Genomic DNA, 57,671 nt, shown 5'->3' with positions numbered 1-57,671 from the left:
CCTCGATGTCTGCCTTTCCCCCGGACCGTTATCCCACCTTGCATCATTGCCCTTAGATATTGTCCCGCCAGGCTCTCTTGTTTTGCCGTTCTCTCTTGATTTTAGTAACTAACTGGTTCGTTATGTGATGGCGGTCGTATTTACCCAACGTGTTCATTTCTATAATCCTTTGTTGAGCAAACTGATGCTCAATTTAGGTGGATTTTACGTTTTTCAGGCAAAGCAAATAACGAGGTCGCTGAGATGAATCAACCCGACAGTCGCAAACTGTCCCTCAATACCGCTACGGTGCGGCAGAAATGGAAACTTAATCAGATCGTTGAGGGCTGCGCGCGGCATGAGATCCGCGGCATCGCGCCGTGGCGCGACCAGGTCCAGACGCTGGGGCTAAAAGAGTCAGCGCGTCTTATCCGCCATCATGAGCTGACGCTGAGCGGCTATTGCCGCGGGGGGATGTTTCCCGGCAGCACCGCGCAGGAGCGCCGCGATAAGGCGCTGGATAACCGGCGGGCGGTGGACGAAGCGCTGGAGCTTGGCGCGCCTTGCCTGGTGCTGGTGGTTGGGGGGCTGCCCGCAGGTTCGAAAGATTTGTCCGCCGCCAGGCAGCAGGTGCGCGATGGTTTGAGCGAACTGCTGGAATACGCGCGCCCGCTTGGCATGCCGCTGGCGATTGAACCCCTGCATCCGATGTATGCCGCCGAACGCGCCTGCGTAAATACCCTCGCGCAGGCAAACGATCTTTGCGATGAGTTAGGGGATGAAGGGCTGGGTATTGCGGTCGATTTATATCACACCTGGTGGGATCCGCAGTTTCAGCAGCAGATTGAGCGGGCGGGCGCGGGCCGGCTGCTGGCTTTTCATATTTGCGACTGGCTGGTACCGACTACGGATATGCTGCTGGATCGGGGCATGATGGGCGATGGGGTTATTGATATCCGCAGCCGTCGCCAGGCGCTGGAGGCGTTAGGCTATACGGGCCTGCATGAAGTGGAGATTTTTTCGCAGAATAACTGGTGGCTGCGGGAGCCGGATGAGGTGCTGGCGATATGTAAACAGCGCCACCGCGAATTCGGCTAAGGGAGTGATTTTCCCAGAGTCGACCGCTCTGGGAAATCGCGCTGCGCCTCAGCGCTCAGAGGCCGTAAATCGTTAGCAGATTTTGCATTCGCCGGGCCGCCAGCGGCGGATTTTGCAGCAGGCCGGCCTGGTCGGCGAGACGGAAAATTTCAGCGTAATGGCTAATCTCCCGCGCTGACTGCATTCCTCCGGCCATCGCGAAATGATGCTGATGACCGTTGAGCCAGGCCAGGAACACGATGCCTGCTTTATAATATTGCGTCGGCGCCTTGAAGATTTCCCGCGACAGGGCCACGGTAGGATCCATCAGGCGGTAGTATTCGCCGCTGTTGCCCAGCGCCAGTTCGTTAAGTGCGGCGGCGGCAACCGGGGCGATGGCATCGAAAATGCCTAACAGCGCATGTGAATAATAGCCATCTTCTCCTGCGATCAGCTCGGGATAGTTGAAATCATCGCCGGTGTACATTTTAACCTGTGGCGGCAGGCGCTTACGGAAGGCGACCTCTTTTTCCTTACTCAGTAGCGAAATCTTGATCCCTTCCACCTTATCGACGTTGTTGCCGATTATCTCAAGCACGGTATCGGCGGCGGCGTTGAAATCTGCCGATCCCCAGTATCCGCTCAGCGCGGGATCAAACATCTCCCCCAGCCAGTGAAGAATAATTTTGCCCTTACTTTGTTCAAGCAGGCGGTTATACACGGCAAGGTAGTCCCGCGGCGATTTTGCCACCGCGGCTAAGGCCCGGCTGGCCATCAGGATAATTTTACCGTCATGCTTCTCGACCAGCTCCATCTGCTCTTCATAGGCGGCGATGACCTGCGCCAGGGTTGTCGCGTCTGCCGCCGCCAGCTGATCGGTACCGACTCCGGCGGCAAGATCGGCGCCCGGTACGGTTTTCGCCTCCTTCAGAGAACGCACGATCAGCTCTTGCGCGATATGCCAGCTTACCCCCATGCCGCGCTGAGCGGTGTCCATCGCTTCGGCAATATTAAATCCCAGCCGCCACAGATGGTGGCGGTAGGCCAGCGTCGAGTCCCAGTCAATGCGCGGATTGTTCAGCCAGTCCGCGCCCTGATGGCGGGGATCGATAACCACGTGTGCTGCGGCGTAGGCAATACGATTAAACGCGGGAGTGATGGCGCAGGAACGTTCTTCCGTCGTCACAAGGCGGTAATTCGCGATGGAGCCTTGCGGCGTGGGCAGGTCGATTTTAAGCATGTTAACTTCTCCATTAAGTATCCATTTGGTTACTTTTAAGGTGTACTTTTTGCCCAGGTAAAAGTCAAGGTATTCGCGGCCAAAGTGATAACCGGAACAGCCTACTGTGATCGGGTGGCGGCCTTTACCTGCAATATTTGTCGATGAGTTAACAACAATTATTTAACGGTATTGACAGCAACATTTATCCAATGTAGTAACTATCTGGTTATTTAATTAATGCGTTTGGATGTCGCAAAAAACAGGCGGCATGAATAATAGCCGGCAGGAGAATGACCATGTATTTGACTGAAACCCATCAACAGATCCGCGAAATGACCCGTAAGTTTGCCGACGAAGTGATTCGGCCCCAGGCCGAAGAGCTGGACAGAGAAGAGCGCTTTGCCGCCGAGATCTATCAACAGATGGGTGAACTGGGATTGTTTGGTATCACCGTTCCGGAAGAGTATGGCGGCGTTGGGCTGGATGCTGTCGCCTACGCTGTGGTGATGGAAGAGCTGTCGCGCGGCTATGCCTCGATTGCCGATCAGTGCGGCCTGGTGGAGCTGCTGGGGACGCTGCTGTCAAAATATGGTAACGATCCGCAACGCGCCCAATGGCTGCCTGGGCTGCTGAACGCGTCGCTGAAAGGGGCCTATTGCATCACTGAGGCCGGCGCCGGCTCTGACGTTTCGGGAATTAAAACCACCGCCACGCGCACCGAAGAGGGCTGGGTGCTGAACGGCAGCAAGCTGTGGATCCATAATGCGCCGGTCGCCGATGTGGCCTTCGTCCTGGCGCGCACAGATAAGGAAGCCGGTCACCGCGGTATGAGCATCTTTATTGTCGACTGCTCGCGCGACGGCGTTTCGCGCGGCGCTAAAGAGCACAAGATGGGCCAACGCTCGTCGCAGGTCGGCGAACTGCACTTCAGCCAGGTCAGGCTGCCGGCGGACGCGCTGCTGGGGCCGGAAAACCGCGGCTTCCATATTATGATGAGCGTGCTGAATAAAGGGCGGGTGGGGATTGGCGCGCTGGCGGTAGGCATTGCGCGTGCCGGTCTCGAAGCGGCGATTGAGTATGCGAAACAGCGCGAACAGTTTGGCAAGCCGATTGCTGATTTCCAGGGCGTGCAGTTTATGCTGGCAGATATCGCCAAAGATACCGAAGCCGCTCGCCTGCTGGTGCATAGCGCGGCGTATAAAATTGATACCGACGCCCCGGATACCTCGATTGCCTGTTCAATGGCGAAATGTTTCGCGGGCGACGCTGCGGTACAGCACAGCGGCAACGCGGTACAGATTTTTGGCGGCGGCGGCTATATTCGCGGCGTGGAGGTGGAGCGTCTGTACCGTGATGCCAAGATAACCCAAATCTATGAAGGAACTAACCAGATCCAGCGCATGATTATCGGCCGCAATTTGCTGGCGTAACGCCCGTCGCCCGCAGACACGGTACCTTAACCGGGATAAGGCTGATCACCTCAGGTGACCAGCCTGTTTTTATGGTTTCGTGGGCTGGCATGATGCAGGTAAATGGTGAATCCGACGTTTTTCCCATACCCGCTGCGGGTGAAGGGTACGGAGAAGCGTTTCGCCCGCCCCATGACCCCGGCATATGCGATGGGGGAGGCCGAGCGGAGGCAAAGAAAACCCCGGCGCTGCCGGGGTGGGGAACAGATCACATATTCGGGTAGTTGGGGCCGCTGCCTCCTTCGGGCACCGTCCAGAGGATATTCTGCAACGGGTCTTTGATGTCGCAGGTTTTACAGTGCACGCAGTTCTGCGCGTTAATCTGTAATCTGGGCTTTCCCTCCGGGGCGATAATTTCATAAACGCCCGCCGGGCAATAACGCTGCGCCGGCTCGGCAAAACGCGGCAGCGTTTCCCGCACCGACAGTTCGGCGTCTTTGAGCTTGAGATGGCAGGGCTGATCTTCATCGTGGGACGTATTTGCCAGATACACGGAAGAGGGCTTATCAAAGCTCAGCTGGTTATCCGGCTTCGGATAGCTAATGGGCGTGCTGCGTTCGGCCGTATTCAGCTGCAGGTGATCCGCCCTGCGGTCGTGCAGCGTGAACGGCAGCTTTCCTTTAAACCAGTTCTGATCGATATAGTTAAGTGCCCCGCCTGCCAGCGTACCAAAACGGTGCAGCAGCGGACCGAAGTTACGCGACTGCCGCAGCTCTTCCCCCAGCCATGATTCGCTAAACGCCTGCGCGAAATCATCCAGCTCCCGTTTCTCATCGGGGGCTTGTACCAGCGCCTGATAGACCGATTCGGCGGCCAGCATGCCGCTTTTCATCGCCGTGTGGCTGCCCTTAATCTTGGCGAAGTTGAGCGTTCCCGCATCGCAGCCAATCAGCAGCCCGCCGGGAAAATGCATTTTGGGTAGCGCATTGATGCCCCCTTTGGTGATGGCGCGCGCGCCGTAGCAGAGACGCTTTCCGCCGCTGAGGGTTTGGCTAAAGGCCGGGTGATGCTTCATGCGCTGAAACTCATCGAACGGACTTAAATAAGGGTTGCGGTAGTTAAGATCGACAATCAGCCCGACGACAACCTGATTATTCCCCGTATGGTACAGAAAGCTTCCTCCCGACGCGCCTTCGCTCAGCGGCCAGCCGGAGGCGTGGATAACCTCTCCGGGCCGGCTTTTTTGCGGGGCGATCTCCCACAGCTCTTTTATCCCCAACGCGTAGTGTTGCGGATCGCGGCCGGCATCAAGCTGATAGCGGGCGATCAGCTGTTTGCCGAGATGGCCGCGGCAGCCTTCGGCAAAAAGGGTATATTTCGCCAGCAGGTTCATGCCTGGCGTAAAGCCCGGCTTCTCTTGCCCTTCGGCATTGACGCCCATATCGCCGGTGGTGATACCGGCGACGGCGCCCGCATCGTCGTACAGGATGCTGGCGGCGGCAAAACCGGGGAAAATATCCACCCCCAGCGACTCTGCCTGGCGGGCCAGCCAGCGGCAAAAATCCCCCAGGCTAATGACGTAATTACCGGCGTTATGCATCGGGGCAGGGATAAAAACCGCCGGGATCTTCCACGCTTTTTCGCCATCGCGCAGCAGCAAGAGCTCATCTTGCGTTACCGGAGTCGCGAGCGGCGCGCCGAGCGACTGCCAGTCGGGAAAAAGCTCCTTGAGCGCCCGGGGTTCGAAAAGCGCCCCGGAAAGAATATGCGCCCCAATCTCGGCGCCTTTTTCAATGACGCAAACGCTCAGCGGGCGCTGTTCCTGCTGCGCCATCTGCATCAGCCGGCAGGCTGCCGACAGCCCGGCAGGACCGCCACCGACGATGAGGACGTCAAATTCCATCGTTTCACGTTCCACCATAACCTCCATCTTTCGTTGCCTGCCCCTTGCTCATCAGAGTTTCGCCACCAGCTGCGGCACAATCTCGAACAGATCGCCCACCAGGCTGTAGTCGGCGATTTTGAAAATGGGCGCCTCTTCGTCGCTGTTGATGGCCACGATGACCTTGGCATTACTCATTCCCGCCAGGTGCTGAATCGCGCCGGAAATGCCCACCGCGATGTAGAGCTCCGGCGCGACAATTTTGCCTGTCTGCCCGACCTGCAGATCGTTGGCGACCATCCCGGCGTCGACCGCCGCGCGCGATGCGCCGACGGCGCCGTGCAGTTTGTCGGCAAGCTGTGCGATCAGCGCAAAGTTTTCGCGGCTGCCCAGCGCGCGACCGCCGGAGACCACCACGCGGGCGGTGGAAAGCTGAGGGCGGTCCGATTGCGCCAGCTCTTCATGAATGAAGCGAGAAACCGGTGGATTATCGACGCGGCTGATGTGCTCAATCGGCGCGGAGGATTCGCTTTTTTGCGCCGCTGGAAAGCTCGAGACGCGCAGGGTCAGCACCGTCAGCGGGTCGAGACTCTCGACGGTGGCGATGGCGCTGCCCGCATAGATGGGGCGTTTGAACACGCTGGCGCTGACCACCGCAATCACGTCGGAGATTTGTGCGACGTCGGCGAGGGCCGCCACGCGCGGCAGGATGTTTTTGCCGTTTGAGGTGGCGGCGGCAAGGATGTGGCTGTAACCCTCGCGCAGGGAGAAGATCAGCGCGGCGACGTTTTCGGCCAGCTGGTTTTTAAAGACGCTATCGTCGGCGAGCAGCACCTTCGTCACGCCTTCAATGCGCGCCGCCTGTTCCGCGACCGTACGGCATTTTTCGCCCGCCACCAGCAGCGTAATCTCGCCGCCCAGCTCCCGGGCGGCGCTCACCGCGTTATAGGTTACCGCGTTGAGCTGGTTATTATCATGTTCAACAAGGAGTAAAGTCGCCATATCAAATCACCTTCGCTTCGTTTTTGAGCTTGTTCAGCAGTTCATCGACGCTTTCGACACGCACGCCGGCCTCGCGCGCTGGCGGGGCCTCGACCCGTAACAGCGCCGTATGCGGGCGTAATTCAAGGCCGAACTCCTCTACCGGCAGGATAGCGAGCGGCTTCTTTTTGGCCTTCATCATGTTGGGCAGGGAGGTATAGCGCGGCTGGTTAAGACGCAGGTCGGTGGTGATAATCGCCGGCAGCGTCAGCGAAACAATCTGCAGGCCGCCGTCAATTTCACGGGTGACGATGGCCTGACCATCCTCAATGCGTAGTTCAGCGGCAAAGGTTCCCTGCGGGTAGCCGCACAGCGCGGCGAGCATTTGCCCGGTCTGGTTGTTGTCGCCGTCAATGGACTGTTTCCCCATCAGGATCAGCGACGGCTGTTCCTGCGCGACGACTTTCGCCAGCAGTTTTGCCAGATTGAGCGGTTCGAGGGACTGGCCGGCGGTGATGAGCAGCCCGCGATCGGCCCCCATTGCCAGGGCGCTGCGCAGCTGCTCCTGGGCCGCGTCATCACCGATGGTTACCACCACAATTTCGCTGGCGATGCCGAGCTCTTTCAGGCGAATGGCTTCTTCAACCGCAATTTCGCAGAACGGGTTGAGCGCCATTTTCGCGTTGGTCAGATCAACCTGGCTGCCATCGCTTTTGACGCGGATTTTAACGTTATGATCGACAACGCGTTTAACGGGGACGAGAACTTTCATCGTGACCTCTCGGAATGTTTTCTCTGTTCATCTCGCTTTAAGTAAATAACTATTTAGTTATTTATTCAATCGATTTTTGCCCATGAGCAGAAACATGGGCAGCAATTTGTGATCAGTGCGACGCGATAATCAGATCGCTGGCTTTCTCGGCAATCATGATGGTGGGGGCATTGGTGTTAGAGCTGACCAGGCTTGGCATCACCGACGAGTCCACCACGCGCAGCCCTTCAATGCCGCGAACGCGCAGCTGAGTATCGACGACCGACAGCTCATCGACGCCCATTTTGCAGGTGCCGACCGGGTGATAGCAGGTGCGCGCAAACCGGCGAATGTACTCTTCCAGATCTTTATCACTTTGCGCTTCGTGTCCCGGCATATGCTCGCGGCGAATATACGGCGAGAAGGCGCTTTGCTGCATGATATCGCGCATCAGCTTGCAGCCTTCGATCGTCATTTTCATATCGTAAGGATCGCTGAGATAGTTCGGATCGATAAGCGGGGCGTCGCTGGCGTTCGCCGTGCGTAAAGCGACCCGGCCGCGGCTGCGCGGACGCAGGAAATAGCTATTAATCGTCACGCCGGAGCCGGACGGCACCGGTTCGATACCGGCTTCCACGCCGGCTCCGGCCAGGAAGTGAATTTGGGTATCCGGATTTATCGACTGCTTATCGGCGTACCAGAATGCTCCGCCTTCGACGATATTCGAACATACCGGACCTTTGCGGAACAGCAGATACTCCAGCCCCGCCCACATCATCCAGTGCGTCTTTTTGTACTTGTCATAGCTCAGGGCGTTGCCGAGCTCAAATATCAGATCGATGCCCACGTGGTCCTGCAGGTTTTCGCCCACGCCCGGCAGGTCGGCCGCGACCGTAATCCCTTTTTTGGTCAGTTCATCCGCCGCGCCAATTCCCGAAAGCTGCAGCAGTTTAGGCGAGCCGATCGCCCCGGCGCTGACGATAACTTCGCAGCTGGCATGCAGCCGCTGCTGCTTGCCATCCTGGTAAATCTCCACGCCGACGGCGCGCTGGTTATCGATAATCAGCCGGGAAATATGGCAGCCGGTCTTAATGGTGAGATTGCTGCGCCGGCTCGCGTCCTTCAGATATCCCACCGCCGCGGAGCAGCGGCGGGCATGGCGGGTGGTGGTCTGATACAGGCCGCAGCCGGCCTGGGTGGCGCCGTTGAAATCAGGGTTGTAGGGCAATCCCGCCTGCTGGCAGGCTTTACTGAAGGTTTTACTCATCAGGTTAGCGCTGACCGGGCTGGAGACGCCGAGCGGACCGCCGACGCCGTGCCAGGCGTTTGAAAAGGTATCGTTATCCTCGGATTTAATAAAATAGCGCTGGATATCGGCAAATGACCAGCCGTCGCAGCCCTCATCCGCCGCCCAGCGGTCGTAGTCCGCTGGGGTGCCGCGGGTGAACACCTCTGCGTTGATAGAGCTACCGCCGCCCAGTACCCGCCCTTGGGCAAACAGCAGCTCACGATTGCCCAGCTGGGGCTGGGGCACCGTTTTATAGCCCCAGGTCAGCGGCCCGGAGGTGAGTTTGCTAAAACCGACCGGCAAGTGGATGTAGGGGTTGCTGTCCTTTGGACCAGCCTCAACCAGCAGCACTTTACAGTGGCTATTTTCACTTAAGCGCGAGGCAAGGACGCTGCCCGCCGAACCGCCGCCGATAATAATGTAGTCGTACATGTCTGATCCTCTGCCAAAAATCATTCAGCGAGCCATTTGGCGCGCTTGCCCAACTGGATATGCACGGATTTAATTTCGGTATATTCATCCAGACCATAGCTGCCGCTTTCGCGTCCGATGCCGGATTGCTTAAATCCGCCTGAAGGCAGTTCAGGACCGCCGGCAATAGTGGTATTCACCCACAGCCTGCCCGCTTTAAGATCGCGGAATCCCTGCACCGCATGATCGAGGTTCGAGGTCCAGATGCTGGCAGCCAGCCCGTAGCAGGTATCGTTGGCAATTCTGATAGCTTCTTCATAGCTGTCGAACGGGGTGACGCAGAGTACCGGGCCGAAGATCTCTTCGCGGAAAATCGTCATCTCCGGCGTCACATCATCGAAAATAGTCGGTTCGATAAACAGCCCGCAGCCGGCGTTAACCGCGCTGCCGCCGGTGAGTAGCGTTGCGCCCTCATTTTTGCCCTGTGCAATATAGCTGAGCACGGTCTGGTAGTGCTTTTCGGTGATAATCGCGCCAATCTGGGTACTTTCATCCAGCGGATCGCCGCTGCGCACTCTTCGCGCGCGCTCAACCAGCTTCTGGCAGAAATCCTTATGGATTGAACGCTCAACCAGCAGGCGGCTGCCGCTGACGCAGCACTGGCCGGTATTAAACAGGAAACCAAACAGCGTACCGTCCAGCGCGGCGTCGATATCGGCATCGGCAAATACCACCTGCGGGTTCTTGCCGCCCAGCTCCAGCCCAAGACGCTTAATGTTTTTTGCCGAAGCGTGCAGCGCCATCTGGCCGACGGCGGTAGAGCCGGTGAAGGAAACCATATCAACGTCGGCATGTTCGGTAAGATGTTGACCGACTATCGAGCCGCTGCCGGTGACGACGTTAAATACGCCGTCGGGCAGGCCCGCTTCTTGAAGAATGCCGGCCAGCAGCAGGGTCGTGCCGGAGGTGATCTCAGCGGCTTTCGCCACCAGCGTACAGCCCGCCGCCAGAATGTAGGGGTAGCGTTCCGCGCCGATAAAGAAAGGAAAGTTCCACGGGGTGATGACGCCGACGACGCCGATGGGTTCGCGGGTCACCAGACCCAGCATGCTGTCGCCGAGGTTATTAAAGCTGTCGCCCTTGACGCTGCGCGCCAGACCTGCGGCATATTCCCAGATATCCGCCGCCCCCTGGATTTCTCCCCGGGACTGGGCGATCGGTTTACCGGTTTCAAGCGTTTCCAGCAGCGCCAGCTCGTCCAGCTTCTCGCGGATCAGCTGCGCGGTTTTCAGCAGTACTGCCGCCCGCGCCGCGCCGCTAATACGCGACCACTTCCCGCAGTCAAAGGCTTCTCTGGCCGCCTTTACCGCATCATCAACGTCTTCAGCGGTGCCGGCAGGATAGCTGCTGACGACAATATCGTGAGCCGGGCTTTTACGCACAAAGTTTTCGCTGCCGTGGCCTGCGGTCCATTTGCCATTGATGAACATCTGAAACTCGCGTGCTTTTTCGGGCAGCAAAGCGTGGTTAACGTCTACAGGGCGAAATGTATTACTCATAATTCTCTTCCCATCGTTCATAGCATTTCTTACCGCACGGTAAGAGCCGGTGTGTGATCGTTGTCATCCTGCCCTCAACGTGATGAGTGCTGACAGGATGAGTTGGGTTTGTTTGCGTTTAACTTGATGTTTTAAAAGATTTATGTATTATATATATAACTATATGGTTACATATGTTAGCACGCTGTTTTTCGATTGGATAAGGAAACGCCAGCCCTTGTAATGAAATTGTTAAGCGGCTAGCAGAAAGGAGAACAGCCAAAAATTTTTCTTGATTTCCTCCAATGAGTAAGGATTAATCATCAGCCAGATCCGCAACCAAAACGATGTAATGACTAAATCAGCTTCTGAAAAAACAGTGCAGGTCCGTGACCCTATTGCGACACAAAATCGGATCCTCAAAGCCGCGAAACGAGAGTTTGCGCAAAAGGGACTCGGCGGGGCGCGCATTGACGTTGTCGCTGAAAAAGCAAAGTCAAATAAACGCATGATTTATCACTACTTTGGTAGTAAGGAGCAGCTTTTCCAGAAAGTTGTTGAAGACTCCTACCTCGATATTCGTGCGGCGGAAAAAAAATTAAATCTTGAAAAGCTGGAGCCGCAAGAGGCGGTTGAAGCGCTGGTCCGCTTTACCTGGAACTACTACCTGAAAAATCCGGAATTTCTGACGCTGGTCAACAGTGAAAACCTGCATCGCGCCGTGCATCTGAAAAAGTCGGTGGCGATCAAATCAGCGCAAAAATCGATGGTTGCCCTGATGGAGAATATTCTTCAGCGCGGCGTGGAGCAGGGCGTGTTCAGGGCCGGCGTCGATCCTGAGCAGCTGGTGATTACCATTGCGGCGGTTAACTACTATTACTTTAATAATAAATATACCGGCGCCATTCTGTTCGATCGTAATTTCATGGACGCTGATTCCCTTCAGCAGCGCCTTGATTTCAACGTCGAAACGATAATGCGGATATTACAGCCCTGATACCCGCATTACCCTCACGATTCAAAGAGCAACAATGGCGGGGCGATCGACTTTCGGGCAGAACTGCATGCGCTGCAAAATATCCCGTTCGAGGTCAACCCCGCTGACCACCGCGACCAGCTCAACGCCGTCTTCCGTCAGCCTGAAAATGGCGCGCTCTGTGACGTACAGCACCTCCTGCCCGCGTTTTATGGCTTCCGGCCCGCTGAAGGTGATATGGCGTACCTTTTGCACCAGCTTGGGAATTTGCCCGTGAGACTCGATTTGTAACTGCTCTCCCTGCTGGCACACCTGTAAACCTTTCGCTTCGAAGGTGCCGCAGAAAACCACCTTTTTGGCGCCGCAGGTAATATCAATAAAACCGCCCGGCCCGACGATCGTGTCGCCAAGCTGAGAAACGTTAACGTTGCCTTCCGCGTCCATCTCTCCCATGCCGAGGAAGGTGATATCGAGCCCGCCGCCGCAAAACAGATCGAACTGATCGAGCGAACTGACGATGGCGTGCGGATACTTTGCCGCGCCGAACAGCGCGCCGTCGAGAAGCTGGCCGTTGTGAATGCCCTGTTCCACCATCTGCCAGCAGGAGTCTACCAGCGATTTCTCCGCCATAGCGGAGATCCCGCCGGGGATACCGAAGCCGTAATTGACCCGCATATTCGGCTTCAGCTCCCGTACCGCCAGCCCAGAAATCAGGCGGCGAATGCCCTCTGCCGGCGCGTCGAGCGGGTGCTCATCCGGCGGGGCGAGCTGGCCGGAGAGGGCCGGATCGTATTCGGCAAGATAGCTTTGCCACTGCGTCGGACATTCAACGATATGGTCGATCATTACGCCGGGTACGGTCACCTTTCGGGCCGGGACAAAGTGCTCAGGAGTGGTGGATTTCACCTGGGCGATGACCATGCCGCCGTTGTTATGCGCGGCTAAAGCGACGGCATACGTATCCAGATCCGCCGGCTCTTCGCTGGTGGAGATATTCGCCACCGCATCCGCCTGTGAACCGTGAATCACCGCGACATCAACTTTAAAAGGCTTGTAGTGCAGCCAGGTTTTCCCGTCGAGCTCAATGCGCGAAACGATATTTTCGCAGGTGATGTCGTTGCATTTTCCACCGCTAATCAGCGGGTCGACAAAGGTCCCCAGCCCGACGCTGGAAATGACTCCCGGGCGCCCGGCGCCGCTTTCGCGATACAGCGTCATGATGATGCCGGTGGGCAAGCAGTAGGCTTCTATCTCATTGTTGCGGGCCATTTTTTGCAGCTCGGATGACCACGACCAGTGCCCGCCGATGATCCGTTTGATGAGGCCCGGAATGGCCAGCCGCCCAAGACCGGACCCCTTGCCGTCGCCAATACCTAAGGCATGAATCAGGGTCAGATTCCGCGGATGCCCGGTCTCACGATAGCGCGTCGCGATGGCCGCCATGACGTAGTCGGACTCCAGCAGCCCGCCGCCTGAGCCGGTGAAGGCAACGGTGGAGTTGTCTTTAATCAAAGCCACTGCGTCATCGACGCTTTTCAGTTTGCCGTGCATTCTCGTTATCCTCGTTGTATTCGGTGATAAATAAACTAACTAGTTAGTTACAATTGCAGAAAAAAAATGAAGGATCAACGTAATTGATGACGCTTTGTTATCCAGGTAACATTTTCACAACATTCGTTTTGATATAACTATCTTGTTAGTTAATTAAATCATCAATCTGCAGGAGGGCTGGCATGGTTCCATCACAGAAGAATGCGTTTGGTCGTACAAATATTCAGGTCACCGCAATGGGCTACGGCGCAGCGCCGATTGGCAATATTTTTCGCCCCATCAGCGAGCAGGAGTCGGAAAACATGATCCATCAGGCGTGGAACAGCGGCCTGCGCTATTTTGATACGGCGCCGTTGTACGGACATGGCCTGAGCGAAGCGAGGATTGGCCACGGCCTGCGCTGGTATCCGCGCGATGAGTACGTGCTCTCCAGCAAGGTCGGCCGCCTGCTGAAGCCGAAAAAGCGCGCTGAAATTGATTCCGGGGCATGGGTCAATCCGCTGCCGTTTGAGGCGATTTTTGATTACTCTTACTCTGCTACCATGCGTTCGATTGAAGACAGCCTGCAGCGCACGGGGCTGGAGCATATCGATATCGCTTTTATTCACGACTGTGATGTTTATACCCACGGCGATAAGCAGCCGCACTATTTTCGCCAGGCGATGGACGGCGCGTGGCGCGCGCTGGCGCAGCTGCGTGATGAAGGGGTGATTAAAGCCGTCGGCATGGGCGTCAATGAATGGGAAGTTTGCCATGCGGCGCTGCAGGAGGCCGACTTCGACTGTTTCCTGCTGGCCGGGCGCTACACGCTGCTGGAACAGGAGGCGTTAAAAGCGTTTCTGCCGCTGTGCGAGGAGCGCAATGCGGCGGTGGTGATCGGCGGGGGATTCAACAGCGGAATTCTGGCGACCGGGGCGGTTGAGAACGCGAAATACAACTACGGCCCGGCCGGCCAGCCGGTTCTGGAAAAGGTCAGCAAAATTGAAAACGTCTGCCGCGATTATCAGGTTAGCCTGCCGGCGGCCGCGCTACAGTTTGTCCTGGCTCACCCGGCGGTGCCCACCATCATTCCCGGCACCCGCACGGTGGCGCAGCTTGAGAACTGCCTGGAGTGGATTGCCGCGCCGATCCCGGATGATTTCTGGCGTACGCTGCAACAACAGGGGCTGCTGGATGAAGGCGCGCCCACCCCGGCAGACCGCAAGGCCTGAGTGAAGATTGCAGAATAAAAAAGGTGCTCCTGATGAGCACCTTTTTTGATCCTTGCGGCCTTATCCGCGTCGCTAAGGCCTCATTCCTGCGCGATGCGCAGCTGGACTTTCAAATACTGCGGCTGCGCGAGCAGGGAGGTGAAAACCTGCTGAATATCCTCCAGCGGATGGATGGACTGGCAAAAGGGCGCGGTGATAAAACGTTGATGCTGCAACAGATGTAGCGCCTGGTGCATGTCTTCGCCCATCCCGGCTACGCTGCCCTGAATCCTTTGTTCTTTTAAAATAATCTCCAGCGGCCTGATGGCGATGGCGGTTTCGCCGTCGGTTAAACCAAAGGCCAGCAGCCGTCCGCCGGGGCGCATAAACGTCAGCGCCTGTTTGTACAGCTCGGGATGGCCGACGCTTTCGATGACCACGTCGGCGCCGCGGCCCTGGGTGAGCATCTTTATTTGCTCCAGCGCGCGTTCGGGGTCGGTGATGACGCTATCCGCTCCGCACTGCCCGGCGAGCTCGGCGCGCTGCGGATTCAGCTCTACGGCAATAATCGGCGCGGCCCCCAGCAGGCGCGCCATCTGAATATGCATATTGCCCACCGGGCCGGCGCCGATGACCACCACCGACTCCGCCACGCTGAGGCCGATTTTTTTACCGGCGCGAACCACGCAGGAGAACGGCTCGGTCAGACAGGCAATGCTATCCGTAACCTCGTCGCTGAGAGGAATCACCAGGCGGGCCGGCACGGCCACGTACTGCGCAAAGGCCCCGTGGGTGTGAATGCCGAGCTGGCGGATCTCCGGGCAGTTGAGCAGCTCGTTGCGCCGGCAATAATAGCAGTGGCCGCAGCTGATATTGATATCGGCGACCACCCGCTGGCCCGGCGTCAGGGTCGCGACGCGAGGGCCAACGGCAACAATTTCACCGCTAAACTCGTGGCCGGGAATTAACGGTAGCTTATCCTGGGCATAGTGGCCGTTATAGATATGGATATCCGTGCCGCAGATCGAACACTGGCTGACGCGAATGAGGACCTCGTCATCCCCGTATTCGGGGACCGGGACCTGGCGTATTTCGAATTTTTTGGCGGCGGTAAGCACCGCCGCTTTCATTAATTTGGGGATCATGGCCGGCTCCGGTTATTTAACGGTAGAAATTTTGGAACGATCGATGGTCATCGCAATGGCCGCGATCATCAGCGCCCCGAAGAAGATCTGCTGCGCCTGCGCTTCAACGTTCAGGTAGGTCATACTGGTACGAATGACGGCGACGATGAGAGTGCCGATAAGCGTGCTCACTACGCCGCCCACGCCGCCGGTCAGCGGCGTGCCGCCTAACAGCACCGCGACAATCGCCGGTAGCAGGAACTGATCGGCCATCGTCGGCGATGCGCCGGACAGACGGGTCGCCAGCAGCACCCCGGCGGCGGCGGCGAACGCTCCGGCGATGGCAAAGGTGAGGATCTTCACCTTAACCACCTTCACGCCGCTGGCGAGCGCGGCGGATTCCCCTGCGCCAACCGCCTTCATATGGCGCCCCAGCGCGGTGCGTCTTTCCATCAGCAGCGCCAGCAGCAGCAGTACGGCGGCGATGATGATTTCCGCCGGCAGCGTAAAGACGGTGGCGGTCATCCAGCCAACCGTCTGGCTGCGAATATCCCCAGGAATATAAAACGCCCGCTGTCCGGAAATAACCTGTCCGGTAGCGTAGGCGATCCCCCCCACGGCGAGGGTAGTAATGAATGATGATATTTTAAAGCGGGTATGCACCCAGCCGGAAGCCGCGCCGAACAGCGCGCCGATCGCCAGCGTCAGCGGAATAGCCAGCACGCCAATTTGCGATAGCAGAATGACCAGTACGACCGTCGACATGCTGGCAATCGACTGGGCGGATAAATCTATTCCGCCGATATAAATCACAAAGGTCATGCCGATCGCCATAATAAACAGCGTCGAAGCGTCCTGCAGCAGCTGGAATATATTGTCGGGTTTAAGAAAATCCGGGTTATAGAGGCTGACCAAGGCCACTAATACCGCCAGGGTGAGTATCGGTAAATAGCGGGTGATTTTTTCACGCCCGGTTAACGGCGGCCGCGTCGGGCTACCGCTATTATTATTTGTCGGCACTGCTAATGAGTCAGAACGGATGATTTTCATGGAGATGGGCCTTAATAACCTAGACGAAATGCTGCAATAATTCATATTGCTCCGGGCGCTTCTCTTCGCAGCCGGTAAACTGATGCATCAGTCGGCCGTCCTTAAAAATAGCGATGGTGTGGGCGAGGCCGATAGCCTCCTCCAGAGAGTCGGCGATCAGAATCACGCCGCACTGCTCATCGGTGAAGTCGCGTACTAAGTCATAGACATCCTCTTTGGCACCGATATCGAGGCCGCGGGTAGGGTGGTCAAGCAGGATGATTTTCGCCTCAGCGGTCCGCCATTTCGACAGCACTACTTTTTGCTGATTGCCGCCGGAAAGCTTGCCGCATTGCGTATCAATACTGGCGGTTTTAATCGACAGCTTTTTAACCCACTCGTTTGCCAGCCTGCGCTCGTGATGGACCTGCAGCAGTCCGCCGCTGGAATAGTCCTGCAGGTTGGCGAGGGTAATATTTTCCACCACCGACATGCCTTCGACGATGCCCTCGATTTTGCGCTCGCGAGGAATATATCCCACTCCCTCGGCGATGCTGTGGGTGGGGCTAAATTTGCGTACCGCTCTGCCGTTGAGGATCACTTCTCCCCGTTCCGGCTGCATCAATCCGAAGATCGAGCGGATGATTTCTTCGGTACCCGCGCCATCGGTTCCGACCAGCGCCAGCACTTCGCCGGCGTGTAGCGACAGGGAGACGTTTTTATAATGGCCCGGCAGCGAAATATTTTTTAATTCGACCAAGGTCGTCTCTTTGTTAATTCGGTGCTTACGATGCTCGCGATAATAGCGTTCATCGATATCCCGGCCGACCATCTGGCGCTGAATATTCACCACGTCGAAGCGGTCGCGGGTGAGCATATCCATAACCTGCCCATCCTTCATCACGTAGATGCGGTCGGACAGCGCCATCACTTCATCGAGGCGATGCGAAACGAAAATAAAAGAGGCCCGGCTTTTCAGCTCCCTGACCAGCTCAAACAGCAGCTCTATCTCCTGGGCCGGCAGGACCGAAGTCGGCTCGTCGAGCAGGATAATTAATTGGCCGCTGCTTCTCTCCTCAAGGGTTAAAACCTTCGCCAGCTCCACCAGCTGACGTTGGGTAAAGGAAAGCTCGGCGGTCATTGTTTGCGGATCGATATCCAGTTTGACTTTCGCCAGCTGCTTTCTGGCCGCCGCCGCCATTTTTTTCCAGTTGATAACGCCCAGCTTTTTAAACGGTTGTTCAAAGCCGAGGAATATATTTTCCATCACGCTGAGGTTGGAAATCAGCGACTGCTCCTGAAATACCATCCCGATACCCTGCATCATGGCGTCGCGTGGCGAGCGAAATACCACCGGCTGACCGTTAATCAGCACTTCACCTTTATCATGCTGATAGGCGCCGTAAATTATTTTCATCAGCGTCGATTTCCCGGCGCCGTTTTCGCCGACTAATCCGACAATTTCGCCGGGATTAATTTGCAGATTTATATTCTGTAAGGCCAGAACGCCCGGGAACGATTTACCAACATTTTTGAATTCAAGCATAATCGTCACTTCACTATTTGCAGACGTTTACGATTAGTGACTAATGCCACCGAGATGATAACCAGGGCGCCTAAAACCCCTTGCTGGATATAGGTCGGGAAGCCGACCAGCACCATGCCGTTGTTAATAACGTTGATAATCAGCACGCCGATCAGGCTTTGCCACACGCCGCCGTTGCCGCCCATTAAGGAGGTGCCGCCGACGACCACGGAGGTGATGGCGATAAAGGTATAACCATCGCCGAGGTTGCTGGCGACCGAGCCCAGGCGGGCGACCGCAAAGACGGCGCCCAGGCCGTAAAATACTCCGGCCAGCGCAAAGCCAAGCACGCGAATACGTTTTACCGACAGGCCGGACGCGTAGGCCAGATGCTCGCCGCCGCCGATCGCATAAAAATTACGCCCCAGCGCGGTATAGCGTTGAATAAACCAGGCAAACAGCAGGGCCGCCCCGGCGAGATAGACCATCAGCGGGAAATCAAAAATGCGCTCGGTCAGCAGTAACCGGAATACCGGGTCGGGCAGGGGAATACGCTCGCCGCCGGTCGTCACCATCGTGACGCCAATTAAGCTAAAACCGATGCCCAGGCTGACCAGGAATGAGGGGATTTTAAGCTTTACGTGAATAAGACCGTTGATGAGTCCGCAGGCTGCCGAAATAAGTATTGCGGCAGGAATCGCTAAATATCCGAGTTCGCTAAAACCGCCCAGTTTCACCATGATGATTGCCAGCATGGAGCCGCAGAAAGCCATAATGCCTTCAATGGACAGGTCGATCGAACCCATAATAATGATAAACGTCACGCCAATGGCAATCATTAACGGCGCGGCGCTGGCGGTCAGTAACCGTGAGAAATTACGCACGGATAAAAAACCGGGATAAATAACGCTGATGATGGTGCAGAGCAGCAGCAGCACCATCAGCGGCGCCCATTTGCGCAAAAAATCTTTGTAGCCTGAATGTGATGACATGTTCGACCTTCACTCATTGAATTTATAACGTCTTCATCGAGAATAAATATCTGCAGAAGGAGACAACTATAATTTGCGATACTGAATAGGCCCTTTTGACGCCTGCCAGAAATTATTCCAGTCGTTCACCGGCGTATTGACGATATTTTCCTGGTACCATTTCTGCGCGTCGTCTTTAGTTATCATGATCGTCGGACCATAAAATTCGCGATGCTCATGCGGTTCGGCGGAGGGCTTGAAGCTGCCGAGAGCCGCATGGTGCGCCAGTGAAAGCGCAATGCCTCCGGCCCAGTAGGGATCGGTGCTCACGGTGCAGAGTATTTCACCGCTGATGCACAGCTTGACGGCGTCCGGAGTGCCGTCGTAGGAAACGATCGGGATCTGTCCCGCCAGGCCTTCGGCGCGTAGAGCCTCAATAATGCCGAGTGTCATGCTGTCGTTGGAGGAGAAAATGCCTTTGATATCATCCCCGAAGCGGGTGAGCATCGTGGACATCATGTCGTTGGCTTTCGAAGTGCTCCAGTCCGCATCCTGCCAGTCCAGCAGTTTGATATCCGGGTTCTCTTTCAGCTTGTGCATCAGCCCCGCTTTGCGCTCAATCGCCGGGACGTTGGAGGCGATACCGCCCAGTCCGACAATCCCGCCTTTTTTCCCCATCGCGTCAAACAGCAGCTGCGCGCACTGCTGAGCCGGCTCGAAATCCGACCAGCTGATGTGGGCCACGTAGTTGTCGCCAAAATCCCAGGGATGCAGATCGTCGGTTTTATTCCAGATGGTGGTAATAAACGCGCCGCGCTGCTGGCAGGCGGTCACCACGGCTCGCGCGTTAGGGGCATCGTTAGGATCGCAGCCGATCGCCAGTTTCCCTTCGGTTTTGGAAAGCAGGGCTTTGATATCAGACAGCACCTTCTCGTTATTGCCGCCGTTAATCAGGCTCACCATCGTCGAGTTTTGCGTCTTCGCATAAGATTGCCCGCCGGCGGCAATCGCGTTCCAGTAGGAGTTGTCAGGGTCGCGGTAGCCCCAGGCCAGAGTGAGATTCCCCCCCTCAGCCGCCAAGGCTTTCGAGAGCGGGCTGATAAGCGGAAGCGCAGCCATGCCGCCGATGCCAAGGGCACTTTTCAGCAGGAATTCACGTCGGCTAATCACGCTTTGTTCAACGAATTTTTTAATAAATGACATAGCGATATTTCCTGTCTTTTCGGTTTACGTGGAGGAGTTTATCCCGGTGAAAAATACGCAACATGTAAATAACTAATTACTTACAAGTTGATGATATATCATTCGAGAATGAGATTGGCAATGAAGCGCTTTGGGCCGGGTTTACGTGGCTCGTTTATCGGATAGGGAGTTGCCTAGTATTTTGTTTTTTATTGTTATTTTTAAATATTTCCTTTGTGAATGAGTAAATGCTTCTCCTCGGGGGTTTTGCCTGAGAATATCTCTTATCAATATGATTTATATTATCTTTTCCTCATTTTTTCTTCCCGGGCTGTTTTGCTTGCGTTTGAGATATCAGTCACAAAGATTTTGCTGGCGATCTTCACCCGTCACGCGTGGAGTACGCAGATCTCATATTTGCATATAGTAAGTAACTATTTATTTACAAATGATGAAGGGTGTAGCTATGCTTTCGGCGTATTCTCACTCCATAATGGGACAAAAAATGACCGTTAAAACACGACAGGTAGCGTTTATCACCGGTGGGGCGCGCGGCATCGGTTTTGAGATCGCCGCAAAGCTGGCGCAGGCCGGCTTCGATATTGCGCTGAATGATTATCAGGATTCTGCGGCGCTACAGGCATCCGTGGCGCGCCTAAAAGGCTGGGGCGTTAACGCCGTTGCCGTGCCCGGCGACGTGGCGGATATCAGCCTGCACGACAGGATGCTGGCGCGGGCGGAACATGAGCTAGGGCCGCTGACGACCTTCGTGAACAATGCCGGCGTGTCGGTGACCAGCCGCGGCGATCTCCTCGACGTGACGCCGGAAAGCTACGATCGCTGCCAGGCCGTTAACGCCCGCGCCACGTTCTTTCTCTGCCAGGCATTTGCCCGACGCCTGCTTGCCGGTACCCGCTCTCCCGAACTGCACTACAGCCTGATCGTCGTCTCTTCCTCGAACGCCTCGGCGGCCTCCATCAATCGCGGAGAGTACTGTGTCTCAAAAGCCGGGGCTGCGATGGTGGCGAAACTATTCGCTTCCCGTCTCGCCAGGGCGGGAGTGCAGGTGTTTGATATTCAGCCGGGACTGATTGCTACCGAAATGACGCAGCCTTCGCTGGCAATGTACCAACAGCGCGTCGATGAAGGCTTAACCCTGCTGCCGGAGCTGGGGACCCCCGCTCAGATAGGCACGATAGTAACCACTCTGGCCAGCGGCGGGATGCCCTACCTAACCGGCCAGGTGATTAGCGCCGACGGCGGAATGTTGGTTTCCCGTTTCTGATTGATAGCAGGTAAATCGCGATGAAAATAATTATTGCCCCGGACTCCTTTAAAGAGAGTCTGTCCGCCAGCGCCGTTGCCGATGCTATCGAGCGGGGTCTGCGTCGAGCCTTGCCTGGCGTGGAGTGCGTGAAGCTACCGATAGCTGACGGCGGTGAAGGGACGGTGGATGCGCTGATAAACGCGACCTCAGGCCAGCGGATCTCCGTCGCGGTAACCGGGCCGATGGGGACGCCGGTGCAGGGTTTTTTCGGCCTGCTTGGCGATGGTAAAACGGCGGTCATTGAGGTTGCCGCCGCCTGCGGCCTGCAGTGGGTAGCACCGGAAGACCGGGATCCGCTGCTCGCAACCAGCTACGGAGTCGGGGAGCTGATTAAAGCGGCGCTGGATCGCGACGTCGACAAAATCATTATCGGCCTGGGCGGCAGCGCCACCAATGAAGGGGGGATTGGTATGCTGCAGGCATTGGGCTGCCGCTGTATCACCGCCGCGGGGGCGGACGTTCCCTGGGGGGCCGGAGGGCTTGATGAGCTGGCCGATCTCGACCTCAGCGGACTGGACCCGCGATTAGCCCAGGTGGAGCTGCTGTTGGCCTGCGACGTCAACAATACGTTGCTCGGCGAGCAGGGCGCGACCGCGGTTTTTGGTCCGCAAAAAGGGGTAACCGCGCAAACGGCGGCCAGGATTGAAAGCAACCTGGCGCGGATCGCCACTATTCTCACATCCAGAACCGGGGACGATATCGCCAGCCTGAGGGGCGGCGGTGCCGCAGGCGGGATCGGCGCCACGCTGCAGGGGGTGCTGAACGCAGAGATGTCGAGCGGGATCGATATTGTGCTCAACACGCTGCATTTCGATGCGCAGGTGCGCGATGCCGATCTGGTCATTACCGGCGAGGGGCGGCTTGATGCACAGACCAGCGGCGGTAAGGGGCCTGCCGGCGTTATCAGCCGCGCTCATGCCCACGGCTGCCCCAGCATTGCGCTGGCCGGCTCGCTCGGCAGCGGATATGAAGCGCTGTATGAGCTCGGTTTAATCTCGGCGTTTTCGCTGGTCCCCGGCATTATCTCCTACGAGCGCGCCCTGCGGGAAGCCGCCGCCCTGCTGGAGTCGGCGGCGTTTAACATTGCCTCGCTCTGGCAGCAGGCTGCGAGTCAGCCGCTGCGCCGCTAAAACCGTCCTTTGAGGAAAAAGATATGAATATTCTTTATCGGCCCGAGTTTATCCGCGGTTTTGGCACCTATAAACTGCGCGGAGAACGCTTAACCACCGCCTTAGAGCATGCCTTGAGCATCGGCTATCGGGCGATCGATACCGCGCAGATGTATGAAAACGAACAGCAGATTGGGCAGGTATTAAGCCGTCATCCCGTCGCGCGCGGTGATCTTTGCATCACGACGAAAGTCCTGCCGGCGAATTACCGCAAAGATCTGTTTATGGCTTCGGTGGCGCGCAGCCTGGCGGCGCTTAACGTTGAACAGGTGGATGTGCTGCTGCTGCATAGCCCGCCAAAGCAGGCGTTCAGCGCCACGTTGCGTTTGCTGGAGCAGGCGCAGCGGCAGGGGCTGACAAAATATATTGGCTTAAGTAACTTCTCGCCTGAGCAGATGGGGGCGGCACGCGACGAGATCGCCACGCCGCTCGTCGTCAACCAGGTCGAGTTTCACCCTCTGCTCGATCAACGCGATCTGCTGCAGGCTGCGGTAGAGACGCAGATCCCGCTATCATCGTATTGTTCGATAGCCCGGGGAGAGGTACTTAAATATCCGCTTATTCAGCGGCTGGCGGACTATTATGCCAGGACGCCGGCACAAATTATTCTGCGCTGGATTTTACAGTCGGGCATTCAGTCAAACACCATGTCATCCAACCCCGGGAGAATGGCCGAGAACTTTGCGATCCTTGATTTCACCTTGTCCCATATCGATATGCGGCAAATAGCGGAATTAAGAATCGCCAACTATCGCGTTGTGGCGCTGTAGCTCCTTTAATCAACTGCCGCTTTGCTGATTTCGCAGACATCTGACGGTGTCTGCCTTTTCCTCCATGCCACCTCCAGGTCTCGCTGTTTTCCAGCGCCAGCTGGCGCTGGACCGCGCGTAAGGTTCGCCGACGGATCCGGCCGGGCAGGTATGTCTGCGAAGTGACGTAGCTCAAAAGAAATCATGATGACCTCCGTTTCGCGCATGGGCGGCAACGATTGTCATCAGACTACATCCTTAGCGGCATGGTTGAGCATAATACGACGGCGCGTGCGACTGCCAGCAAGGAGGAGAAGCCTGCGGGCATGCCGGGTGGCGAGGGACTGTTCCGCCACTCGTGCCGGGGGACTGTTCCGCCACTCGTGCCGGGGGACTCAGGAGGCGGTTCATACAGGCGGATATCCGCAATCAACGGCGCAGATACAAAAAAGCCCTGACCATTGCAGCCAGGGCTTTTAAGGAACTACTAATTTAAGGTTTAACATTCATGGACTTAATATGGGTACTACTCATGATACTGCTTTAAATGTACACGTTTATCACAGATAATATTGGGTGCTGATACTAACTAAAACCTCCCGCTATTTTCTTGTTAACCTACCCCACCATTTTCATAACGCTAAAAAATGGCACTTTAAACAAGTACATCCCCTCGCGACATATACTCTTTGATGCGTGGCTTGACTTCCGTTGCGATGATTTAACTTAACTAACGTACACAACTCAATCGCAAACAATAACTCTTAAAACATAGCCTTACATCGTCGCGCTACTTCCCCCAGATTTGCGATTAACGACTCTAACTGCATGACCTTAAAACATTACCGGTGTAAAAAATAATCTTCTTAACACCCGTAATCCCATACAACAAAATACGTAGCCTTTATCGCAAATTATAACAGCGAACTACCATTCCAGCGCTGTTAAAATCCAATCTACCGCTTTTAAAAGTACTGTCAATACTGTTTTTAAAAACATGCTTTTATTTACAGCGAATATATAGACCGAGCATTGAGTTGTGTCTCAAAACTCTCTTATTTATGGCTCAGGAAAGAGCGCCTCTGACGTATTTTCTGATGGCTAAATTAACGCCATAAAAACTTACCGGCGGTGAGCCGCTGACAATAAAAAACAGAATAACAGGGGCAACTTAGCGGCAGACTGACGTTGACAAGGGCAGGGGGCGGAGGTCGGCGGGCTTAGTGCTCTTATCCGGCCCTCAAACTCGACAAAAACAAGAAGCCCGCTTAAGTTTCCTTAAGCGGGCTTCTTTAATATGGCTCCTCTGACTGGACTCGAACCAGTGACATACGGATTAACAGTCCGCCGTTCTACCGACTGAACTACAGAGGAATCGTGTGGGGTCGTATCTTAGCGGCGAAAAAATTTTTGTCAAACATCTATTCCGCCCCTGTCGGTCAACCGCCGCTTCTATCAACAATTTGTTGTAATTACCGACAATTTAGAAGGAAAAATGCTTTGCAGGATTAGCATTTCTCTATCATCATTTGAAATGTAGTTTCAACTTTTCTCACTAAGGTCTCCCTTGAACGTCACATCCGCAGCACGCAGGGCCGTAGAACGAACATCCTGGTTCAAAAAACGTAAGAGTTATCGCGTACTTTACTGGCGTGAAATCAGCCCGCTGGCGGTTCCCATCTTGCTGGAAAATAGCTGCGTTTTGCTGATGGGCGTAGTCAGTACCTTCCTGGTGAGCTGGTTGGGTAAAGAGGCGATGGCCGGGGTTGGGCTGGCCGACAGCTTTAATATGGTGATCATGTCGTTCTTTGCCGCTATCGATCTCGGGACGACGGTGGTGGTTGCCTTTAGCCTCGGCAAGCGCGATCCGCGACGCGCGCGGGCGGCGGCGAGGCAGTCGCTGGCGATTATGACGCTGTTCTCCATTCTGCTGGCGGCGGTAATACACGCCTTCGGCAAAGAGATTATCAATATTGTCGCCGGAGACGCCTCGGCCCAGGTGAAGGATATGGCCTTAACCTATCTGGAGCTGACGGTGCTGAGCTATCCGGCCGCGGCGATTGCGCTGATCGGCAGCGGCGCGCTACGCGGCGCGGGCAATACAAAAATTCCGCTCTTGATTAACGGCGGGATGAACATCATCAATATTATTATCAGCAGCATCCTGATTTACGGCGTTTTTTCGTGGCCAGGCCTCGGTTTCGTCGGCGCAGGGTTGGGGCTGACCATCGCCCGATACATCGGAGCGGTGGCGATCGTGTGGGTATTAGCCGTCGGGTTTAATCCCGCGCTGCGCATCTCGCTGAAGAGCTACTTCAAACCGCTTAACTTTGCCATTATCTGGGAAGTGATGGGCATTGGCATCCCGGCGAGCATCGAATCGGTGCTGTTCAACGGCGGCAAGCTGCTGACGCAGATGTTCGTCGCCGGCATGGGAACCAACGTCATTGCCGGCAACTTTATCGCTTTCTCCTTCGCCGCGCTGATTAATCTGCCGGGAAACGCGCTGGGCTCCGCGTCGACCATCATTACCGGCACCCGGCTGGGAAAAGGCCAGATTGGGCAGGCGGAGCGCCAGGCGTGGCACGTATTCTGGCTATCGACCATCATCCTGACGGTAATTGCGTGGGGAACCGCGCCGTTTGCTAACCTGATCGCCTCGTTCTATACCAGCGAAGAGGATGTCAAAGTGGTGGTTAAAGAGCTGCTGTGGCTGAACGCCTTCTTTATGCCGATTTGGGCGATGTCCTGGACCCTGCCGTGCGCGTTTAAAGGCGCTCGCGACGTACGCTACACCATGTGGGTGTCGATGCTGGGGATGTGGGGCTGCCGCGTCGTGGCGGGCTATACGCTGGGCATCGTACTCGGTATGGGCGTGATTGGCGTCTGGCTGGGGATGGTGCTTGACTGGGCGGTACGCGGCGCGCTGTTCTACTGCCGGATGGTCAGCGGGCGCTGGCTGTGGAAATATCCACGAAGCAAAAGCCAGGTGCGCGAAACCTAACCATTTTCTGGGCGAAACGACAAATTTCGCCCAAAGTGGAGAATAAATCGGCAAACGGTTTGAAATGTGCGAAACAGCCTTTGACAAGGCCGGGCGTCGCCGTTAATATTCGCCCCGTTCACACGATTCCTCTGTAGTTCAGTCGGTAGAACGGCGGACTGTTAATCCGTATGTCACTGGTTCGAGTCCAGTCAGAGGAGCCAAATTCGAGAAGCCCGCTTAAGGAAACTTAAGCGGGCTTTTTCATGTTTCTTTGAGAATCCCTTCGTGATTTTGATTCAATGAGCAAGCGCGAAAAATCTTCCCGGTGCATTTTCAGTTTTCCCTCCATATCGGGCAAATTTGGCGCTCAGCACGTAACACGGCGCGGACATAAAAACAGCCGGATACCCTGAACGGCGCCAGCGTTGCACCAGATGCAAAACTACGTTGTATATTCCCCGGATTATCACCTCTGACATTGTCGTTTAAGTTAACTGCACCCGACACGGGATGTAGTTTCCTAATTAATGCCGTTAATTTCAGGAGAACGATAATGAGCCATTTCACTACCTCAGATCATGTTCGCATCGCGTATAAAGATTGGGGCAAAGGTCAGCCGGTTGTTTTCTCTCACGGATGGCCGCTTTCCGGAGACGCCTGGGACGCACAAATGCTTTTCTTTGGGCAGAACGGTTTCAGGGTTATCGCCCATGACCGCCGCGGGCACGGCGCATCCGGGCAGCCCTGGGAAGGCAACAACATGGACCGTTACGCGGACGATCTGGCCGAGCTGCTCGACCATCTTGATCTGCATGATGCGATACTGATTGGCCATTCAACCGGCGGTGGGGAAGTCGCCCGCTATATCGGCCGTCACGGATCTTCCCGCGTGGCAAAAGTGGTGTTAGTCGGCGCGGTTCCACCGCTAATGCTGCAAACGGCTGATAACCCGCAGGGCACGCCTCTGGAGGTTTTCGACAATATCCGCACCGGCACCGCAGCCAATCGTTCGCAGTTCTTCCGCGAGCTGGCGGTACCGTTTTATGGCTTTAATCGCGAAAATATCGCCACCAATGATGGCCTGGTCGAATCGTTCTGGCGGATGGGGATGCAGGGCGGCATCAAAGGGGAGTATGACTGTATCCGCGAGTTTTCCGAAGTCGACTATACGGACGACCTGAAAAAAATCGACAAACCTGCCCTGATTATTCACGGCGATGACGATCAAATTGTGCCCATTGCTGCGGCAGGCATTAAGAGCGCGAAGATAATCGCAGACGCTGAGCTGAAAATCTATCCCGGCGCCAGCCACGGTCTGGCTCAGCTAAATGCCGGGCAGTTTAATCAAGATGTGCTTGCGTTTATCCGCCGCTAGTTTAGATAAATAACCAGGCGTACTGCTTTAGCCTGGCTTCCCGCAGAAAATATCAGTTTCCTCTGCCGCCTGCTGGTTGAGGAACTGATAAATAAAATCGACAAATAATTTCACCATTTTAATGTCGCGGCGGCTTGGATGATAAAGCGCATACACCGCGGATTCATCTTCGTCAGCGGTAACATCAGCGCGTATATCCGGAAACAGCGCTAACAGGTCGCCGCGCTGAACGTCGTTATTCACCAGCCAGTCAGGAAGCAAAGCAATACCCTGCCCGCCCAAAGCCGCCTGCCTGAGTATCTGAGAATTGTTGCATCTAAGGTTTCCCTCAACGCTGACGCCTTCCGTTTTATCGCGGAAGAAAAACCATTTTGTCTGACCGGAAGAGTAGGAGAAAAGCAGGCAATTATGGCGTCGTAAATCGGCAGGCAGCAATGGCACGCCTTTTTCAGCAAGATAGGCCGGGCTGGCGCAAAGAACTCGCTTTTGCAACAGCAGCTTTTTGGCAATGACGTTTTGCGCAGAAATTTTCCCCAGCCGGATGCTGAGATCCAGTCGGTTCTCAGCCAGATCAACCACATCGTCAGTAAAAGTGAGTTCAAGCCGGATAAGCGGATATTGCTTCATGAATTCAGGCAATAAAGGGGCTAAATATTGCAGTGACCAGGATACCGGCAGGCTGGCTCTGAGGATCCCGCGGGGCATACCGGAGTGGTCGCGGGCTTCGTAGTTAGCGTAGGAGAGATCGGCCATAATCCTGCAGGCATGCTGGTAGTACCGCTCTCCGGCCCCGGTTAACGATACCTTTCGGGTTGAGCGAACCAGCAGCACCGTTCCAAGATATTGCTCAAGCGTGTCAATTTGCCGGGTGACGGAAGAGGTGGCAAGCGACAGGCGCCGCCCGGCGGAAGAGAATCCGCCTTCCTCAACCACCGCGACCAGCGCCTGTAAGGACGAAAACATATCCATAGCTTTAACTTTCTCGTATAGGAAAAACGCCTGGGTGAGTCCTTACATTAGCCTGTTTTGAGTGAGGAATACCAGTCAGCTTTGCGTGCTACGCAATAGTGTTTCCGGTTTTACTGGTATTCTCCGCTAGCGCTGAGGCTGTTATGGTTAACGTCAGCAGCCAGACAGTTAATTATTATTTATGCCCTTACCTGGGTGGCATAAATAAAATGCGGAGGTGCCTGTGTCAGATATTACCCAACCTAAAAAAGCCATTATTATTGGCGGTTCCCTTGGCGGACTTTTTGCCGGAAATATGATGAAAAAAGCCGGATGGGATGTGGATATTTTCGAACGCTCGGCAAAAAATCTCGATAGCCAGGGCGGTGGCATCGTGCTTCAGCCGCAGGTGGTGGAGGTGATTCAGGAAAGCGGCGTTAATAAAAAATGGGATGAGATGGGCGTTCGTTCACAATACCGCATTTTTTATAATCCCGACGGTACGGTTGAATACAAACAATTAGCGCCACAAATGCAAACCTCATGGTCGTTAATTTATTCGACATTACTGACCACCACCGGCAAAGAGAATTACCATCAGGGGAAAAAACTGCAGCGTATCGATTCGCAAAAAGAGGGCGTTACCGCGTGGTTTGAGGACGGTGGCCATATAAAAGGCGACATTCTGATTGGCGCCGATGGCAATAACTCCACCGTCCGCCAGCTGCTCTGGCCGGGTGAAACCCCGACTTATTCTGGCTATATCGCCTGGCGAGGGCTGATTCGTGAAGATCGGCTGCCGGAGCGCGCCCGGCTCGATCTTCATGGCAACTTTGCGTTTGCCGATAATAAGGGATCGCAGATTCTGGGCTACCTCGTTCCGGGGATAAATAACGATCTGCGTCCGGGGCATCGGCTTTATAACTGGGTGTGGTATCGCGTTATGGACGACGCGACTCGCGAATCGGTAATGACCGATAAAAATGGCGTAATGCGCGGGCATTCTCTACCTGAAGGCGTCATCGCGCAAAAATGGAAAAACCATATTTATGAAGAGGCCGCGCGGATGCTGCCGCCAGGGTTCAGAGACGTGGTGCTGGCGACAAAAGAGCCTTTCGCGCAATCTATTCGCGATCTGGCCGTTGATAGCATGGTGAAAGATCGGGTGCTATTGCTTGGCGATGCGGCGTCTATTCCACGCCCACACACGGCGGCAAGCACTTCCAAGGCGGCGGCAAATGCCCTGGCATTACGGTGGGCATTTCTGAATTATCCTGACGATATCGATGCCGCTTTAGCGCGCTGGGAGCCGGAGCAGCGGCATCTCGGTAAATACCTGAAGCAGGTGGGAATGAACATGGGCAACCGCCTGATGTCAATTGATATGTCACCATCATCAGGATATTAAATATCAATACGCCGTAGAGCCCGTAATGTATTTCATCTTTCGCCTAAATAATCTTTTAACGCAATGATGTTCCCGACCCACTCATAGCCAGCAGGAGTCAATATGAATATTACCGTCAAGCTCACCTCTGATTTTATTTGCCCGTGGTGCCTTATTGGCGAACGCCGTCTGCAAAAGGTGATTCGTCGTTTACCCGATGATGTGGAGGTGACTATTCTCTGGCGGCCCTATGAGCTTAATCCCACGATGCCGGTAGAAGGCGTCGATCGTAAGAACTACCGTTCCGCCAAATTTGGCAGTTGGGAGTACAGCCAGTCGCTGGACAGAAAAACCATTCTGGCTGCCGCGGAGGATGATATCGCGTTTAATTACGACGCAATGCAGAAGACGCCGAACACCTTCCGCGCGCATCGTCTGATGAATCTGGCCCACCGGCATGGCGCCGCTGATGCCGTCGCCAATGGGATTTTCCATGGCTATTTTGAGCAGGGCCGCGATATCGGCGATGTGGACGTTCTGGCTGATATCGCTGCGGAAAATGGCCTCAACAGAGCGGAAGCGCGGGCTTACCTCTCCGGCGATGCTGGCGTAAAAGAGACCAGAGCGGCAATCAGCTTCGCCACCGGGATCCGCGGCGTACCGAATTTTGACATTGAAGGCGAGACGATTTCCGGCGCGCAGCCGTTAAATCTCATCGAGGATGCCATCATGAGGGCGATTGCCCGTAAATCTCAAGAGAAGCCCGCGCTCTGAACGTCTGATGCTCTTCAATCCCTGCATGGTGAGGTTGCTAAAAATGATCGATAAAGAAACAAACAGCATACGCATTTATGGCCGGGCGGGATCGCCGGAAGGCTATCTGCTTCGGGACTATCTGGCGCGTAGCGCGGTTACCTTTGAATGGATTGAACTAAATAGTGAAGAAGAGTGTTTATCGGCATTAGGGGTGTCAGGGTTCAATGACCTGCGTCTTCCCGTTGTTGAATTTCCGGGACAGGTTCGCCTGTTCGCCCCGGGAGTGCATGATATCGCCGCTTATTTAGGCCACATCACGTTGCCCAAATATCGTGAATATGACGTCTCCATTTACGGCGCGGGCCCTGCAGGGCTAAGCGCCGCCGTCTATGCCGCATCCGAAGGTCTGCGAACCATATTAATTGAGCGCCAGGCTCCAGGCGGCCAGGCGGGTACCAGTTCATTAATCGAGAATTATCTCGGTTTTCCCGAAGGGATCTCCGGGGCTGCGCTGGCGGACCGGGCCCGTAAGCAGGCGATTAAGTTTGGCGCTGAATTGGTAACCATGAGTGAAGGGGTGAAGGCCCATTTTAAGGATGGCAAAATCCATGTTCGTCTTGCCAATGGCGAGACGCTGACCGCCAGAACCAATATCTGCGCTACCGGCGTTGAGTATCGCCGCCTTAATTTACCCCGGGAAGATAAGTTCCTCGGGCACGGCCTGTTTTATGGCGCCGGAGCAGCAGAGGCGCCTTATTGCGCGAATGACCATGTTTATGTGGTGGGGGGCGGCAACTCGGCAGGCCAGGCGGTGATGCACTTTGCTGAATATGCTGCTCAGGTCACGATGCTGGTACGGGGAAGCAGCCTGTCTCAGACATTGTCGACGTATTTAATCCAGCGTATCGCCTCAAAAGCCAATATAAAGGTCATCTTCAATAGCGAGATAGCTGAGCTGGACGGTGAGGATTCCCTCGCGGCGATTACTCTTCACGACCGGTTATCGGGTGGAAAAAGTCGCCACGCCTGTTCCCGACTTTTTGTCTGCATTGGCGGCCAGCCCAACACCGACTGGGCCAGCGAAACGCATATTTTGCGCGATTCTGAAGGCTATTTGCTAACCGGGTCCGATCTCTCCGGAGGGAGCAGCTGGCCCGAGAACTGGCCATTAGCCCGCCAGCCATTTTATCTGGAAACCAGCGTGCCCGGCTCTTTTGCCGCGGGGGATGTCAGACATGGTTCCGTGAAGCGCGTTGCGTCCGCCGTTGGCGAGGGGGCGATGGCCGTGACATTTGTCCATCGCTACTTACAGGAACAGGGGTGAGCGCATGTCAGCAACCGTATCCTCACCGAAGGCATCTTTCCCGCGCTATGCGGGTAGCCGGCCCTACGTCTCATCACGATCTTCTGTCGGCCTTCCGTTTACTGACCGCTTAATTGCCGTTCTTAGCTTTGCGCACTGCGTTAATAACCGACAGAATAATCGATTGAGAATGCAGAAAATCTGCCGGGAAGATGCAATCAAAAATCCCCAGGCGGCGCTTGTCATACCGATTATCCGACGTTTATCCCCTAAGCCGGCCTTGTTTTTTCCAGATTTGCTCCAGCGCGCGGTTGCATTAGCGACTTTACCGCCGGCAAGGACAGAAAGTAAAAAGTAGAAAAACCAGCGTATATGCTTTTGTTCGGAAGATGCGTTGACTTTCTTCGTTTCATTAGCAATTCTTTTTTGTAAAAGGACTAACGTTGGAATAATACATTCGTTCGCAACGATCGTTTGGTGGTGAGAATAATCATAAAAATTCTTTGGCGGATCGCTGATTAAACAATAAACGGACGGTGTCATTACACAATCATACGAGCCAGGGCCATTTTGACAGGTTACTTGATTATATGTATCAAGCTCCTCGCGGATTTTTTGGGCAGTATTATTGTCGGCATCTCTGTTATAAATAATGTAGATTTCGCGGGTTGTTTTCGGCACCAGCGCGAGAATTAATTTATCATTGTAGGTGGCATATTCTGCCAACTCTTGCCGCATACGATGAGCCCAGGCACACGATGCCAAATTTAGCTTTTCTTGAGCACAATGCCGATCGTACTGGCGAAGCTGATTTGCCAGATAGGTGCTTGCTTGTTGGAACTGTTGAGTGTCATCCTGCAGGTGCCGTTGATTCTCTCCAGCGCCGGTATCTGCAACAAAAAATACCGCTGCGACAATCGCCATTGAGTACCAAATATGATCGTAGAAATGGCGAAATCGGTCCTGTAAGCTAAAGATATCCGTAAGAATGATAAATAAGTTCCAGCCGGTAATTAATCCCATGATGAGCAGGCAGGTCATGCCCACCGCGCTACCTAAATAGCCTGCACCCCAAACGTTATAAATCTCTGGCAAGAATTGAATTTTAGGCCAATACCCTAAGACCGAAAGCGTTCCCGGAACGCACCAAATAAATACCCCAGCCAGCAATCCTTTCCATCGTCCAACGCAGTAGGCGGCGACCATAGAAAAAACAAAAAGCAACATCAAATATATCAACAGAAAGAAAAATAAAAACCCGATACCATATTGGATATCAAAGGCCGTGATCATGGCATAGCCGCTGGAATCGATTGCTGGAGGTGTAACAAGGGATATTCCTGTGGCATCTAACGTTTGCTGGATGTTATAGGCAACACCAATAATAAATATTACGTATGGGATTGTGAAGGTTACCATCATTTCGCTCTCCTGCTCTTTCCTGATATCTTCAGGGCCCCTTTGAAACCGCAGCGGCAGCGGCCTGTAGGCAATCCTGCCCTGGATTGTGAACAAGGGTCAACCAATCGCGAAAAAAATCACATCGCAAAGAATACTTCATCTTTGGCTCTTAATAAGCGTTCCATTTAAGGCGAAAAATTTAGTTTTTGGGGGTCAAATGAGAGAGACAAACATTGCATTTAGTCCGCGAAGCTATATTTAAAAAGCCCGCTTAAGTTTTCTTCAGCGGGCTTTTTTGTCGTTTGCCGCTCTCTCAACCCAGAGCATTAAATTTCCCTGCGCGCTGACCCGCCAGGCCCCGGCAGCGCCGTGCCAGCCCTGGGCCGCAGCGCGCCTGTTTTTACGAGCGCGGCTCGTTGCCCGCGCTCTCATCTTTCCCGCGTCGGGCGTCGAACTGCAGCAGCCTCCCGGTATTCAGCAGTACCAGCAGCGTGCTGAGATTGTGCAATATCGCCGCCACCAGGGCTCCCGCCGCGCCGAGCAGCCCCATCGCCGCGGCAATCACGATTAAAATGGTCCAGCCAAGGCCGATAAATACGTTGACCCGCAGGGTGGCGCGGCACTGGCGGCTGAGCCTTACCGCCAGGGGCAGGCGGCGTAAGTCGCTGCCGGTCAGCACCACGTCGGCGGAAGCCAGCGCGATATCGGCGCCGTTGCTGCCCATAGCGATACCGACGGCGCCGGCCTTGAGCGCCAGCGCATCGTTGATCCCGTCGCCAACCACCATCGGGCGCCATCCTTCACTGACGGCCCGCTGCACCTGCTGCAGCTTTTCGGCCGGAAGAACTTCGGCCGCCAGCTCGCCAATTCCCGTCCGTTGGGCCACGCGCTGCGCGACGGCCAGGCGATCGCCGGTCAGCAGCAGGAAGCGGCCGATGCCGAGGTTTTGCAGCATCTCAATGGCCTCCGGGGCCTCGGGGCGGATCGTATCGTCGAGCAGCAGCCAGCCGAGAAAAACGCCGCCTTCAGCGATACCGACCGTCGGGCCATCGTGGTCGGGGAGCGGCGCGACGTCGATCTGATAGCGGTCGAATAGCTCTCTTCGTCCCAGCAGCGCCCGGCCGGCATCGGTGGTGGCGACGACCCCCAAACCCTGAATCTCCTCCACGTCCCGCAGCGGGATCTCTTCATCTGTCGGAAGCGCGCCGACCATCGCCCGGCTCACCGGGTGATTACTTGCGGCGCCCAGCGCCGAGGCCAGCTGTAGCAGAGACTCGCGCGGGCGCGAGGTTGCCGAAACCACGTCGACCAGCCGCAGACGCCCCTGGGTCAGGGTGCCGGTTTTATCAATAATGACCGCATCAACGTCCGCCAGCTCCTCAAGAAAGGCCGCGTTGCGGATCAGGATACCGTGCCGGGCGGCCACCGCGATCCCCGCCATTGAGGTGGCCGGGGCGGAGAGCACCAGGGCGCAGGGGCAGGCCGCGACCAGCACCGCCAGCATCGCCTGGCTGTCGTAGGTCAAAAACCAGGTCGTCGCGGCGATCAGCAGCACGAGGATCAGATAATGTCCGGCGTAGCGTTCCAGCATTCGGGTGATGGGCGGTTTTGCCCGCTCGGCGTCCTGCATCAGCGCCAGCACTTTCCCGAGGGTGGAGTGCTCGCCCGTATGGGTAATCTCGACGCGCAGCAGGCCGTTGAGGTTCAGCGTTCCGCCGAAGACCGACATTCCGGGGCAGACCTCCGCCGGGACCGATTCACCGGTAATGGACGCCACGTCGAGGCTGGCATTACCGGAGAGGATCTTCCCGTCGGCGGGAATTTGATCGCCCGGGCGAACTTCAACCACGTCGCCGGGGCGCAGCTGCTGGCTGCCGATATTTTCCAGCGCTCCGTCCTGGCGCAGGCGTCTCGCGCGGCTATGCGCCAGCTTGCTCAGGCCGGCGATGGCCTGGCGGGTTCCCATGACGCTGCGCTCTTCCAGAATATGGCCGAAAATCATGATCACCGGCAGCAGCGCGGCGGTCATCAGATCGCCCAGCGCCCACGCGCCCAGCATCGCCAGCACGATCAGCAGATCGGTCACCCCGTGGAGATCCGGATGCAGCAGGCTGTGCCAGCCCGCCCGGAATACCGGCACGGCAACCAGCAGCCAGGCAACGCCGGCCAGAATATCGCCGATCGCCGGCTGATCCGGCGCGACGGCGCGCCAGAGCAGGCTGAGCAACAGCAGCCCGATGGTTATCATCGCCAGCGTCAGCCGGCGCGCCATCCGCCGCTGCTCCGCAGGAGTCTGGAGATGACTGCTGAAGTGGATATGCCCGTGGCTACACGACTGGCTCATGGTGATTTCTCGCTGGTCGGCGGGGTGGCCGGCTGGGGGGGAAGGCCCTGAAGGATCAGGCGGCTGTCGTCTCCGGGGGCGACGGTAATAACCTGTCCGGCCTGCGACAGAATGCGGCTGACCGCGTCGCGCCACAGGCGTAGCAGCAATCCGCCGTCGCTCCCGTCGCGCCGGGTTTGCGCCAGCTGCAGGATGGTTCGGGTATCAACGCTGGCCTTCGCCAGGGTTTCCTGACGGCTGGCTTGCGCCTGCTGAATGGTGCGATCCGCCTGCTGCTGCGCCTGCTGGCTCAGCAGCGTGGCCGCGGTTCGTGCGCTGGCGATCTCCTTATCTGCCTGCTGGCTGGCGGTGAGCACGGCGTTGAAGGCCGCCACCGCGTTCGCCGGCAGCGATGAAACGATATCGACACGCTCAATGACGATGCCCGGATCGTTGCCGCCGGCGGCCATCTGCGCCAGGCTTTGTGCCATGTTGTGCCTGAAGTCGCTGCGCAGGCGGATACGCTCCTCCGCCGAGTGGCGATCGTTCTGCGGGGTTTCCGGTCTGGCAACCAGAATCGCGTCCAGACCGCGCTCCATGCAGACGACCGCGGCGGCGCGTTCGGTCAGGCGATCGATCAGCGGCTCGATATGCGGACGCTGTAGCGCGAAGCGGATCGGGTCGCTGACCCGCCAGAATACGCGGACATCCAGCTGCACCACGCCTTCATCGCCGGTTAAAAGATAGCCCGCTCCGGCGCCGGCATCGCCGTCCCGCTCCCAGTTGTTGATCCGCTCCAGCTGCTGGTCGCGGCGCAGCACCGCCACGTCCCGTTCGAGAATGCGTTCGGCGGCCGGCACCAGTTCGATGCTGTTGACGGGATGCGGCCAGGCGAACAGCAGCCCCGCGTTCGCCACGCGGATCGGCCTGCCAAACTGAAAGACCACCGCCCGGCTGTCGGGGGCGACCGGATGGATACAGGAGAACAGCCACGCGCCGGCGGCAAGAATAGCCGCGCCATACAGCGTAAAGAAGGCGATGCGGTATGACTGTCCCCAGGGCGTTGAGCCAGGCGATGCTGAAGTCATGGCTGCTGCGTCCCGGTCAACGGCGTGGGGCCCTGCACCAGGGTGCGGAACGGCTCCGCATCGGTACGCAGCACCAGGCGGGTGCTGGCGTTAACAATCGTGCTGAGCGTATCCAGCGAACGCAGGAGGTCATATAGCTGCGGGTCGCTGGCCCGCGCCTTGCCGTAGATGCCGGCCGCGTCGCGCTGGGCGTCGGCGCTAATGGCCGCCGCTTTCACCGCGGCGTCGGCCTGCAGAATGCGCGCATCGCGATCCGCCCGGGAATGAATTTCCGCAGCCTGACGTTTGCCTTCGGCGGTGCGTTCGGTGGCGATGGTTTCGCGCTCGGCGCGCATGCGATCCACCGTGGCGTTCAGCGTGACGGCCGGTAGGGTCAGGCGCTCGATCCCGGTCTGGATCAGTTCAATGCCGTAGCTTTTCAGCAGCTGGGCCTGCAGCTGCGACTGCAGCTGGCTCTCCAGCTGGGCTATTTTGACTTTGTTAGCGTCGACGTTAACGATATCCGACAGCGCGTAGTTGCTGGCGGTGGTCTCCAGCGCGGAGCCGATAAAGGTGCGGATTTGGCGGGCGGCCTCATCCGGCTGGTTCTGCACGGCGCGAATAAAGCGCAGCACGTTGTCGTTATCGGGTTTGACCTTCCAGATAACCCAGGCCTGCACCAGCACCCGTAATCCGTCGCGGGTGCCCACGTCCTGCAGGCCGCTGGAGGTGGAGCGAATGCGCAGATCGACGTCCAGCGGCGTTTCAAAAGGCGCCGGCAGCCGCCATGACAGGCCGGGGGCGAGCAGGACGCGTACCGGATCGCCAAAGCGGGTCACCACGGTGGCGCTCCCGGCGCGGACTTCCAGCAGGCAGGCGGTTAATACCGCCAGCGTGACCAGAAATGCCGCCACGCCGAGGCGAATGCCGCGCCTGCGGCGCAGCGGGGCAGGCGGAGAGATCTGCCGCTTAACGGCATTCGGGGCTACGTGGGTGGCGGTTATCGCGCGGATCTTCATGGTGTGCTGGCCTTCTGTGGGGCGGTACTGTCGGATAAAGCGGGATACTGACGGAGATCGAGCACCGGTTCGCTGGTCCCCTGAAGATGGTTATCGAGGATCAGCAGCGGAGTATGGGCCAGCGCCTGGCTCAGAATGTGATAGCGCCGCTCGGTAATAAACGCCTCTCCCGCCTGCTGCCACGCCTGCTGTTCCGCAGAGAAGGTCACCGCGGCGGCCCGCGCCCGCGACCGGTTTTCGGCGGCGGAGGCCTCGGCGTTATTCAGGCCGGTCAGGGCGTTACGCTGCGCTTCGCGGCCGACCTTCTCCGCATAGCCCTGTTCGCGCGCGATCAGCGCATTTGCCGCGATTTGCGCGGCCTGCACCCCGTGATAGGCGTTGGCCGCTCCGGCGGGGGGATGAATGGCCTCTATGCGGGTGAACAGCAGCTCCACGCCGGTATTGAGGGTCGTAAGACGCTGCTGGATTTGCTGGCTGAGCGCGGTAGCCAGCGTCGCCCGCTGCTCATCAAGCAGTTCATCGAGCTGCTTGCTGGCAAACTGGGTCACCAGTATCTGACGGGCGATGCTGCGAATCATCACCGCCAGGTCTTCGGTCTGATACTGGCTGTTAAGCGCATCCCGATCGCTGAGGCCAATGCGCCAGATCACGCGGATATCCATATTCACTATCTGGAAATTCTGCTTGTCCATAGCGGCGCTGGCGATGACCTGGGACTGGTCCGTGGCGTGGCTGCTATCCCAGAGCCGCCAGCTGCTCTGCGGTGCCGGGCCTTCTGCGGCGTCGTTGGGCTGGAGATCCACCTGCGCGGCTTCGGCGATATCGCTGAGCTGGAGTTCATGCACCGCGCCGTTCTCGACGGCGACCACCCGGCCAAAGGGCCAGGGCAGCCCGGCGTGCAGGCCGGGAGCCAGAACGGCGATCGGGCGGCCAAAACGCTCATATATCCCGCGCTGATGCAGCTGCACCTCCGTCAGCCCGCTGAGCAGCCAGCCCAGCGCGGCGATCCCCGCGGTCACCGGTAAAAGCCGGCTGCCCATCAGACGAAACGCCTGAATCTGGCGCAGATCGACGCCAAAGCGCTGCTGAAATGAGTCCAGCGCGCGCAGCAGCGGCCGCGGCGGCCACTGATACAGCCCGGCGAGCAGGCTGTGGGTCAGAAAGCGGGGGGCGGCGTTCGGCGGGAGGGGAGAGGCCATCGCGGTCAGGGCGCGCAGCACATATTCCAGCGCCACCAGCAGTATCATCAGGCTCGCCAGCTTAATACCCCACAGCGCGGGCGCGGGGAAAGCCATCGCCGCCAGCAGCGAGAGGGTGAGCAGCAGCAAGAGGCTGAGCATGAAGCGAGCGAAGCTCACGTGCTGCTGCTGATGAGGCCAGTCGCGAAGGGGGCGGAAGCTGAGCATGCGTTCGATCAGCAGCAGCGTAAAACAGAGCAGAATAAAGAAGGCGACGGCGATCAGCCGCGGGGCATCGGCCTGGTCAACGGACCGGTCATCCGCGATATTGGCGATGGCAAAGGCGCCGGCCAGCGCGGCGGCGATCAGGGTGGTCGCCAGATGCTGATGGAAATGGCGGAGCCAGGCCTGCACGTTTTCCGGCAGCGCGCGACGCAGAAGAGTCGGCTCTTCCTCCGCGCTATTGGCGGACGGCGAGTCCTGCATCCCGCCGCCTTCGCAGCGTAACGCGTTTTCCACAAACGCCAGCGCGACCAGCACCGCGGCGAGCATCAGGCGCGTCACGGGCAGCCAGAACCCCGTGACGGAAAACAGCTGCAGGAAGAGATAAATCGCGCCGGAGATAGCGAGAAGGCAGTACAGAATAGCCTGTGCGATAAGCAAACGTCGGCTTCGCGAAGTGACCCGAGGGCGACTCTCGGGTGAGGGGGGCTGCGCCATAGACTCTCCAGTTGATCCGTCCTTGCCCCCTCAACCCGGGCAAACGATCTGCTGAGGTTACTGCTGAGACGAAGAACCGATGGTGTTATATGATAACATCCGCAATATAAACAAAGCGCTCCGTCCTGGATAGCCTGCGACCCGCGTAAAGCTGGATGTTATATTGTAACAATGTATTTATTGTGCAATATACCGCTGGCGCCGAATGGGCGCTGTGGTAGGGTTTTCGCATCAATAACTGGCCCGGGACGCGTTTCAGATATGAAAATTTATCGCATAGTACTTTTATCCGTTGCCTTTAGTTCCCCGGCGGCCTATGCCTTCCAGGCTAAAAGCGCGGCTTCTGCGGAGGTAAGCGCCTCCCAGCTGAAAAAGGCGGAAGAGAGCATCGTCAGCAATTTCTATAGCCACAACGACGCCGGTTTTCAGACCTCAATATTGGGGACCTGCAGCGCGACGCCGGTCCCCGGCTGCCACTGCGCCTTCTGCACGATGCTGCGCGGCGGGGCGTAACCAGCCTTTCTCCTCAGGGCCTTAGTGGTTATTGTTGATAGCTGGTTGAGGGGGACTCGCGGACAATAGCGTCGCATTACCCCTTTTAACCCGCAGAGAAAGCTGATGTTTAAACTAATTTATCTGGCCGCCATTATGGCCATGCTGTCAGGATGTTCGGGCTTTATCGATAAGGTCAAAAATACCGAACTAAAAGAGGAATATTTCTCCGCCAGCGTAGAACGCACCCAGGAATGTCTGCAGTATCAGTCGCTCCGCCATCAATTTTATCTTGAGCAAGACGATCCGCTGCCCAACGGCGATAAAAGATATAATCTTCTGAGAGACCACGATGCGGTGGCGAATATCGACATGGGTAAATCGGGCAAAAAGACGCTGGTCAATTTCTTCTATGACAAAAGAGACGGGCAGGTACAAGGCGCGCTGTCTGACATCATCCATCAGTGCCACCGCGACCTGGATTAGCTTCTCCGCCCGCGCGGCGGGGGGTAAACGCCGCGCGGGCCGGGCCGCGATCGCCTCCTCTCAGGAGGCGTGAAGGGTGAAAGGAGGGATCGTTTTACCATCCACGGTCATGCCGGCGAAAGCGAGCATCGGCGCCAGGGTGGCGTTGTTTTCGGCCGGGAAGTTGAGCTTCGGCTGCGAAACCTCGCTGAGCCTGGCGATCTGCCCGGCCGACAGCCTGACCTCAAGCGAGTCGAGGTTGGTTTTCAGCTGATCGAGCCGCCGGGCGCCAATCAGAGTGGCGCTGACTCCCGGCTGCGACCTGACCCACGCCAGCGCCACCGCCGCCGGGCTGACGTTAAGCGCCGAGGCGATCTCGACCACCGTGTCGATAACATCATAGTCCGCCGGCGACGGCATGCCGACCATGCCGCTGCGGCGGGTGTCGACGCTGCCTTCGCCGTTGCGCCTGAATTTACCGCTCAGGAAGCCGCTTTTGAGCGGTGACCAGGGCATAATCCCCATGCCCATCTCCTGCGCCAGCGGGAACAGTTCCCCTTCGCCGGTTCGCTCCAGCAGGGAGTATTCGAGCTGCAGCGCAATAACCGGCGCCCAGCCGCGAAAGCGGGCGATGGTCTGCGCTTCGGCGGTTTTCCACGCCGGAATATCTGAGAAGCCGATATAGCGAATTTTGCCGGCGGTGACCAGATCGTCGAGCCCGCGAAGCGTCTCTTCAATCGGCGCGCCCCGGTCCCAGTTATGCAGCCAGTAGATATCGATATAGTCGCTCTGCAGGCGTTTTAGCGAGGCCTCGCACTGCTGAATCAGCGCCTTGCGCCCCGCGCCGCCGCCGTTTGGATCGCCGGGAAAGAGGTTGCAGTAGAATTTTGTGCCCAGCACCAGCTCATCGCGTCGCACCGCGTGGTGCTTTATATAGTCGCCGACAATCTGCTCCGAATGACCGGCGGTGTAGATATTGGCGGTATCGACAAAGTTGCCGCCGCGGCTTCGGTACTCATCGAGCATGGCAAACGATTCCTGCGGGCTGGCGCCCCAGCCAAACTCTTCGCCAAAGGTCATGGTGCCGAGGCAGTACGGGCTGACCCGTAGCCCGGAGCGTCCCAGGGTAATGTAGTGATTAAGCGGCATCGCGTTCTCCTGCGGGTGAAAAAATTATTGTCCGATCATCCTGAGCGAAAGGTCCCACAGGCGCCCGGCCTGCAGGGGGTCTATCGCCCAGCGGCGCACGCCGCTGACGTCGGGGCTATCGTCGGCGACCGGCGACGATATGTCGCAGTCCGCGCAGTACACCCCGCCCATTCCGGCCAGCTGCGGGCTGGTCGCGGCCCACAGGCTGGTTGCCGCGCCCTGAGCCACGGTTTTCAGGGGCGATGGTACAAAGTCCGGCCCAACCTGCGCCGCCTGGGCGACGGCCGCCTTCTCCTCCGCGCTCATAAAGCGGCTCAGCCGGGTGGCGGGGATCCTGCCGGGATGTACCGCAAAAGCGCGAATGCCCAACGGCTGGCCGAGCCGGTCGAGATGCACGGCAAACAGGGCGTTGGCCGTTTTCGACTGGCCGTAGGCCCGCCAGGGATCGTAGGGCCGCTGGCGGTAGTGGATATCGTCGAAGCAGACCGCGGAATAGCGGTGCCCGAGGGATGATAGCGCCACGACGCGCGCGCTCCCCGAGGCGACGAGCGCGTCCCAAAGCCGCAGCGTCAGCTGAAAATGGCCGAGATGGTTGGTGGAAAACTGCGATTCGAACCCGCGGGCGTCGCGGGAGAGCGGCGGGGCCATAATACCGGCGTTATTCAGCAGAATATCGACGGCGTCGGTTTCGGCGAGCGCGGCGCTGGCGAAGCGGTCAATGGAGTCCGGATCCAGCAGATCCAGCGGCAGCACGATGGCGTCCGGCATACCGGCAAGGGCGGCTCGGGCCGCTGCCACATCGCGGGCGGGAACGATGATTCTGGCGCCGGCGGAGCGCAACGCCCTGACGGTTTCCAGACCAATTCCCGCGTGACCGCCCGTGACGATGGCGCATTTTCCGCTGAGGTCGACGTGACGCATGACCTCCTCGGGCGTAGAGGTCGCGCTGAAGCCTGAAACAACAGGAGACTGAGGGGTGAGCATAGCTGTTCTCCGGGACGAAGGGGGTTGTCACATGGTAGAGTGCCGTCACCGTACGATGAAGCCGTGAAAGTGCTATTTTTATGCGTAATAGTTCAAATATAAGCGTTGACCCGCTATCGGACCTGCTCGATTTCCTGCAGGTGCGCTGCGATCTCTCCGGCCGCCTGGTGGCCGGCGGGGCCTGGGCGCGGCGTTTCGCCAACCTCGACTCGATTAAGTTTTGTGCGGTAACGCAGGGGCGCTGCTGGTATTTGCTCGATGACATGCCGGCTCCGCTGCTGGCGGAGAGCGGCGACGTGCTGATTACCAACGGCACGCGTACCCTGACGCTGGCCAGCGCGGCCGAATTGCTACCCGACGCCGGGCAGGCGCCGATCGAACGCGACGACGACGATCGGTATCGCCTGGGGCAGGGAGAGGATTTCACCATGCTCGGCGGCAAAGTGCGGCTTGATGCCGATCGCCAGGCGCTGCTGTTGAGCGGGCTGCCGCCGCTGATCCACGTGCGCGGCGGCGCGGCCGAAGCAGAACCGCTCTCCTGGCTGCTCAGGCAACTGGTGGTCGAAATGAAAAGCAGCCGTCCCGGACGCTCAAGCATGGTGGCCGGGCTGACCCAGCTGCTCTTTACCCAGACGCTGCGCGCCTGGCTTGCCGACGCGCCGGCGGACGATAAGGGATGGCTGAAGGGCTTTGCCGACCCGCGGCTCTCCATCGTGCTCAGCTGCATTCACGGCGACCCCTCCCGCAGCTGGACCCTGCAGGCGCTGGCAAAAAGCGCCGGGATGTCGAGAACCTCGCTGGCGGTGCGGTTTCGCGAAAAAATTGGGGTCCCGCCGCTGGCTTATTTAACCCAGTGGCGCATGTACCTGGCGCGGCGCGAGCTGCTGGCGGGGGCGGCGATCGCCGAGGTGGCCGCAAAGGTAGGGTACGCTTCCGAAAGCGCGTTCAGCAGCGCCTTTAAGCGGGTGATGGCCGTGGCTCCCGGACATTATCGCCGGGATAGGTTGGTAGAGGATGCAGACCCGGCGGCCTCCGGCGATCCGCATGGCGGTGATTTTTAGCCGTCGGCCCGGCAGGAGGCTATTTCGCGACCGGCCCGGTCCGCATCGGCGAGGGGATCGGTAGGATCGACAAGTAGATCGCCTTCAGCCCGTCAGCGTTGCTGGTGCCGACGGGCCTGGCATCGGGACAGCAGCTGTTGATATTGCTGCGGGGTATCAACGTCCCAATGAATGCCGCTTTCCTGCACGCCGACGGTTTGGCTACCGAACTGATGAACGACCGTTTTGAGGTTATCGTCGGCTCCGGCAGAGCCTATTTTTTCAATAATCGAAAACGGCAGCAGCACCGGGTGGCCCCGACCCTGCTGATACTCCGGGATAAGGCAGGTCTCCCGGCGCTGGCGCCACAACGAAGCATAAACGCCGACGCCTGCTGCCGGCATATCGCCTAAGGCGATAAAAAAATGCCGCGCTTTAATATGCTTCACCCCGGCCTGGATGGATGAAAACATGCCTTCCTGATAGCTGGCGTTATGAACCAGCTCAATATCGGGATGATGCGCATAGCGCTGATGCAGCTCGGCCCCTCTGAAGCCGGTCACCAGGATAACCCGATCGCAGAAGGAGAGCGCATCGGCGATGGCGCTGTCCAGGACGGTGCCCTTTCCCCAGGGCAACATCATTTTCCAGGTACCCATCCTGGTTGACATTCCGGCGGCAAGAATCAAACACTCTTTAACAGGCATACGCCCTCCGCGAGTATCGGCGCCCCCGGATATCAACGCGTCCGGGGAGCGCCTCAAACTCAAGCCTTCAGTATTGCTTTTATCGAGGTGATAATTGGCTGATAGCCGGTGCAGCGGCAGAGATTCCCCTCCAGAGCTTCACAAATTTCGCTATCGGTAGGCTGAGGATTTTGATCTAACAAGGCCTTAGTGCTCATCAGTACCCCCGGCGTGCAGAAGCCGCACTGCACTCCGCCGTGGCGCACGAACGCATTCTGCAGCTTTTTCCCGACGGCATCATGCTGCAGCGCCTCAATTGTGGTGATTTCCGCGCCGTGGCACTGCGCGGCCAGCAGAAGGCACGAGCAGACCGACTTTTCATTCATGATTACCGTGCAGGCCCCGCACTCCCCGACGGAACAACCCTCCTTGGTGCCGGTTAGCCGCAGCTCTTCCCGCAGAAAATCCAGCAGGCGGGTGTTATCGTCCACTTCGCGACTGATGCGAATACCATTGACCTTCAGCTCAATTCGGTTCATTTTTTGCCACCTTCTGCTCTGCCAGCGTTTCCTGCATCATTTGTCGGAACATATCTTCAAATACCGGTATTTTGTAAGGGGCAGACCAGCGTCCGCCTATCGCCTGATGCATTATTTTGTTCAGCGCCTGCGTCGCGTCCTCAATTCGCTTCTCATCGAGGACGAACCCCGTCAGGCAGGACTCAACCTCCGTCAGCCGTTGCGGCTTGCTGAGCAGGGCGCCATCAACCAGGCGGCAGAGCGCCAGGGTGCCATCGCCAGAAAATGCGAATACGCCCGTCAGGCTTTGCCGGGTGATATTCAGCGCGTTGCGGCGTCCCAGCTGTAAATACCGCTGCTGTGAGAGCTGCGCGGGCGGGGCAGGTAATATGACCCTGGTGACTATTTCGCCTGGATTCAGCGCCGTGCGGTAGCCGCCGACGATAAAGTCGCTGAGGGCTATCTGGCGCAGGCCGGTACGGCTGCGCAGCTCCAGCCTGGCGTCATAAATAATGAGCGGCGGAACCGAGTCGGCGCAGGGCGCGGCGTTGACGATATTCCCGCCGACGGTGGCCTGGTTGCGAAGCTGGAGAGAGCCAATAGTTTTGCAGGCCGTGACCAGCAGCGGGTAGCGCGCCCTAATCAGCGGGTGCCTGACCAAATCGGTAAAACAGACGCCTGAGCCGATAATCAGCTCGTCGTTGACCTCTTCAATCTGCTTCAGCTCCTGAAGCCCCGCAATATTGACCAGCCCGACCTCGTCGGTTTTTAGCCGCGCCTGTACCAGTACGTCGGTCCCCCCGGCGATGGGCCGGCTATTTTCCTGCGCCAGCATCAGCAGCGCTTCGTCCAGATTTTTCGGCGTCGCCATCCGCAGCGTATTGAGGCGCAGAACCTGCTTATGCTCCGCTCCCTCCGCCATGAGTTCGCTCTGGCGCTCGGGTTTTTTCAGGTTATAACCCAAACGGACGCGCTCAAGGGTAAGGGGAAGCTGGCGGTTCCATTTCTCCAGGGCGAAGCAGACCGCGTTATTAAGCGCCGCCGCTCCCAGCTCAAGGACCGGCTCGCCGATGACCTTGGCGCCTAAAGGCCCGGCGTTGTCGTGGTTTTCGACGGCGATAATATCGATATTGGGCATATCCTGGATTGTGGGCAGCAGATAGGTGTCAAAATTCTCTGATTTCACCGCTCCGTTTTCGGTATTGAAATCCTCCAGCATGCCGTATCCCACCATCCCCTGCAGCACGCCGCCGTACACCTGACCGGCAAAGCCGACGGGATTTATCACCTTACCCACATCGTGGGCGGCGACGACGTTATTGATAGCGATCTTGCCGGTGCGGGTATCCAGCGCAATATCGGCGATCTGGCAGCCGTACACCCAGGTGAAATAGGGGCTGCCGCAGCCTTTTTCCTCATCCCAGTGAATAGCCGGCGCCACGTGCCAGCCGTAGGAGGAGAGATTGGCGCCCGTCGCTCGGGTCAAATCAACGACTTCCTGAAAAGTCAGGGCGGTTTGCGGTTTGTGACGATTGAAGACCTTCCCTTCCTGCCACACCAGGTCGTCTATACCGGCGGCCTCAAGCCGCTGGCTGATGGCGTTGGCCATCCGTTTTTTGATTTTATTGGCGGCGCTCAGGATGGCCTGTCCGCCCATCAGCGTGCCACGGGAGGCGACGGTAGAGCCGCCGTCGGCAATCATCGAGGTGGCAGGCTCAGAGAACATCACCCGATCCAGGCCGATACCGAAGGCATCGGCGGTAATCAGCGACATGGTGGTTTGCAAACCCTGGCCGTTTTCAGAGACGGAGGTTGAAACGTTGATGCTGCCATCGGCGTTCACCTGCATCAGCGCCGATGAGGCATCCAGGCCCTCCGCGCCGAGGGAGCATCCGCGGTGGCTGAGCGCCAGGCCGATACCGTAGCGCACCGGCCCGCCCTCGGCGTTGAGCTTGCTATAGTGCTCGCGCCTGGCGACGAACTCCGCTTTCGCCATAGCTTTTTCGAGGACTTCCTGCGCGGAGACCGTATGATTATCAAATACCTGTCCGGCCATGCTGGTATCGCCCTGGCGGAGAATATTGCGCAGGCGCAGCTCGACCGGGGAGAGCCCCATTGCTTCGGCAACCTCGTCCATCAGCGATTCATTGGCAAAAATTACCTGGGGAGCGCCGTAGCCGCGATAGGCGGAAGTGTAGTTATTGTTGGTATAGACCCCCGTCACATCGACCCGCACGTTGGGAATGTTATACGGCCCGGCGGCCTGCACCGAACTGCGCCAGGTCACGAACATGGTCTGCCCGGAGTAGCTGCCGCCATCGGCGATAATATCGACCTTAATCGCCTGGATGCGGGCCTCATCATCGAGGCCAATCTTGTACTTCATCTTATAGGGATGGCGTTTATAGCTCTCCCGCATCGACTGTTCCCGATTGTAGGAGATCTTGACCGGGCGGCCGGTAAGATGCGCCAGCAGGGCGGCGCGGCAGGCGATATTGTCGATAATATCGTCTTTTCCGCCAAACGAACCGCCCAGTATCGAGCGTTTGACGTTAACGCGCGACTGCGCAAGGCCGAGGTATTTTGCCACGATACCGCGAATCCGGTGGGCGTTCTGAATCGAGCCGCTAATGGTCATCACCTGCTCGTTGCTGTCGATCCAGGCGGTAATGGATTCCGGTTCTATATAGCCATGTTCCTGAAACCCCACCTCGTACTCGCGTTCGAAAATATGCGTAGAGGCGGCAAAGCCGCTATCGATGTCGCCCTTGACGGTGTGGTGGTGATTAATAATGTTGCTGTCGAGCTCGCTATGAATTAAGCGGGCTCCGGGTTTCATGGCCTCTTCTGGCGAAACGATGGGCTGCCAGGGCGTATAGGTAATCGCGATCTTCTCCGCCGCCAGGCACGCCGCTTCATAAGTTTCTGCGGCGACGACCGCAATCACATCCCCGCGATAAGCTATCTCATCGCGAATGATCGGCGGATAGTCGGGAATGATAACGCCGAGGCTCTTCTCGCCGGGAATATCCTCCCACGTGGCAATGCGTACCACGCCAGGAACGTTTCTCGCCTCAGATAAGTCGAGAGAGTCAATGCGTCCTGCAGGAATATCGACAAAACGACAAACGCCGTACAGCATATTTGCCATTTTAATATCATCGCCGTAAATAGCCTTGCCGCTCACCTTGGCCAGGCCATCAACGCGCGCGACTTCATTGCCAACCAGCGTAGTGGTCATATATTTCTCCGTTTCCAGGGTCCTGTCCCTTGTACGAACGACGCCCGACGGATGGTGTCACCGTAGGTCGCACTGCCGCAGCTGCGGGTCGTGTCTGTTTGCGCGGCATAACGGTCGTAAAGACGTTTTTTGCCTATCTGGCGAGAAGTAGCAATAGATATGCCAGCTCAAGGGAAAGGGATTTTCGCGGGTGCCAACTGTGACGCCGATCGAGTTTATTGGCGAAACGACGCTGCCTGCGCGGGAGGCCGTTGCCGCTATCGTCGGGTGATTATCATCTGCGGGGCGATAATTATTATCATAATGATAGATAGCCTTCCGGCATCGGGATAAGGCGCGTGGTGATAACAGGGTGGGGCGGCTCGCGGGTTTTTCAGGCGACCCGTGCCCCCGCGCGCCGGAACGCGCGCAGGGGAGTGCAGGGAGGGAAACTAGCGGAACGGCGGTTCGTTGAAGGTGCGCAGCTTGCGCGAATGCATATGATCGCCTTCGGCCCGCAGGAGATCGATAGCCTTAATGCCAATCTGCAAATGTTCTGAAATCGCCCCTTCGTAAAAACGGTTGGCCTGGCCGGGCAGCTTTATCTCACCGTGCAGCGGTTTATCCGATACGCACAGCAGCGTGCCGTACGGGACGCGGAAGCGGTAGCCCTGGGCGGCGATAGTCGCGCTTTCCATATCGATAGCGACGGCGCGGCTGAGGTTGAAGCGCAGCGCCGAGGCTGAATAACGCAGCTCCCAGTTGCGGTCGTCGGTAGTGACTACCGTACCGGTGCGCAGCCGCTGTTTAACCTCTTCGCCCGGCATGCCGCTGATCTGCTTGGTGGCGTCGTAGAGCGCGCGCTGGACCTCGGCGATGCTGGGGATCGGGATATCCGGCGGCAGCACCGCATCGAGCACGTGGTCATCGCGCAGATAGGCGTGCGCCAGCACGTAGTCGCCAATGGTCTGGCTTTCACGCAGGCCGCCGCAGTGGCCAATCATCAGCCACACGTCAGGGCGCAGTACCGCCAGATGATCGCAGATATTTTTGGCGTTTGAGGGGCCGACGCCGATATTAATCAAGGTGATACCCTGACCATCTTTGGTGATCAGGTGCCAGGCGGGCATCTGATGCTTTTTCCATGCCAGATCGGAAACGGCCTGCTCCGGGGCTTCGGTGTCCGCGGTGATCCAGATCCCGCCGGCGCAGGAGAGCGCGATATAGGGACTGTCGGGATCGAGGATCTGGCTGCAGCCCCAGCGCACGAACTCATCCACATAGCGGGTGTAGTTGGTGAACAGCACGTACGGCTGGAAATGATCGACCGGCGTTCCGGTGTAGTGGCGCAGGCGGGCCAGGGAGAAATCGACGCGTCGGGCATCGAAGTGAGAAAGCGGGTGGTTTTCGGTCGGGTGGAATATCCCGTCGGCGGTTTCATCACCAATCTGCGACAGTTCGGTAGTCGGGAAATGGCGGGTCAGGCCTGCGCTCATCGAGCGGTCAAGGGTCAGCGCGGAACCGTCAATCACGTAAGGGTAGGGAATTTCATGCTGCGAAAGCCCAACGCTGATGTGCGCGCCATAGTCCTCATACAGCAGGGTTAGCTGTTCGAGAAGATAGGCGCGAAAGAGCTTAGGATTGGTAATGGTGGTGGTGTAGCAACCGGCGTGGGTGAAGCGGCCCCAGGCGCGGGTTTTGAGGGCCTTGTGATCGGCGCCATCCCACGAAACGGACAGCAGCGGATAGACAAATAGCCCCTGGGCGCGGATGGTATTGTCAGGGAGCACGTTATGGTTGATGTACTCGCCAATGGCTTTACGTAGCGCATTGACCGACTGTTCATACTGCGTTTCTAGCTGGCTCAGCGCTTGTTCCGGGGTCAGACTGGCGGCCTTGTGGTTCATCATTCGCTCCTTGTTTCAGGTCTGCTGACGTGTCCGATAGTATGTCACAGACGGAAAAGAGCGAAGGGGAATTTCACCGGCGGAGCGATGAAAATACTGCAAATAGAAACAGTTGATGATTATTTCCGGCGGCTATCTGCTCGCGGAATATGTGCTATCCGCCCAGCGTTCGGGGCTGAAGTGCGTCGCCTTTTTCACCTTCAGGGTCATCGCGGGATTATCGTTGATACCGTACCGCGCGTTTGCCTGCGGCGTGAGCTTATCGCCGACCTTCAGGCGGCAGCGGCAGGCCTCAATCTCGGCAATAATCAGCAGCTGACCGCTTTGTAAAACCACGCGGGTCGTTTCTGCGCATACCTTTTTTACCCACCACTCCATCTATTTTTCCCTGGCCTGTAATATTCCCGGCGATAATTGTCTTTTGCTCCTCTTCTGACAATAAGAATAGCCCTTCGGTTTAGTCTATGTTTAAAAAGCATCTCGCAGGCTTTAATAACTCAGATATCCATGCACGAACGCGCAGACGGTCGTTATCTACAGCAAAGAAAATGGACAGTGATATGGCAATGATGCGTTTTACCCGACACCTGAATAAAGCTGGTTTGAAAGTCGCCTCGCTGGCGAAAAAAATCGCCGTTGGCCTGCTTATCGTTATTAGCGTTTTTTTTGCCGGGCGTATTTACGAAACCCAGCGCGGGCCTGCGCTGCATTCGTGGCACACCTGGTCCGCTGATGAAATGTCGGCGGCTGAGATTGACCGCACGACCTTCGCCGGATACCTGGCGCGGGAAGGGGCTATTTTTCAGGAGATGAAGACCCAGCTAACCGATGCGCTGCATGATGATGAAAAAACGCCGCTCAATCGCTTTTATGCGCAAAGCGAGGTCTACCCGGAAAAGTTTCAGCCTAACTGGAACCGCTCCTTCGTGCTGCTGCCTGAGGGAAAGCCGCGCGGCGCCGCGGTGCTGCTTCATGGGCTGACGGACTCGCCGTACAGCGTGCGCTATCTGGCCAAAGCCTATCAGCAGCAGGGGTTCGTGGCGGTGGTGCCGAGGCTGCCGGGACACGGCACCGCGCCGGGATCGCTGACCGCCGTTGACTGGCAGGCGTGGATGGCGACGGCGCGGCTGGCGGTGCGCGAAGCGACGCGGCTGGGCGGGCCGAACGCGCCGCTGCACGTTATCGGCTACTCCAACGGCGGCGCGCTGGCGCTGAAATATGCGCTCGACGCGCTGGACGATAGCACTTTGCCCGAGCCGCAGCAGATCGTCCTGCTGTCGCCGATGATCGGGGTGACCGCTTTTGCCCGCTTTGCCGGGCTGACGGGGCTGCCGGCGGTGTTTCCGGCCTTTGCCAGGGCGGCCTGGCTGAACGTGGTGCCCGAGTTCAACCCTTATAAGTACAACTCGTTTCCGGTGAAGGCGGCCCGCCAGTCGTGGCTGCTAACCCAGGCGCTGCAGGATCAAATTGTCCAGGCCTCCCGCAGCCGGCGGCTTGCCGCGCTGCCGCCGGTGCTGACCTTTCAGTCGGTGATGGACTCCACGGTCAGCACCCGGGCGGTGGTGGATTCGCTGTATCGCTACCTGCCGGAAAACGGCAGCGAGCTGGTGATTTTTGATATCAACCAGGCCGCGAACCTGCGGGCGCTGTTTCGACCGGCGCTCTACTCCGCGGTCAGCGCGCTCCTGCCGCCGGCGCCGCGCCGCTATAGCACCACGGTGATTACCAACGCCTCGCCCACGACCTATGAGACGGTGGCCCGTACCACGCCGGCGGGAGAAAAAGAGGAGCGGGTGACGCCGCTGAACCTGGCGTGGCCGCAGGATATGTATTCGCTCTCGCACGTCGCGGTACCGTTCCCGCTGAACGACTCCCTGTACGGCCGCGAGCCGACGGAGAAGAACCGTTACGGTATTAGCATCGGTACCATTTCGCTACGTGGAGAGACCTCCACCCTGAGCGTCGGGCTGGATACGCTGATGCGCGTGACCTCCAACCCGTTCTTCCCGTTTATGATGGACCGCATTGACCAGCGCATTGGCTGCGGCTTCCAGCCTGACGTGCGGGCCTGCCTGCAGCCGACCGGGGGCTCAAAATAGCGAGACGTGCATCAGGGTGCGAACCGCGATGCCAACCATGGCGCCAGGGGCGACAAAGCGGAACAGGCGGACAAACCGCGAGCTGACGCCAAGAAAAATGCCGATTCCCGGGAGATCGAAGGTTTGAATCAGCAGCCCGGCGGAGGCGTTTATCTGGCTGGCGGTGACCTTGCCCTGCTGCAGTAATTCAGAGATAACGCCAAAGTAGGCCGTTCCGCCGGCCACGCATTTGACCAGCGCCGGCAGGACAAAGTTTTCCGGGATATGCAGCCACAGCAGCAGCGGCATCAGCAGGCGCTGCAGCATTTCAATCAGGCCGGCAGCCTGCACCAGCCCGACGATGGTGAGCGACAGGATCAGCATCGGCACGGCGCCGAGGGCAAGACGAATCGCATCGGAGCCGGCGCTGTTGATAACGGAAATGATCCCTTGGCTATTTTGCTCCGCGTTGGGGAGCGCTTCCGCACGGGCGTTCTCGAGGGTCGATAGCCGGCGGCCGGTGAAATACCACGTTGCCGCGGCCGCGCACAGCCCGCCAACAATCGAAATGATTATCGAGGCCATCCAGTGCAGGCCGAAGGGGGCGAGGGGGTAGAAGACGTTGCCTTGACCCATCGCAAAGACCATCGCCAGGGTTGCGGCCATCTGCCGGTCCGAGACGCCGCGTTTATCCATAATCGACAGGGTTGCCAGCGGGGCGGCAAAGCTGACGAAATTCATCTGAATCAGGGCAAAAGCGCTCATCCCGGTTAAACCAAACGGCTTGAGCAACGGCGCGACCCAGCGGACGATAACATCGAGCACCCCGCGAACTTCCAGATACTTCATGATGATCAGCATCACCACCATAATGGGCAGCAGGGTATAAAGCGCGACGTTAACCGAGGATTTCCCCGCCGACATAATAATGCTTATGACATCCATTTATTTTTTCAGCACCGCATGCAAAACCATTAATTAGCATCATGATAATCCCCGCTGCCGGGAAATGATACGATCTGCCGCTATTGGCAGTCGCCCCTGCCGGTTGTTATATATACTCATCATAAGGGGCGCGTATTACCGGTAAAATGCCGCCACGACATTTGCAAAGCGTGTTTACTGTTCCCAGAATGAATAACCAGCGGAAATTATCTTTAAGGAAAAGCCTATGCAACGTTGTCGGCTGATAGTGTGGGGAACCCTGATTATTTTTGCCTCCGCGGCTCGGGCGGAAGAAGGCGTTTACGGCGAGCAGCGCATCAGCGGCTGGTGGGACTGGATAAAAAATGATGTCTCGCAAACCTGGAATCAGCCGCAAAACTATGACCTGTATCTGCCGTTTCTCAGCTGGCACAACCGCTTAACCTACGATAAAGAGAAAACGGATAACTACAACGAGATGCCCTGGGGCGGCGGCTTCGGCCTCTCCCGCTATCATGATGACGGCGACTGGAGCTCGCTGTACGCCATGATGTTTAAGGATTCGCATAACAAGTGGCAGCCGATCGTCGGCTACGGCTGGGAGAAGGGCTGGTATCTGGATAGCCGCCGCGATTTCCGCCTTGGCCTCGGCGTGACCGCCGGGATCACCGCTCGCGATGATTTCGCTAATTACGTGCCGCTACCGATTATTCTGCCGCTATTTTCCGCGAGCTATCGGCGGCTTAGCGTGCAGTTCACCTATATTCCCGGCACCTACAATAACGGCAACGTCCTGTTTGCCTGGCTACGCTATGGTTTTTAAACCCGGAGCCAGGCCGGGCCGGGAGGCTTAAAGGGTGATCACTTTTTTGGCGACCGGGTTGGATAACGCCAGCATCGAAATCAGTACCGAGGCGACAAACGTCAGGGCAATCAGCATTAATTTTGTGGTCAGCGAACCGATTGGGATAAGGGCGCTCAGGAGATGAAAAATTGAGTAATGGAGGATATAGACCCCGGTCATCGTTTTGCTGATTGCCGCCAGAATACTCTCTTTAAACTCGCTGTTTTTACGGAAACGGACGCCGTTAGCCGCAATAACCAGCGCGACCACCAGAATATAAATTTGCGAACCGGTGAGGATGAACGCATTTCTGTCGGCCTTGAACAGGGCGAAAAAGAAATGGCGCTCGTAAAACCAGGTGAAAAGATAAATAAATGGTATGGCAAACATCGCGGCTTTGACCACCTTATCGCGGTTCAGCCAGCGCACCACCAGCGGGTCGCTGAACAGCTGGCCGGTTAAATAGAACAACAGCCAGGTCCACAGGCGATACTGCGGCGCCAGGCTCAGCGCATGAACGTTGGGATAGAGGGCCGCCAGCAGGTCGTAGCCATAGGAGAAAAGCAGGAGGACAAACACTACGCCAAAAAAGAGCCTTCTGCGCTGGCTTAGCCACTCGATCAGCGGGTGGAAGGTATAAATCACAATAAAGGCGAAGACGAACCACGGCTGAATAAGATAGCCGCGCTGGTAGGGCTCCCAGAGGTAGTAAATCGTCATCCAGAAAAGAAAGACGATCACCACGCTTTTAATTTTCCCCATCTGCCAGCGCGCGCTGTGCCGGGACTGAGCGTCGAGATAGCCCGCCACCACAAAAAATAGCGGCGTGGCGATGGTCGAGATAAACGTCAGAAAGCCGAGGATCCAGTGATAATCGTAATCATACAGATCCCAGGTGTTATAGATGGTAAAGAACGTTACCGCCGTCATGCATCCCAGCGTTTTAATAATATTTAACCCGGTGGTGTTCATTGTGGTTGCTGCATATCCTTAGGGTGGAAACAGGCGTAAATAACCGGAAGAACCAGTAGCGTCAGAATGGTCGCAAAACCCAGACCAAACATGATGACAACCGCCATACTCTGGAAGAATACGTCCAGCAGCAGCGGCGCCAGGCCGAGCACGGTGGTGAAGGCCGTGAGCAGTATAGGGCGTAAGCGCGAGGTTGCGGCATAGATAATTGCCTGATGCTGCGGCTTTTCCTGCTTCTGCTGTTCAATCTCTTCCACCAGCACGATGCCGTTGCGGATAAGCATGCCGCTCAGGCTGAGTAAACCGATAAGCGCCATAAAGCCGAAGGGGATGCCGGTAATTAAAAAGCCCGGGGTCACGCCGATAAGCGCCAGCGGCACGGTCAGCCAGATGGCGACCGCATTTTTCAGCGAGCTGAACATCAGCACGGTGATGACAAACATCACCAGATAGCCCAATGGCAGGGTGGTGAACAGCCCCTGCTGCGCTTCGCTGGAGTTCTCGGCATCGCCTCCCCACTCAATGCTGTAGCCGTGCGGCAGGCTGAGCGCGTTAATCTGCGGCTGCACCCGCGCCAGAATATCTCCCGAGGTTTGGTTGCTCAGAGGGTCGGGGTCGGTCATCACCGTGAGTACGCGGCTGCGATCGCGGCGCAGAATCAACGGATCTTCCCATTCGAGGTTAAAGCCGCTGACCACGTTGCTCAGCGGAATATACTGCTGACGGCTTTGGCTCCACACCAGCACGTTATTGAGATGGTTGGCATCCTGACGTTCGGCGGCCGGCGGGCGGACCACCACCGGCAGCAGATCGGCGCCTTCGCGGTACAGCCCGGCGCGGCTGCCGGTGAAATTCATCTGCAGCGCGCCGTCGATATCCTGTTTATCCACCCCCAGCTCGCGCCCCAGGGTGGGCGAATACTGCGGCCGGATGGTTTTGCTGCGGTTTTGCCAGTCGTTGCGCACGCTGCCGATGGCCGGGTCCGCCGTGAGGATCGTGCTCACCTGGCTGGCTATCAGCCGCAATCTGTCGGGATCGGGGCCTTTAATCCGCACCTCGATCGCGCTGTCGCCGGAAGGACCGAACATCACCCGCTTGCTGCTGGCGTTCACCTGCGGATAGTTACGCGCAATATAGGCGTCAACGTGGCGGGTGAGGGCGTCAATGCTGCGCCGATCGTCCATACGAACCATGATCTGCGCATAGTTGCTGTACTGCCGCTGGCCGCTGTAGGTGAGGATAAAGCGCATGCTGCCCTGGCCGACGGTAGCCACGGTGGTGACGACGCCGGGCTGACCGTTAATCGCGGTTTCGATATCGCTGGCCATCTGTTCGGTTGCCGCAATATCGGTACCGTAGGGCAGCCACAGGTCAACGAAGAAGATCGGCGTATTGGATGAAGGGAAAAAGTTCTGCCGCACCGAACCGAACCCCCAGATAGCGCCGGCCAGCAGCGCCGCCATCAGCATGAGGGTGACGGCTTTGCGCATCAGCAGGGCGTTAAGGATCTGCTGATAGCCGCGGTAAAAGCGCCCGCGATAAGGATCGGCCTCAGCGGCCGGCGTCGGGGAGGCCGCGCCTTTAAACAGCCACCATTTGATCAGCACCGGGGTAACGGTGAGCGCCGAGAACCAGCTGAGCATCAGGGAGATTAACAGCACCTGGAACAGCGACTTACAGTATTCTCCCGTCGAGTCCTGCGACAGGCCGATCGGTGCGAAGGCGAGGATTGCGATCACGGTTGCCCCCAGCAGGGGCAGGGCGGATCGGCGGATAACGTAGTTGACGGCGGTCAGCAGCGTTGACCCCTGCTGACGGGCAATCAGCACCCCTTCGACGATGACGATGGCGTTATCGACCAGCATGCTGAGGGCGATAATCAGCGCGCCTAGCGAGATCCGCTGCAGCTCAATGCCCCACAGGTACATAATCAGCAGCGTGCCCAGCACGTTGAGGGCCAGCGAGAGCGCGATAATAATGCCGCTGCGCACGCCCATAAAGATCAGCAGCACGCCGACAACAATGGCCAGCGCCATCAGGAAATTAGTGATAAAGCCGCTAACCGAGTGGCCGACTTCGGCGGCCTGATCGTAGAACAGGTCGATTTTAATCCCGGCGGGCTTTTCCGCCGACATTTGCTCAAGCCTGGCCTCCAGCGCGTGGCCAACGTCGATGACGTTGACGCCGGGGATGAACGAGACCCCCATCGTCACCGCCTGGCGGCCGTTGGCGTGGTAGATGCTGGACGGCGATTCGCTCAGGCCGCGCGAGATGGTGGCAATATCCCGCAGCCGGGTCGCCGCCCCGGTGCCGTGCGGGTTGATCGGCAGATCGCCCAGCTCGTCGATATTCTCAAATTCCCCGGTCGGATGCAGGCGAATGGACTCGCTGCCGGATTTGATCTCCCCGGCGCTGGAAACGACGTTCAGGCGGCTGAGAATGGCGGAAAGCTGGTTAAGCGTGATGCCGCGTGTAGCGCGGCGATTTTTTTTGCATAAAAACGCACTGGTATATGCACAAAGCTTTAGTGATAATTTGCACAATGCAGAATTAATCGCTAAATCATACACCGGGTATAAATAACTCATTTATCCGACG

General features: G+C 57.4%; 45 protein-coding genes, 2 tRNA genes and 1 pseudogene. 19 read left to right on the top strand and 29 right to left on the bottom strand.

The annotated features are described in order from the left end of the window. Positions 1 to 243 precede the first annotated feature (243 nt). Positions 244 to 1,077: a sugar phosphate isomerase/epimerase family protein gene (locus NWP14_RS12970; protein WP_331834632.1), complete on the top strand. Its 834-nt coding sequence runs from the start codon at positions 244 to 246 to the stop codon at positions 1,075 to 1,077. A 55-nt stretch (positions 1,078 to 1,132) separates the two neighbouring features. On the opposite strand, the gene NWP14_RS12965 is transcribed toward NWP14_RS12970, so the two are convergent. Beyond that, complete coding sequence (locus tag NWP14_RS12965) at positions 1,133 to 2,296, bottom strand: dihydrodipicolinate synthase family protein (RefSeq protein ID WP_331834631.1); 1,164 nt, start codon at positions 2,294 to 2,296, stop codon at positions 1,133 to 1,135. 278 nt (positions 2,297 to 2,574) lie between these two features. Between NWP14_RS12965 and NWP14_RS12960 the strand changes: the two genes are divergently transcribed. Next, positions 2,575 to 3,708, top strand: coding sequence for an acyl-CoA dehydrogenase family protein (locus tag NWP14_RS12960; protein ID WP_095100979.1), 1,134 nt, complete (start codon positions 2,575 to 2,577; stop codon positions 3,706 to 3,708). Between the two features lie 247 nt (positions 3,709 to 3,955). On the opposite strand, the gene NWP14_RS12955 is transcribed toward NWP14_RS12960, so the two are convergent. The 5 genes from NWP14_RS12955 to NWP14_RS12935 form a co-directional block, all read right to left on the bottom strand. Continuing rightward, positions 3,956 to 5,617, bottom strand: coding sequence for an electron transfer flavoprotein-ubiquinone oxidoreductase (locus NWP14_RS12955; RefSeq protein ID WP_375215438.1), 1,662 nt, complete (start codon positions 5,615 to 5,617; stop codon positions 3,956 to 3,958). Between the two features lie 24 nt (positions 5,618 to 5,641). Then, on the bottom strand, positions 5,642 to 6,571 hold the full coding sequence (locus NWP14_RS12950) for an electron transfer flavoprotein subunit alpha/FixB family protein (RefSeq protein WP_095100983.1): 930 nt from the start codon (positions 6,569 to 6,571) through the stop codon (positions 5,642 to 5,644). Between the two features lies 1 nt (position 6,572). Continuing rightward, complete coding sequence (locus NWP14_RS12945; RefSeq protein ID WP_095100985.1) at positions 6,573 to 7,322, bottom strand: electron transfer flavoprotein subunit beta/FixA family protein; 750 nt, start codon at positions 7,320 to 7,322, stop codon at positions 6,573 to 6,575. Positions 7,323 to 7,434: 112 nt separating this feature from the next. Beyond that, the gene (locus tag NWP14_RS12940; protein WP_331834627.1) at positions 7,435 to 9,021 is read right to left on the bottom strand and encodes an FAD-dependent oxidoreductase; all 1,587 of its coding nucleotides are present in this window, start codon (positions 9,019 to 9,021) and stop codon (positions 7,435 to 7,437) included. A 20-nt stretch (positions 9,022 to 9,041) separates the two neighbouring features. Then, positions 9,042 to 10,559, bottom strand: a complete 1,518-nt coding sequence (locus NWP14_RS12935) for an aldehyde dehydrogenase family protein (RefSeq protein ID WP_095100989.1) — start codon at positions 10,557 to 10,559, stop codon at positions 9,042 to 9,044. 331 nt (positions 10,560 to 10,890) lie between these two features. Here NWP14_RS12935 and NWP14_RS12930 point away from each other — a divergent pair, with 331 nt between their 5' ends. After that, positions 10,891 to 11,535: a TetR/AcrR family transcriptional regulator gene (locus NWP14_RS12930; RefSeq protein ID WP_076945629.1), complete on the top strand. Its 645-nt coding sequence runs from the start codon at positions 10,891 to 10,893 to the stop codon at positions 11,533 to 11,535. 21 nt (positions 11,536 to 11,556) lie between these two features. Here NWP14_RS12930 and NWP14_RS12925 read toward each other — a convergent pair whose 3' ends face one another. Beyond that, the gene (locus NWP14_RS12925) at positions 11,557 to 13,065 is read right to left on the bottom strand and encodes a CoA-transferase (protein ID WP_331834624.1); all 1,509 of its coding nucleotides are present in this window, start codon (positions 13,063 to 13,065) and stop codon (positions 11,557 to 11,559) included. 182 nt (positions 13,066 to 13,247) lie between these two features. Here NWP14_RS12925 and NWP14_RS12920 point away from each other — a divergent pair, with 182 nt between their 5' ends. Further along, the gene (locus tag NWP14_RS12920; RefSeq protein WP_095100993.1) at positions 13,248 to 14,276 is read left to right on the top strand and encodes an aldo/keto reductase; all 1,029 of its coding nucleotides are present in this window, start codon (positions 13,248 to 13,250) and stop codon (positions 14,274 to 14,276) included. Between the two features lie 80 nt (positions 14,277 to 14,356). On the opposite strand, the gene NWP14_RS12915 is transcribed toward NWP14_RS12920, so the two are convergent. From NWP14_RS12915 to NWP14_RS12895, 5 genes are all read right to left on the bottom strand, one after another. Continuing rightward, positions 14,357 to 15,400, bottom strand: a complete 1,044-nt coding sequence (locus NWP14_RS12915; RefSeq protein ID WP_375215437.1) for a zinc-binding dehydrogenase — start codon at positions 15,398 to 15,400, stop codon at positions 14,357 to 14,359. A gap of 12 nt (positions 15,401 to 15,412) precedes the next feature. After that, the gene (locus tag NWP14_RS12910; RefSeq protein WP_331834621.1) at positions 15,413 to 16,429 is read right to left on the bottom strand and encodes an ABC transporter permease; all 1,017 of its coding nucleotides are present in this window, start codon (positions 16,427 to 16,429) and stop codon (positions 15,413 to 15,415) included. Positions 16,430 to 16,448: 19 nt separating this feature from the next. Next, positions 16,449 to 17,954 (bottom strand): sugar ABC transporter ATP-binding protein, encoded by a 1,506-nt coding sequence (locus tag NWP14_RS12905; RefSeq protein WP_375215436.1) that lies wholly within the window; start codon positions 17,952 to 17,954, stop codon positions 16,449 to 16,451. A gap of 5 nt (positions 17,955 to 17,959) precedes the next feature. Beyond that, the gene (locus NWP14_RS12900; protein ID WP_375215435.1) at positions 17,960 to 18,925 is read right to left on the bottom strand and encodes an ABC transporter permease; all 966 of its coding nucleotides are present in this window, start codon (positions 18,923 to 18,925) and stop codon (positions 17,960 to 17,962) included. A gap of 66 nt (positions 18,926 to 18,991) precedes the next feature. Continuing rightward, positions 18,992 to 20,107: a sugar ABC transporter substrate-binding protein gene (locus NWP14_RS12895; RefSeq protein ID WP_095101001.1), complete on the bottom strand. Its 1,116-nt coding sequence runs from the start codon at positions 20,105 to 20,107 to the stop codon at positions 18,992 to 18,994. Between the two features lie 484 nt (positions 20,108 to 20,591). On the opposite strand from NWP14_RS12895, the gene NWP14_RS12890 reads away from it, so the two are divergent. The 3 genes from NWP14_RS12890 to NWP14_RS12880 are packed head-to-tail and all read left to right on the top strand — an operon-like array spanning position 20,592 to position 23,352. Beyond that, entirely contained in the window at positions 20,592 to 21,371 is a 780-nt protein-coding gene (locus tag NWP14_RS12890; protein ID WP_346431095.1) for a 3-ketoacyl-ACP reductase, read from the top strand. Positions 21,372 to 21,391: 20 nt separating this feature from the next. After that, entirely contained in the window at positions 21,392 to 22,543 is a 1,152-nt protein-coding gene (locus NWP14_RS12885) for a glycerate kinase (protein WP_331834617.1), read from the top strand. A gap of 23 nt (positions 22,544 to 22,566) precedes the next feature. After that, positions 22,567 to 23,352 carry an aldo/keto reductase gene (locus NWP14_RS12880; protein ID WP_375215434.1) on the top strand — a complete coding sequence of 262 codons (786 nt, stop codon included), beginning with the start codon at positions 22,567 to 22,569 and terminating at the stop codon, positions 23,350 to 23,352. A 1,277-nt stretch (positions 23,353 to 24,629) separates the two neighbouring features. Here the strand turns inward: NWP14_RS12880 and NWP14_RS12875 are convergent. After that, positions 24,630 to 24,705, bottom strand: a tRNA-Asn gene (locus NWP14_RS12875). Positions 24,706 to 24,710: 5 nt separating this feature from the next. Between NWP14_RS12875 and NWP14_RS12870 the strand changes: the two genes are divergently transcribed. From NWP14_RS12870 to NWP14_RS12855, 4 genes are all read left to right on the top strand, one after another. Continuing rightward, positions 24,711 to 24,803: a DUF5951 family protein gene (locus tag NWP14_RS12870; RefSeq protein WP_369125005.1), complete on the top strand. Its 93-nt coding sequence runs from the start codon at positions 24,711 to 24,713 to the stop codon at positions 24,801 to 24,803. Between the two features lie 95 nt (positions 24,804 to 24,898). Next, entirely contained in the window at positions 24,899 to 26,335 is a 1,437-nt protein-coding gene (locus NWP14_RS12865) for an EmmdR/YeeO family multidrug/toxin efflux MATE transporter (RefSeq protein WP_375215433.1), read from the top strand. A gap of 127 nt (positions 26,336 to 26,462) precedes the next feature. Beyond that, a tRNA-Asn gene (locus tag NWP14_RS12860) sits at positions 26,463 to 26,538 on the top strand. 332 nt (positions 26,539 to 26,870) lie between these two features. Continuing rightward, positions 26,871 to 27,692, top strand: coding sequence for an alpha/beta fold hydrolase (locus NWP14_RS12855; RefSeq protein ID WP_375215432.1), 822 nt, complete (start codon positions 26,871 to 26,873; stop codon positions 27,690 to 27,692). Between the two features lie 27 nt (positions 27,693 to 27,719). Here NWP14_RS12855 and NWP14_RS12850 read toward each other — a convergent pair whose 3' ends face one another. Next, a complete protein-coding gene (locus tag NWP14_RS12850; protein WP_375215431.1) occupies positions 27,720 to 28,661 on the bottom strand; it encodes a LysR family transcriptional regulator in 942 nt (313 codons plus the stop codon). A 223-nt stretch (positions 28,662 to 28,884) separates the two neighbouring features. On the opposite strand from NWP14_RS12850, the gene NWP14_RS12845 reads away from it, so the two are divergent. The 3 genes from NWP14_RS12845 to NWP14_RS12835 all read left to right on the top strand — a co-directional run bounded on the left by NWP14_RS12845 (position 28,885) and on the right by NWP14_RS12835 (position 32,107). Then, complete coding sequence (locus NWP14_RS12845; protein WP_375215430.1) at positions 28,885 to 30,048, top strand: FAD-dependent monooxygenase; 1,164 nt, start codon at positions 28,885 to 28,887, stop codon at positions 30,046 to 30,048. Between the two features lie 102 nt (positions 30,049 to 30,150). Further along, entirely contained in the window at positions 30,151 to 30,801 is a 651-nt protein-coding gene (locus NWP14_RS12840; RefSeq protein ID WP_375215429.1) for a DsbA family oxidoreductase, read from the top strand. A 43-nt stretch (positions 30,802 to 30,844) separates the two neighbouring features. After that, positions 30,845 to 32,107 (top strand): NAD(P)/FAD-dependent oxidoreductase, encoded by a 1,263-nt coding sequence (locus NWP14_RS12835; protein WP_375215428.1) that lies wholly within the window; start codon positions 30,845 to 30,847, stop codon positions 32,105 to 32,107. A gap of 63 nt (positions 32,108 to 32,170) precedes the next feature. Here NWP14_RS12835 and NWP14_RS12830 read toward each other — a convergent pair whose 3' ends face one another. From NWP14_RS12830 to hflK, 5 genes are all read right to left on the bottom strand, one after another. Then, positions 32,171 to 33,508 (bottom strand): hypothetical protein, encoded by a 1,338-nt coding sequence (locus tag NWP14_RS12830; RefSeq protein ID WP_375215427.1) that lies wholly within the window; start codon positions 33,506 to 33,508, stop codon positions 32,171 to 32,173. Positions 33,509 to 33,887: 379 nt separating this feature from the next. Beyond that, entirely contained in the window at positions 33,888 to 35,831 is a 1,944-nt protein-coding gene (locus tag NWP14_RS12825) for a heavy metal translocating P-type ATPase (RefSeq protein WP_375215426.1), read from the bottom strand. Further along, the gene (locus tag NWP14_RS12820; protein ID WP_375215425.1) at positions 35,828 to 36,898 is read right to left on the bottom strand and encodes an SPFH domain-containing protein; all 1,071 of its coding nucleotides are present in this window, start codon (positions 36,896 to 36,898) and stop codon (positions 35,828 to 35,830) included. The genes NWP14_RS12825 and NWP14_RS12820 overlap by 4 nt, the downstream gene beginning before the upstream one ends. Further along, a complete protein-coding gene (locus NWP14_RS12815) occupies positions 36,895 to 37,896 on the bottom strand; it encodes an SPFH domain-containing protein (RefSeq protein ID WP_095101147.1) in 1,002 nt (333 codons plus the stop codon). Before NWP14_RS12815 ends, NWP14_RS12820 begins: the two co-directional genes overlap by 4 nt. Continuing rightward, the gene (gene hflK, locus NWP14_RS12810) at positions 37,893 to 39,794 is read right to left on the bottom strand and encodes a protease modulator HflK (protein ID WP_375215424.1); all 1,902 of its coding nucleotides are present in this window, start codon (positions 39,792 to 39,794) and stop codon (positions 37,893 to 37,895) included. The genes NWP14_RS12815 and hflK overlap by 4 nt, the downstream gene beginning before the upstream one ends. Positions 39,795 to 40,055: 261 nt before the next feature. Between hflK and NWP14_RS12805 the strand changes: the two genes are divergently transcribed. Next, a complete protein-coding gene (locus tag NWP14_RS12805; RefSeq protein ID WP_095101151.1) occupies positions 40,056 to 40,307 on the top strand; it encodes a hypothetical protein in 252 nt (83 codons plus the stop codon). Between the two features lie 105 nt (positions 40,308 to 40,412). Beyond that, complete coding sequence (locus NWP14_RS12800; RefSeq protein WP_095101153.1) at positions 40,413 to 40,772, top strand: hypothetical protein; 360 nt, start codon at positions 40,413 to 40,415, stop codon at positions 40,770 to 40,772. 60 nt (positions 40,773 to 40,832) lie between these two features. On the opposite strand, the gene NWP14_RS12795 is transcribed toward NWP14_RS12800, so the two are convergent. Together NWP14_RS12795 and NWP14_RS12790 are read right to left on the bottom strand one after the other, a co-directional pair. After that, positions 40,833 to 41,900, bottom strand: coding sequence for an aldo/keto reductase (locus NWP14_RS12795; RefSeq protein ID WP_375215423.1), 1,068 nt, complete (start codon positions 41,898 to 41,900; stop codon positions 40,833 to 40,835). Positions 41,901 to 41,924: 24 nt separating this feature from the next. Beyond that, positions 41,925 to 42,884, bottom strand: coding sequence for an oxidoreductase (locus NWP14_RS12790; RefSeq protein WP_375215422.1), 960 nt, complete (start codon positions 42,882 to 42,884; stop codon positions 41,925 to 41,927). 80 nt (positions 42,885 to 42,964) lie between these two features. On the opposite strand from NWP14_RS12790, the gene NWP14_RS12785 reads away from it, so the two are divergent. Further along, the gene (locus NWP14_RS12785) at positions 42,965 to 43,945 is read left to right on the top strand and encodes an AraC family transcriptional regulator (RefSeq protein WP_346431107.1); all 981 of its coding nucleotides are present in this window, start codon (positions 42,965 to 42,967) and stop codon (positions 43,943 to 43,945) included. 92 nt (positions 43,946 to 44,037) lie between these two features. Here the strand turns inward: NWP14_RS12785 and NWP14_RS12780 are convergent, their stop codons facing one another. The 5 genes from NWP14_RS12780 to NWP14_RS12760 form a co-directional block, all read right to left on the bottom strand. Beyond that, positions 44,038 to 44,631 carry an NTP transferase domain-containing protein gene (locus tag NWP14_RS12780; RefSeq protein ID WP_375215421.1) on the bottom strand — a complete coding sequence of 198 codons (594 nt, stop codon included), beginning with the start codon at positions 44,629 to 44,631 and terminating at the stop codon, positions 44,038 to 44,040. Positions 44,632 to 44,690: 59 nt separating this feature from the next. Beyond that, positions 44,691 to 45,149: a (2Fe-2S)-binding protein gene (locus NWP14_RS12775; RefSeq protein ID WP_095101161.1), complete on the bottom strand. Its 459-nt coding sequence runs from the start codon at positions 45,147 to 45,149 to the stop codon at positions 44,691 to 44,693. Continuing rightward, positions 45,136 to 48,369, bottom strand: coding sequence for a molybdopterin cofactor-binding domain-containing protein (locus NWP14_RS12770; RefSeq protein WP_375215420.1), 3,234 nt, complete (start codon positions 48,367 to 48,369; stop codon positions 45,136 to 45,138). The genes NWP14_RS12775 and NWP14_RS12770 overlap by 14 nt, the downstream gene beginning before the upstream one ends. 431 nt (positions 48,370 to 48,800) lie before the next feature. Then, entirely contained in the window at positions 48,801 to 50,255 is a 1,455-nt protein-coding gene (locus NWP14_RS12765; RefSeq protein ID WP_095101165.1) for an AMP nucleosidase, read from the bottom strand. Between the two features lie 132 nt (positions 50,256 to 50,387). Next, entirely contained in the window at positions 50,388 to 50,633 is a 246-nt protein-coding gene (locus tag NWP14_RS12760) for a histidine kinase (RefSeq protein WP_095101167.1), read from the bottom strand. Between the two features lie 182 nt (positions 50,634 to 50,815). Here NWP14_RS12760 and NWP14_RS12755 point away from each other — a divergent pair, with 182 nt between their 5' ends. After that, positions 50,816 to 52,354, top strand: a complete 1,539-nt coding sequence (locus NWP14_RS12755) for an alpha/beta hydrolase (RefSeq protein ID WP_346432080.1) — start codon at positions 50,816 to 50,818, stop codon at positions 52,352 to 52,354. On the opposite strand, the gene NWP14_RS12750 is transcribed toward NWP14_RS12755, so the two are convergent. Beyond that, a complete protein-coding gene (locus NWP14_RS12750) occupies positions 52,346 to 53,278 on the bottom strand; it encodes a nucleoside recognition domain-containing protein (protein WP_095101169.1) in 933 nt (310 codons plus the stop codon). The two genes, NWP14_RS12755 and NWP14_RS12750, sit on opposite strands and share 9 nt — an antisense overlap. A 226-nt stretch (positions 53,279 to 53,504) precedes the next feature. Between NWP14_RS12750 and pagP the strand changes: the two genes are divergently transcribed. Then, entirely contained in the window at positions 53,505 to 54,080 is a 576-nt protein-coding gene (gene pagP, locus NWP14_RS12745) for a lipid IV(A) palmitoyltransferase PagP (RefSeq protein WP_375215419.1), read from the top strand. 27 nt (positions 54,081 to 54,107) lie between these two features. On the opposite strand, the gene NWP14_RS12740 is transcribed toward pagP, so the two are convergent. Together NWP14_RS12740 and NWP14_RS12735 are read right to left on the bottom strand one after the other, a co-directional pair. Next, positions 54,108 to 55,031, bottom strand: coding sequence for an acyltransferase (locus NWP14_RS12740; protein WP_189339878.1), 924 nt, complete (start codon positions 55,029 to 55,031; stop codon positions 54,108 to 54,110). Between the two features lie 38 nt (positions 55,032 to 55,069). Then, positions 55,070 to 57,556 (bottom strand): annotated as a pseudogene (locus NWP14_RS12735) (efflux RND transporter permease subunit); the annotation flags it as partial. Between the last annotated feature and the right edge of the window lie 115 nt (positions 57,557 to 57,671).

The sequence above is a fragment of the Klebsiella sp. C349492 genome, assembly GCF_042055345.1.
GTDB lineage: Bacteria > Pseudomonadota > Gammaproteobacteria > Enterobacterales > Enterobacteriaceae > Klebsiella > Klebsiella scottii.
Note: the sequence above shows the minus strand (reverse complement) of the source record. Positions and strands in the feature narration are given on the sequence as shown.

What these genes read in the sequence shown, in the direction of transcription:
- NWP14_RS12770 (WP_375215420.1), bottom strand. Translation starts at nt 48,369, where the DNA reads ATGACCACTACGCTGGTTGGCAATGAAGTCGCGCGCGTTGATGGCCTG.
- hflK (WP_375215424.1), bottom strand. Translation starts at nt 39,794, where the DNA reads ATGGCGCAGCCCCCCTCACCCGAGAGTCGCCCTCGGGTCACTTCGCGA.
- NWP14_RS12740 (WP_189339878.1), bottom strand. Translation starts at nt 55,031, where the DNA reads ATGACGGCGGTAACGTTCTTTACCATCTATAACACCTGGGATCTGTAT.
- NWP14_RS12930 (WP_076945629.1), top strand. Translation starts at nt 10,891, where the DNA reads ATGACTAAATCAGCTTCTGAAAAAACAGTGCAGGTCCGTGACCCTATT.
- NWP14_RS12940 (WP_331834627.1), bottom strand. Translation starts at nt 9,021, where the DNA reads ATGTACGACTACATTATTATCGGCGGCGGTTCGGCGGGCAGCGTCCTT.
- NWP14_RS12920 (WP_095100993.1), top strand. Translation starts at nt 13,248, where the DNA reads ATGGTTCCATCACAGAAGAATGCGTTTGGTCGTACAAATATTCAGGTC.
- NWP14_RS12915 (WP_375215437.1), bottom strand. Translation starts at nt 15,400, where the DNA reads ATGATCCCCAAATTAATGAAAGCGGCGGTGCTTACCGCCGCCAAAAAA.
- NWP14_RS12805 (WP_095101151.1), top strand. Translation starts at nt 40,056, where the DNA reads ATGAAAATTTATCGCATAGTACTTTTATCCGTTGCCTTTAGTTCCCCG.
- NWP14_RS12790 (WP_375215422.1), bottom strand. Translation starts at nt 42,884, where the DNA reads ATGCTCACCCCTCAGTCTCCTGTTGTTTCAGGCTTCAGCGCGACCTCT.
- NWP14_RS12850 (WP_375215431.1), bottom strand. Translation starts at nt 28,661, where the DNA reads ATGGATATGTTTTCGTCCTTACAGGCGCTGGTCGCGGTGGTTGAGGAA.
- NWP14_RS12815 (WP_095101147.1), bottom strand. Translation starts at nt 37,896, where the DNA reads ATGAAGATCCGCGCGATAACCGCCACCCACGTAGCCCCGAATGCCGTT.
- NWP14_RS12950 (WP_095100983.1), bottom strand. Translation starts at nt 6,571, where the DNA reads ATGGCGACTTTACTCCTTGTTGAACATGATAATAACCAGCTCAACGCG.
- NWP14_RS12905 (WP_375215436.1), bottom strand. Translation starts at nt 17,954, where the DNA reads ATGCTTGAATTCAAAAATGTTGGTAAATCGTTCCCGGGCGTTCTGGCC.
- NWP14_RS12765 (WP_095101165.1), bottom strand. Translation starts at nt 50,255, where the DNA reads ATGAACCACAAGGCCGCCAGTCTGACCCCGGAACAAGCGCTGAGCCAG.
- NWP14_RS12955 (WP_375215438.1), bottom strand. Translation starts at nt 5,617, where the DNA reads ATGGAGGTTATGGTGGAACGTGAAACGATGGAATTTGACGTCCTCATC.
- NWP14_RS12965 (WP_331834631.1), bottom strand. Translation starts at nt 2,296, where the DNA reads ATGCTTAAAATCGACCTGCCCACGCCGCAAGGCTCCATCGCGAATTAC.
- NWP14_RS12795 (WP_375215423.1), bottom strand. Translation starts at nt 41,900, where the DNA reads ATGCCGCTTAATCACTACATTACCCTGGGACGCTCCGGGCTACGGGTC.
- NWP14_RS12825 (WP_375215426.1), bottom strand. Translation starts at nt 35,831, where the DNA reads ATGAGCCAGTCGTGTAGCCACGGGCATATCCACTTCAGCAGTCATCTC.
- NWP14_RS12895 (WP_095101001.1), bottom strand. Translation starts at nt 20,107, where the DNA reads ATGTCATTTATTAAAAAATTCGTTGAACAAAGCGTGATTAGCCGACGT.
- NWP14_RS12750 (WP_095101169.1), bottom strand. Translation starts at nt 53,278, where the DNA reads ATGGATGTCATAAGCATTATTATGTCGGCGGGGAAATCCTCGGTTAAC.
- NWP14_RS12835 (WP_375215428.1), top strand. Translation starts at nt 30,845, where the DNA reads ATGATCGATAAAGAAACAAACAGCATACGCATTTATGGCCGGGCGGGA.
- NWP14_RS12820 (WP_375215425.1), bottom strand. Translation starts at nt 36,898, where the DNA reads ATGACTTCAGCATCGCCTGGCTCAACGCCCTGGGGACAGTCATACCGC.
- NWP14_RS12910 (WP_331834621.1), bottom strand. Translation starts at nt 16,429, where the DNA reads ATGAAAATCATCCGTTCTGACTCATTAGCAGTGCCGACAAATAATAAT.
- NWP14_RS12800 (WP_095101153.1), top strand. Translation starts at nt 40,413, where the DNA reads ATGTTTAAACTAATTTATCTGGCCGCCATTATGGCCATGCTGTCAGGA.
- NWP14_RS12780 (WP_375215421.1), bottom strand. Translation starts at nt 44,631, where the DNA reads ATGCCTGTTAAAGAGTGTTTGATTCTTGCCGCCGGAATGTCAACCAGG.
- NWP14_RS12890 (WP_346431095.1), top strand. Translation starts at nt 20,592, where the DNA reads ATGACCGTTAAAACACGACAGGTAGCGTTTATCACCGGTGGGGCGCGC.
- NWP14_RS12900 (WP_375215435.1), bottom strand. Translation starts at nt 18,925, where the DNA reads ATGTCATCACATTCAGGCTACAAAGATTTTTTGCGCAAATGGGCGCCG.
- NWP14_RS12880 (WP_375215434.1), top strand. Translation starts at nt 22,567, where the DNA reads ATGAATATTCTTTATCGGCCCGAGTTTATCCGCGGTTTTGGCACCTAT.
- NWP14_RS12840 (WP_375215429.1), top strand. Translation starts at nt 30,151, where the DNA reads ATGAATATTACCGTCAAGCTCACCTCTGATTTTATTTGCCCGTGGTGC.
- NWP14_RS12945 (WP_095100985.1), bottom strand. Translation starts at nt 7,322, where the DNA reads ATGAAAGTTCTCGTCCCCGTTAAACGCGTTGTCGATCATAACGTTAAA.
- NWP14_RS12855 (WP_375215432.1), top strand. Translation starts at nt 26,871, where the DNA reads ATGAGCCATTTCACTACCTCAGATCATGTTCGCATCGCGTATAAAGAT.
- NWP14_RS12885 (WP_331834617.1), top strand. Translation starts at nt 21,392, where the DNA reads ATGAAAATAATTATTGCCCCGGACTCCTTTAAAGAGAGTCTGTCCGCC.
- NWP14_RS12935 (WP_095100989.1), bottom strand. Translation starts at nt 10,559, where the DNA reads ATGAGTAATACATTTCGCCCTGTAGACGTTAACCACGCTTTGCTGCCC.
- NWP14_RS12970 (WP_331834632.1), top strand. Translation starts at nt 244, where the DNA reads ATGAATCAACCCGACAGTCGCAAACTGTCCCTCAATACCGCTACGGTG.
- pagP (WP_375215419.1), top strand. Translation starts at nt 53,505, where the DNA reads ATGCAACGTTGTCGGCTGATAGTGTGGGGAACCCTGATTATTTTTGCC.
- NWP14_RS12775 (WP_095101161.1), bottom strand. Translation starts at nt 45,149, where the DNA reads ATGAACCGAATTGAGCTGAAGGTCAATGGTATTCGCATCAGTCGCGAA.
- NWP14_RS12960 (WP_095100979.1), top strand. Translation starts at nt 2,575, where the DNA reads ATGTATTTGACTGAAACCCATCAACAGATCCGCGAAATGACCCGTAAG.
- NWP14_RS12785 (WP_346431107.1), top strand. Translation starts at nt 42,965, where the DNA reads ATGCGTAATAGTTCAAATATAAGCGTTGACCCGCTATCGGACCTGCTC.
- NWP14_RS12830 (WP_375215427.1), bottom strand. Translation starts at nt 33,508, where the DNA reads ATGATGGTAACCTTCACAATCCCATACGTAATATTTATTATTGGTGTT.
- NWP14_RS12760 (WP_095101167.1), bottom strand. Translation starts at nt 50,633, where the DNA reads ATGGAGTGGTGGGTAAAAAAGGTATGCGCAGAAACGACCCGCGTGGTT.
- NWP14_RS12925 (WP_331834624.1), bottom strand. Translation starts at nt 13,065, where the DNA reads ATGCACGGCAAACTGAAAAGCGTCGATGACGCAGTGGCTTTGATTAAA.
- NWP14_RS12755 (WP_346432080.1), top strand. Translation starts at nt 50,816, where the DNA reads ATGGCAATGATGCGTTTTACCCGACACCTGAATAAAGCTGGTTTGAAA.